The organism is Tabrizicola fusiformis (genome assembly GCF_013328815.1).
Taxonomy (GTDB): domain Bacteria; phylum Pseudomonadota; class Alphaproteobacteria; order Rhodobacterales; family Rhodobacteraceae; genus Fuscibacter.
Genome location: NZ_JABUHN010000016.1, coordinates 1 through 56370, shown reverse-complemented (window position 1 = coordinate 56370; position 56370 = coordinate 1). Strand labels below are relative to the sequence as shown.

General features: G+C 62.1%; 52 protein-coding genes and 1 pseudogene (1 of these 53 only partly in view). 15 read left to right on the top strand and 38 right to left on the bottom strand.

All coding sequences use genetic code 11. From position 1 onward, the window contains the following. From HS053_RS19095 to HS053_RS19045, 12 genes are all read right to left on the bottom strand, one after another. Window positions 1-444: the 5' portion of a TIGR02594 family protein gene (locus tag HS053_RS19095; protein WP_174212845.1), read on the bottom strand. 210 nt of this gene lie to the left of the window's left edge; the window shows 444 of its 654 coding nt (coding positions 1-444); its start codon is at window positions 442-444; its stop codon lies off the left edge, out of view. Between the two features lie 87 nt (window positions 445-531). Then, window positions 532-840 carry a hypothetical protein gene (locus HS053_RS19090; protein ID WP_174212844.1) on the bottom strand — a complete coding sequence of 103 codons (309 nt, stop codon included), beginning with the start codon at window positions 838-840 and terminating at the stop codon, window positions 532-534. 11 nt (window positions 841-851) lie between these two features. After that, window positions 852-2774 (bottom strand): DUF2793 domain-containing protein, encoded by a 1923-nt coding sequence (locus tag HS053_RS19085; protein WP_174212843.1) that lies wholly within the window; start codon window positions 2772-2774, stop codon window positions 852-854. Between the two features lie 10 nt (window positions 2775-2784). Continuing rightward, window positions 2785-6756: a baseplate multidomain protein megatron gene (locus HS053_RS19080; RefSeq protein ID WP_174212857.1), complete on the bottom strand. Its 3972-nt coding sequence runs from the start codon at window positions 6754-6756 to the stop codon at window positions 2785-2787. Between the two features lie 8 nt (window positions 6757-6764). Beyond that, the gene (locus HS053_RS19075) at window positions 6765-7196 is read right to left on the bottom strand and encodes an NlpC/P60 family protein (RefSeq protein WP_458358911.1); all 432 of its coding nucleotides are present in this window, start codon (window positions 7194-7196) and stop codon (window positions 6765-6767) included. Then, the gene (locus HS053_RS19070) at window positions 7196-8080 is read right to left on the bottom strand and encodes a DUF2163 domain-containing protein (protein WP_174212841.1); all 885 of its coding nucleotides are present in this window, start codon (window positions 8078-8080) and stop codon (window positions 7196-7198) included. Before HS053_RS19070 ends, HS053_RS19075 begins: the two co-directional genes overlap by 1 nt. Then, window positions 8077-8703: a DUF2460 domain-containing protein gene (locus HS053_RS19065; protein WP_174212840.1), complete on the bottom strand. Its 627-nt coding sequence runs from the start codon at window positions 8701-8703 to the stop codon at window positions 8077-8079. The genes HS053_RS19070 and HS053_RS19065 overlap by 4 nt, the downstream gene beginning before the upstream one ends. After that, a complete protein-coding gene (locus HS053_RS19060; RefSeq protein ID WP_174212839.1) occupies window positions 8703-11129 on the bottom strand; it encodes a phage tail tape measure C-terminal domain-containing protein in 2427 nt (808 codons plus the stop codon). The genes HS053_RS19065 and HS053_RS19060 overlap by 1 nt, the downstream gene beginning before the upstream one ends. After that, entirely contained in the window at window positions 11122-11280 is a 159-nt protein-coding gene (locus tag HS053_RS22545; RefSeq protein ID WP_458358910.1) for a DUF7697 family protein, read from the bottom strand. The genes HS053_RS19060 and HS053_RS22545 overlap by 8 nt, the downstream gene beginning before the upstream one ends. A 71-nt stretch (window positions 11281-11351) precedes the next feature. Continuing rightward, window positions 11352-11789: a hypothetical protein gene (locus tag HS053_RS19055; protein WP_174212838.1), complete on the bottom strand. Its 438-nt coding sequence runs from the start codon at window positions 11787-11789 to the stop codon at window positions 11352-11354. 2 nt (window positions 11790-11791) lie between these two features. After that, window positions 11792-12730: a phage tail tube protein gene (locus HS053_RS19050; protein ID WP_174212837.1), complete on the bottom strand. Its 939-nt coding sequence runs from the start codon at window positions 12728-12730 to the stop codon at window positions 11792-11794. A gap of 25 nt (window positions 12731-12755) precedes the next feature. Then, a complete protein-coding gene (locus tag HS053_RS19045) occupies window positions 12756-13178 on the bottom strand; it encodes an acyl-CoA transferase (protein ID WP_174212836.1) in 423 nt (140 codons plus the stop codon). An 88-nt stretch (window positions 13179-13266) separates the two neighbouring features. Between HS053_RS19045 and HS053_RS19040 the strand changes: the two genes are divergently transcribed. After that, a complete protein-coding gene (locus HS053_RS19040) occupies window positions 13267-13551 on the top strand; it encodes a CopG family ribbon-helix-helix protein (protein WP_174212835.1) in 285 nt (94 codons plus the stop codon). After that, window positions 13539-13829 (top strand): type II toxin-antitoxin system RelE/ParE family toxin, encoded by a 291-nt coding sequence (locus tag HS053_RS19035; protein ID WP_174212834.1) that lies wholly within the window; start codon window positions 13539-13541, stop codon window positions 13827-13829. Before HS053_RS19040 ends, HS053_RS19035 begins: the two co-directional genes overlap by 13 nt. Window positions 13830-13843: 14 nt before the next feature. On the opposite strand, the gene HS053_RS19030 is transcribed toward HS053_RS19035, so the two are convergent. The 9 genes from HS053_RS19030 to HS053_RS18990 are packed head-to-tail and all read right to left on the bottom strand — an operon-like array spanning window position 13844 to window position 21843. After that, a complete protein-coding gene (locus tag HS053_RS19030) occupies window positions 13844-14473 on the bottom strand; it encodes a DUF6441 family protein (protein WP_174212833.1) in 630 nt (209 codons plus the stop codon). Further along, window positions 14470-14784, bottom strand: a complete 315-nt coding sequence (locus HS053_RS19025) for a head-tail joining protein (protein ID WP_174212832.1) — start codon at window positions 14782-14784, stop codon at window positions 14470-14472. The genes HS053_RS19030 and HS053_RS19025 overlap by 4 nt, the downstream gene beginning before the upstream one ends. 10 nt (window positions 14785-14794) lie before the next feature. Further along, window positions 14795-15817: a major capsid protein gene (locus HS053_RS19020; protein WP_174212831.1), complete on the bottom strand. Its 1023-nt coding sequence runs from the start codon at window positions 15815-15817 to the stop codon at window positions 14795-14797. 32 nt (window positions 15818-15849) lie between these two features. Beyond that, window positions 15850-16230 (bottom strand): head decoration protein, encoded by a 381-nt coding sequence (locus HS053_RS19015; protein ID WP_174212830.1) that lies wholly within the window; start codon window positions 16228-16230, stop codon window positions 15850-15852. Between the two features lie 44 nt (window positions 16231-16274). Further along, window positions 16275-17582 (bottom strand): S49 family peptidase, encoded by a 1308-nt coding sequence (locus HS053_RS19010; RefSeq protein ID WP_174212856.1) that lies wholly within the window; start codon window positions 17580-17582, stop codon window positions 16275-16277. After that, on the bottom strand, window positions 17582-19090 hold the full coding sequence (locus HS053_RS19005; RefSeq protein WP_174212829.1) for a phage portal protein: 1509 nt from the start codon (window positions 19088-19090) through the stop codon (window positions 17582-17584). Before HS053_RS19005 ends, HS053_RS19010 begins: the two co-directional genes overlap by 1 nt. A 3-nt stretch (window positions 19091-19093) precedes the next feature. After that, window positions 19094-19309, bottom strand: coding sequence for a phage head-tail joining protein (locus tag HS053_RS19000; RefSeq protein ID WP_174212828.1), 216 nt, complete (start codon window positions 19307-19309; stop codon window positions 19094-19096). A 1-nt stretch (window position 19310) separates the two neighbouring features. Beyond that, window positions 19311-21359: a phage terminase large subunit family protein gene (locus HS053_RS18995; RefSeq protein ID WP_174212827.1), complete on the bottom strand. Its 2049-nt coding sequence runs from the start codon at window positions 21357-21359 to the stop codon at window positions 19311-19313. Then, complete coding sequence (locus HS053_RS18990) at window positions 21307-21843, bottom strand: hypothetical protein (RefSeq protein WP_174212826.1); 537 nt, start codon at window positions 21841-21843, stop codon at window positions 21307-21309. Before HS053_RS18990 ends, HS053_RS18995 begins: the two co-directional genes overlap by 53 nt. 117 nt (window positions 21844-21960) lie before the next feature. Here HS053_RS18990 and HS053_RS18985 point away from each other — a divergent pair, with 117 nt between their 5' ends. From HS053_RS18985 to HS053_RS18970, 4 genes are all read left to right on the top strand, one after another. Further along, on the top strand, window positions 21961-22188 hold the full coding sequence (locus tag HS053_RS18985; RefSeq protein ID WP_174212825.1) for a hypothetical protein: 228 nt from the start codon (window positions 21961-21963) through the stop codon (window positions 22186-22188). Between the two features lie 91 nt (window positions 22189-22279). Continuing rightward, complete coding sequence (locus HS053_RS18980) at window positions 22280-22516, top strand: hypothetical protein (RefSeq protein WP_174212824.1); 237 nt, start codon at window positions 22280-22282, stop codon at window positions 22514-22516. Further along, window positions 22506-22730, top strand: coding sequence for a hypothetical protein (locus tag HS053_RS18975; protein ID WP_174212823.1), 225 nt, complete (start codon window positions 22506-22508; stop codon window positions 22728-22730). Before HS053_RS18980 ends, HS053_RS18975 begins: the two co-directional genes overlap by 11 nt. A gap of 9 nt (window positions 22731-22739) precedes the next feature. After that, a complete protein-coding gene (locus HS053_RS18970; RefSeq protein WP_174212822.1) occupies window positions 22740-23279 on the top strand; it encodes a DUF3489 domain-containing protein in 540 nt (179 codons plus the stop codon). Window positions 23280-23353: 74 nt separating this feature from the next. Here the strand turns inward: HS053_RS18970 and HS053_RS18965 are convergent, their stop codons facing one another. Then, a complete protein-coding gene (locus tag HS053_RS18965) occupies window positions 23354-24700 on the bottom strand; it encodes a site-specific DNA-methyltransferase (protein WP_174212821.1) in 1347 nt (448 codons plus the stop codon). Continuing rightward, window positions 24697-25956, bottom strand: coding sequence for a site-specific DNA-methyltransferase (locus HS053_RS18960; RefSeq protein WP_174212820.1), 1260 nt, complete (start codon window positions 25954-25956; stop codon window positions 24697-24699). The genes HS053_RS18965 and HS053_RS18960 overlap by 4 nt, the downstream gene beginning before the upstream one ends. Window positions 25957-26589: 633 nt before the next feature. Here HS053_RS18960 and HS053_RS18955 point away from each other — a divergent pair. The 5 genes from HS053_RS18955 to HS053_RS18935 are packed head-to-tail and all read left to right on the top strand — an operon-like array spanning window position 26590 to window position 33793. After that, the gene (locus HS053_RS18955; protein ID WP_174212819.1) at window positions 26590-26778 is read left to right on the top strand and encodes a helix-turn-helix domain-containing protein; all 189 of its coding nucleotides are present in this window, start codon (window positions 26590-26592) and stop codon (window positions 26776-26778) included. Next, entirely contained in the window at window positions 26775-28319 is a 1545-nt protein-coding gene (locus tag HS053_RS18950) for a type I restriction-modification system subunit M (protein ID WP_174212818.1), read from the top strand. The genes HS053_RS18955 and HS053_RS18950 overlap by 4 nt, the downstream gene beginning before the upstream one ends. After that, window positions 28316-29524 carry a restriction endonuclease subunit S gene (locus HS053_RS18945; protein ID WP_174212817.1) on the top strand — a complete coding sequence of 403 codons (1209 nt, stop codon included), beginning with the start codon at window positions 28316-28318 and terminating at the stop codon, window positions 29522-29524. Before HS053_RS18950 ends, HS053_RS18945 begins: the two co-directional genes overlap by 4 nt. After that, a complete protein-coding gene (locus HS053_RS18940) occupies window positions 29521-30699 on the top strand; it encodes an AAA family ATPase (RefSeq protein ID WP_174212816.1) in 1179 nt (392 codons plus the stop codon). Before HS053_RS18945 ends, HS053_RS18940 begins: the two co-directional genes overlap by 4 nt. Next, entirely contained in the window at window positions 30692-33793 is a 3102-nt protein-coding gene (locus tag HS053_RS18935) for a type I restriction endonuclease subunit R (protein WP_174212815.1), read from the top strand. The genes HS053_RS18940 and HS053_RS18935 overlap by 8 nt, the downstream gene beginning before the upstream one ends. 74 nt (window positions 33794-33867) lie before the next feature. Here the strand turns inward: HS053_RS18935 and HS053_RS18930 are convergent, their stop codons facing one another. The 8 genes and pseudogenes from HS053_RS18930 to HS053_RS18900 all read right to left on the bottom strand — a co-directional run bounded on the left by HS053_RS18930 (window position 33868) and on the right by HS053_RS18900 (window position 38873). Further along, a complete protein-coding gene (locus tag HS053_RS18930; protein WP_174212814.1) occupies window positions 33868-34536 on the bottom strand; it encodes a hypothetical protein in 669 nt (222 codons plus the stop codon). Further along, window positions 34533-35186, bottom strand: a complete 654-nt coding sequence (locus tag HS053_RS22400) for a DNA methyltransferase (protein WP_241699940.1) — start codon at window positions 35184-35186, stop codon at window positions 34533-34535. Before HS053_RS22400 ends, HS053_RS18930 begins: the two co-directional genes overlap by 4 nt. A gap of 49 nt (window positions 35187-35235) precedes the next feature. Further along, window positions 35236-35631, bottom strand: a pseudogene (locus HS053_RS22395) (DNA cytosine methyltransferase); the annotation flags it as partial. Window positions 35632-35702: 71 nt separating this feature from the next. Then, complete coding sequence (locus tag HS053_RS18920; RefSeq protein WP_174212812.1) at window positions 35703-36671, bottom strand: helix-turn-helix domain-containing protein; 969 nt, start codon at window positions 36669-36671, stop codon at window positions 35703-35705. Beyond that, window positions 36668-37063 (bottom strand): VRR-NUC domain-containing protein, encoded by a 396-nt coding sequence (locus tag HS053_RS18915; RefSeq protein ID WP_174212811.1) that lies wholly within the window; start codon window positions 37061-37063, stop codon window positions 36668-36670. Before HS053_RS18915 ends, HS053_RS18920 begins: the two co-directional genes overlap by 4 nt. Then, the gene (locus HS053_RS18910; protein WP_241699939.1) at window positions 37060-37326 is read right to left on the bottom strand and encodes a hypothetical protein; all 267 of its coding nucleotides are present in this window, start codon (window positions 37324-37326) and stop codon (window positions 37060-37062) included. Before HS053_RS18910 ends, HS053_RS18915 begins: the two co-directional genes overlap by 4 nt. Further along, the gene (locus HS053_RS18905; RefSeq protein ID WP_174212810.1) at window positions 37323-37571 is read right to left on the bottom strand and encodes a helix-turn-helix transcriptional regulator; all 249 of its coding nucleotides are present in this window, start codon (window positions 37569-37571) and stop codon (window positions 37323-37325) included. Before HS053_RS18905 ends, HS053_RS18910 begins: the two co-directional genes overlap by 4 nt. 303 nt (window positions 37572-37874) lie before the next feature. Beyond that, window positions 37875-38873 carry a helix-turn-helix transcriptional regulator gene (locus HS053_RS18900; protein ID WP_174212809.1) on the bottom strand — a complete coding sequence of 333 codons (999 nt, stop codon included), beginning with the start codon at window positions 38871-38873 and terminating at the stop codon, window positions 37875-37877. Between the two features lie 274 nt (window positions 38874-39147). Here HS053_RS18900 and HS053_RS18895 point away from each other — a divergent pair, with 274 nt between their 5' ends. Continuing rightward, window positions 39148-39744, top strand: a complete 597-nt coding sequence (locus HS053_RS18895; protein WP_174212808.1) for a hypothetical protein — start codon at window positions 39148-39150, stop codon at window positions 39742-39744. A 6-nt stretch (window positions 39745-39750) separates the two neighbouring features. Here HS053_RS18895 and HS053_RS18890 read toward each other — a convergent pair whose 3' ends face one another. Continuing rightward, on the bottom strand, window positions 39751-41007 hold the full coding sequence (locus tag HS053_RS18890) for a tyrosine-type recombinase/integrase (RefSeq protein ID WP_174212807.1): 1257 nt from the start codon (window positions 41005-41007) through the stop codon (window positions 39751-39753). A 339-nt stretch (window positions 41008-41346) separates the two neighbouring features. Here HS053_RS18890 and HS053_RS18885 point away from each other — a divergent pair, with 339 nt between their 5' ends. The 3 genes from HS053_RS18885 to HS053_RS18875 are packed head-to-tail and all read left to right on the top strand — an operon-like array spanning window position 41347 to window position 44706. Next, a complete protein-coding gene (locus HS053_RS18885) occupies window positions 41347-42360 on the top strand; it encodes an ABC-three component system protein (protein WP_174212806.1) in 1014 nt (337 codons plus the stop codon). Continuing rightward, window positions 42351-42845: an ABC-three component system middle component 2 gene (locus HS053_RS18880; RefSeq protein ID WP_174212805.1), complete on the top strand. Its 495-nt coding sequence runs from the start codon at window positions 42351-42353 to the stop codon at window positions 42843-42845. The genes HS053_RS18885 and HS053_RS18880 overlap by 10 nt, the downstream gene beginning before the upstream one ends. After that, window positions 42811-44706: a coiled-coil domain-containing protein gene (locus HS053_RS18875; protein WP_206677636.1), complete on the top strand. Its 1896-nt coding sequence runs from the start codon at window positions 42811-42813 to the stop codon at window positions 44704-44706. Before HS053_RS18880 ends, HS053_RS18875 begins: the two co-directional genes overlap by 35 nt. A gap of 420 nt (window positions 44707-45126) precedes the next feature. Here HS053_RS18875 and HS053_RS18870 read toward each other — a convergent pair whose 3' ends face one another. The 6 genes from HS053_RS18870 to HS053_RS22200 form a co-directional block, all read right to left on the bottom strand. Beyond that, window positions 45127-47484, bottom strand: coding sequence for a DUF262 domain-containing protein (locus HS053_RS18870; protein WP_174212804.1), 2358 nt, complete (start codon window positions 47482-47484; stop codon window positions 45127-45129). After that, a complete protein-coding gene (locus HS053_RS18865) occupies window positions 47481-49235 on the bottom strand; it encodes a DUF262 domain-containing protein (RefSeq protein ID WP_206677635.1) in 1755 nt (584 codons plus the stop codon). The genes HS053_RS18870 and HS053_RS18865 overlap by 4 nt, the downstream gene beginning before the upstream one ends. A gap of 79 nt (window positions 49236-49314) precedes the next feature. Continuing rightward, window positions 49315-52026 (bottom strand): ATP-binding domain-containing protein, encoded by a 2712-nt coding sequence (locus tag HS053_RS18860; RefSeq protein ID WP_174212802.1) that lies wholly within the window; start codon window positions 52024-52026, stop codon window positions 49315-49317. A gap of 102 nt (window positions 52027-52128) precedes the next feature. Then, the gene (locus tag HS053_RS18855; RefSeq protein ID WP_174212801.1) at window positions 52129-55554 is read right to left on the bottom strand and encodes an ATP-binding protein; all 3426 of its coding nucleotides are present in this window, start codon (window positions 55552-55554) and stop codon (window positions 52129-52131) included. After that, a complete protein-coding gene (locus HS053_RS18850; protein ID WP_174212800.1) occupies window positions 55554-56102 on the bottom strand; it encodes a hypothetical protein in 549 nt (182 codons plus the stop codon). Before HS053_RS18850 ends, HS053_RS18855 begins: the two co-directional genes overlap by 1 nt. Beyond that, the coding region (locus tag HS053_RS22200) for a hypothetical protein (RefSeq protein ID WP_206677634.1) at window positions 56099-56370 on the bottom strand (272 nt) is incomplete at its 5' end. The genes HS053_RS18850 and HS053_RS22200, both read right to left, overlap by 4 nt.

The window sequence follows — 56370 nt, the reverse complement described above, 5'->3', positions numbered from 1 at the left end:
GCGTTCAAAGATCAGCACCGCGCCACAGATTGGGGTCACGTTCTGGCCGAACATCAGCCAGTTGCGCGCCCAGTAGGGATTGCTGCCCAACGCACCGAGAAGTGGCTCATCGGGCAGGGCCATGCGGATGCAGGTCTCGACGAAGTCGCCGCACCACGGGTTTTTCGACGGATCCCCGAGGCTGCGTCCATCGCGCTTCAGCCAATCCATCAACCATGACCGATCTCGCGCCTCATGGCGGCCCAGCGCGGCCTTGGCTTCGATGACCCATGGCAGCGGGCCGGGAGGCACCAAGGATGCCGCGCGACCGTTGGCCGCCAGCATTGATTTCATCGCGCGGGCAGTGCGTACACCCCACAGGCCATCTATGGCGCCGGGCGAGTGGCCGAGCTTTTCCAGCGCGTTCTGGATATCGAGGATCGGCTCTCGCGTACTGTTTGTCATTTCAAGGCTCCTTTTGCCCGGCGTCGGGCATGAAAAAACCCGCCTCGCGGGCGGGTGGGGTGGGTCGACTTGGTGGTGTGGTGATCGTCAGTCGATGCGGCCGCGCTGGAAGGCCTCGAACATCAGATCCCGCATGGCGCGGATATCGGTTTCAATGCGCTCCAGCCGGTCGGCATCAGCCTTGCGGTCGTCGGCACGCATTCGGTCAATCCGCTCGCGCTCAAGGCTGAGTTCGCGGTCGAGCCGCTCCAGCATGGCCTCATTGGTGAATGCCTTCCTCGTGACCGAGGCGGCGATGGCAAGACTGCCGCCAATCAGTGCGGTGATGGCGGCGGTCAGGCCGTGATCGCGGAAGGCCTGCGTGGCGGCCTCAAAAAGGGTGGGTTCGTCGGTCATCTGGGGGGCCTTCAATAGTCGGTTTCGATGTAGAGACCGGAGCAGTCATAGGCGACGGCTGCGGCGGTGGTGCCGGTGTTGAGATAAAGACGGGGCGACAGGAACTGTGTATTGGCAGGCAGATCGGCGGTGATCTCCTGTTCAAAGACCGCACCGGTGACCTCGTTCACGGCACGCACCCAGACCGAGCTGCCATTCGGCGGGGCCCCGATGAATAGGGTCACAACCCCGCCGGTGGTGATGGCGAACGCCGCGCCCATGTCTGTGAGGGTGGGCGCGCCGGTGCCATCGTTGGCGACCAGCTGCCAGTTGGCATGAGTGCCGCGCTGGAACCCGATCCCGATGCAGTTCACCACGGTGGCCAGCGTCAGTGTCGTGGCCAGCGCAGCGGTGGAACCATAGAGGCCGAAGAAGCCCATTCCGGTCGCTTGCAGCGTGGTAAGTGAAAGCCGCGTGACGAAGGTCCATCCACCAAGCCCCGCCGCATTGCCACGCCAGCAAGCCCAGCCAGCCGAGCGTTGTTCGGCAACTGAATCCACCACAGCAGCCGAAGTCAGACGCCAGCGCCGCATGCTGGCGGCGAGGTTTGTCGCGGCCAGCGTCGGATGCGAGACGGTGCCGACGTTTGTGATCGGCAGACCCTCAGTGGTGATCGTGGTCGTGATCGACGGTGACCAGTTGGCAATCCGGTTCACCCCGAAATGCGGCTGCAGCGGGAAATCCCGGCCCGAGGGGCGCATGACATCAATCCACGGCGCACCCGCGCGGGTGCGGGCATAGACGGCGGCCTTTCCAGCGGGCGGCGGCGATGGTGCGGTGCTGAGCCCCGGCAAGATGGTGGGCTGCGGCAGTTCCACCTGACCGCTTGTCCGGTCGATCCTGATTGCCTCATAGAACGTCGACCCATCCGGGCTGACCTTGAAGCTGAAGTCGTCATTGCCGAGAAGCCCGATCAGCGCCCGGGCCGAAAACCCGGTCTTGAAGGCGAGGGCGGCATCGTTTGCGGCCGCCGCCTTGTTCACCGTCGCTTCGATCCCGGCACCGGCGTTGTTCAAGAGCACGGCAGGGGTGTTCATGGAGAGGCGATTGTAGCTGTCCGCCGTCGCACCACCGAGGCCGAGCAACTGCGCGGTCAGGGTGGCCTGCGGCATACCGACCTGCGTCACGGCATTGGCGAAGGTGACCGTCGGCGTATTCACGACCGTGGTGCCACCCGCCCCAGCTGTGGCCGACCCGATGTTGACGACCGTGGTCGACCCGGATGCGCCGCCAGTGCCAAGGTTCAGGGTCTTGGCCGCGCCCGTGGTCGTGGCCCCTGTGCCCATTCCGTAAGTGGCGGTCGTCGTCGCCGTGCCGATGGTTGCCGCAGCCGCCGAAACTGTGACGGTGCCCGAGGCGGTGACGGTACCGGAGAAGGTCTTGTTACCGCTGAAGGTCTGCGTGCCTGCAAGGATCGCCAACTCGCTGGAGGTGTTCGGCAGCGTGAAAGTGCGGGTTGTGCCGGTCGCGATCCCCGACAGCGAAAACAACGCCTTCTTGGTCGGGTCGGCGTCGTTCACCAGGCTGAATACGGAGTCAGACACATCAACGAGTTCGCCAACCAAATCCCATGCCGACCCATTCCAGACAACAAAGGCCGCTTCAGCCGCGATCCACGCCAGCCAGCCCGGGCGTGGCACCAGCCGCATCCAGACGCCATCGACCCAAAAGGCGACGTTCAAATCCCATCCCGACCAAAGGCCAGTGGCACCGGATGCCGCGATATGCCGGTCGCCATCGGTCGGGCTGACGGGTGGCGTCGTGCGCGTGCGGTCCAGCACCGACAGCTGAACCATCGCATCCAGCAGGCGCAGCGCCTCATTGTGGGTGACATGCTTCTGGGCCTGCGATGCCAGTATGTAGGGCAGCAGGAGGTGGGTGGTGATGTCGGACATGGGTGCGCTTTCAGAATGTGAGCGTGACGGATCGCGCAGCGCCCCGGCCAATCAGGGCGGAGAGCTGGTAGACGCGAATGGCGAGGAATTGGCCGGGCCCGAGGGGCGCGCCCCAATCGGTGGTCTGCTGGCCCGCGGTGTAGAGCGCAGAGGTCGTGGCAACTTGTAAGGTTCTCTTACGAGTTGCCCCGTCCAGAATATCGACCTCATAGGCTTCGCTGTCTTCCGCCAAGGGCACATCGCCCGTGCCCCAGGTGTCTGCGGCTAAGGATCTTGACCGGCGCGCCCAGCGGATCGTCAGATCGCCCGCGCTGCGGGCGGTGCGCCACGGCTGTTCGACATGCGCGACCGAAAACGGCCGCAGCCCAGCGCCTTCCGGGGTAAAGCTGGTGGCGACAAAGGTCTCGTCGCTGGCCGGGCGCGATGCCGGGCCGATGCGCCAGTTCCATGGCAAACCCAGATCGGCTTCGGAAATCGGCAAGGGCGCCACGGCCGTGTCCAGCACGACCACCCGCGCGCCGGTCGGCACCATGCTGACCATGGCACCTTCTGTCCCGCGCTGGCCCCGCAGCAATCGGGTCAGCTGATAGCGCCCCGGTGCGATCAACTCGGCCGTCCCTGCCTGGACGATTTCCCATTGCCCAGCGCCAGATTCTACAGCCAGCGCGTTGGCCCCACCCAGCAGGGTGATATCCGTGACGCTTTCCAGCGTGCCGGAATAGAGATCGACCACCAGTGCATTGCCAAGATCGAAGCGTGACACCGGCCCAGCAAAGAAGTCGGCCGCCAGCACGCCCATGCAGGCCCGCGAGCTGAATGTGGTCAGCAGGGCAAAGCCATCCGTCGCGGCGCTGCGATAGACCGCGATTTCACCGGGCCACGGCTTGGCATGGGCCGCGACGAAGGGGCGGTGCGCCGGTTGATCCTCGCGCAACTGCGGCAGGTCCATCAGCAGCACATCCGGTGCGCCGAATACGGTCGGGGTCGACAGGGACGCCGGTCGTGGCTCTCCCGGCGGCAAGTCATAGACCGCCCGGTCCTGCCGCACCGCGTCAATGCTGCGAAGATCGGAATCCGCGATGGACACCAGCCGCATCTCCGTCAGGCGGCCATCATGGTCCAAGAGGATCACGTCGCAGGGATCCAGTGCCAGACGCGAAGGCGGCAAGCGGAACACGGCACTTTCGCGACCCACCCACGCCTCCATCAGCGCGCGGCGGCAGCGGCGTTCGGCCTCTTCAGGAGGGATCGCCATCGGGAAACTTTCCGAGGCGATGCGCGTGGTGTCGACGGTGATGCGGCGTGCTTCCACTTGGGCTGCGTCATAGTCCTCATCAGCCCGCGCGACCTGCCACTTCAGCGCCTGCGGCAGTTCGGTTTCCTGCGCCCGGGTCAATTCCATCACATCGCCCTGCGCTGAAGTGGGCGCGATCATGCTGTCAGGGGTAATGGTCAGACCGGCACTGCGGCCGCGCATCAGGAACTTGATACGGCCCTCACTTTCGACCGCATCAAAGCCGAAGTGCCGGGCCAATGTGGAAATCGACGCACGCGGGGCTTCAAGTGCCGAGATCACATAGCCCTCGACCGCACCCCAGAGGCCGGAGACGTCGATCAATTCCTCGGGCATCCCGGCGCGCAAGCAGAGGTGCCGCACCAGCGCCGCCAGCGACACTGCGCCCAGCCGCCCGGTCAGCCAGTGCCCTAGCCGCCAGTTCGGCCCGTCTGTCCAGACGTCCGTCAGTTCTGGAAAGAACGGATAGGGCCGTGCATCCCAGGTCCAGGCGGCGCATTCGGGGACATGGACCATGCGCGCGCCGTACACTGAGGAGGTGGGGTTGTTCGCCGCAGCACCCCAGAACAGATAGGTCGCCTCGAGATAAGCGCGCTGGATCGCATCGTCGCGCCAGCCGCGCGAGAAGTAGGGGGTGAAGCTCTCCGACGATTTCGGGTCGAAGAACACGTTTGGCTGGTTGGTACCGCGGTCAATCGCCGGGCACCCCAGCTCCGTGAACCAGATCGGCTTGGACTGCGGCACCCACGCGGTCGGCGTGCCACTCTCCACTCCGCCTGGGCGGTTGAAATGCGGGTTCTGCCACCAGGCGCGCAGATCCTTGAAGCGGAAGACCCATGGTTCGGCCGCCGCGCCATCTGTGATCGGCGTGCGGTTTTGCGCGGTTCGATCAAGGGCGTCGGCATAGAACCAGTCGAAGCCTTCGCCGCCGGTGATGTTCGATTGCAGATAGTCCCGGTCGTAGATTGCCGGGGCCAAGCTCGCATCGGCATGATCGAACCCGTCACGCCAGTCCGACAGCGGCATGTAGTTATCGATGCCGATGAAGTTGATGTTGGCGTCCGACCAGAGCGGGTCGAGGTGGAAGTACACATCGCCCGAGCCATCGGCAGGGTGGTGACCGAAGTATTCCGACCAGTCGGCGGCATAGCCGATCTTGGGCCCAGCGCCGAGGATCGACCGGACATCGGCCGCGAGGCTGTTGAAGGCGGTGACGGCGGGATAGGTGCTGGCACCGGAACGGATCGTGGTCAGGCCGGGCATTTCCGAGCCGATCAGGAAGGCGTCCACGCCCCCGGCCGCTTTGCACAGATGCGCATAGTGCAGGATCATCCGACGCAAGCCCCATTCGCCGACAGGACCGGTCCAGCTGACAGTGGTGCCAGACACGCTGAAGTTTGCAGGTGTCGCCGTGCCGAACAGCGCCGATACCTGCGTGGCAGCGGTGGCGGTCTTGTCGACCGATCCTGCAAAACCCGCCGCCGGGGAGCAAGTGATCCGGCCGCGCCAAGGGAACATAGGCTGGCCCGATGCAGCAGCATTGGCGCTGTAGGGATTGGGCTTTGTATTGCCGGGCGGGACGTCCAGCAGCAGGAAGGGATAGAAGGTCACCCGCAGCCCGCGCGCCTTCATCTCCTGGATCGCCTGCACCACAGCGAAATCCGCAGGAGTGCCGCCATACACAGGGCGGTCTTCGGCATCACGGCTGACCAGAAACGCATCCGCGCGTGCGACGCCATTCACGACCCAAGCTGAGGGCGTGGTGGTTTTGGCAGCCACCTCGACGCCCGGCCGCAGCTTGCAGCTCCCGGCGCGCAGATCATCACCGAACCAAGCGACAACCAGGCTGACGCTTTCCACCGCTGGGGCCAGGGATTGCAGCCGGTCCAGCGCCACGACGATGTCAGCGGTGCCGGTGATCGCATTCAGGTTCTCGGCCACAGTCGCGCCACCGGAGCCGGTGGTCTTCTTGACCGGGCCGGTCGCATAAGTGAATTCGCCCGAGGCCGGGATCATCGTCACTGCTTTCACCAGCCCCTCGGCAGTGTCTGCATCCGCCAGCGGGCGAAACACCTCGAAGCTGATCTGCGGCAGTCGGTTGCCGAAGGCGCCGAGATTGAGTTCTTCGAAAACGACATAGGCTGTGCCGCGATAGGCCGGGGTGTTGGCTGCGCCCATCTTGGCGGAGATGAACGGATCGGGGCCCTGCGCATCGTTTCCGGGATACCAGCGCCAGGTCACGCCGGTCATGTCCATGGCCTTACCGTCGGCCCAGACGCGACCAATGCCGGTGATCTCACCTTCGCACAACACAACCGCGAAGCTGGCGAAATACAGGTACTCGGTGGTCGTGACCTTTGGCCCGCTGCCTTTACCGCCGCCCTGACTGGTGGTGTTGACCTCCTCGCGGAAATCCGTGGCCCAGATGATATTGCCACCGATCCGCATGCGGCCGAACAGGCGCGGGATCACGGCCCCCTCAGTGGATGAGGTGATGCGCAAGCTGTCCAGCCGCGCACCCTCGATCCGTTGGGCGGGTGCCAATGACGACACGATCCAGTTGTCGACGACCGACCCGATGGTGGAGCCGATGAAGCCACCGATGGCCGCGCCGGAAAAGCCGAGGATGGCCCCGCCAAATGCGCCGCCAATCGCGGAGCCGACGGCGCCGAGAACCAAAGTTGCCATGTGTGGTCTCAATCTCTGGGGAACAGGAAGGCGAAGGCGATACGCCGCCGCCAAATCGGGGTGAGGACTTCCTCGATAACTCCCAGCCGTTCATGGGCGTGGATGAAACGGTCGGGTCCGGTCAGGATCCCGACATGCTTGGCGATGGCGCGAGGGGCCATCCGGAACAGGACAAGCGTGCCGGGCCCGGCGTCGGATAGGCCGATTTCCGGCATCATCTGGCGCGCCCCCTCGGCCAGCACCTCACGCGGCCCGGTTTCACCCCAATCTCGGCTATAGGGCGGGATGGGAAACGGCTCGTCGCCCACCACCTCACGCCAGACGCCGCGCGCCAGCCCAAGACAATCGCAGCCGACGCCGCGCAGACTGGCCTGATCATGGTAAGGCGTGCCGAGCCAAGACCGCGCGACGGCGATGACCAAGGCGGGATCGGCGGTGATCACAGCACGTTTCCTTCATGGTCGCCGTCCTGGCTGGCATAGCGCAGGACCGCATCCTGGCCTGGGATATTGGGAAAACCCCGGAAGTTGGCGACATTCGCGAACCTGGCGCTGCAGGTCGCAATGCGCTTGTCACAACCCGCCTGGGCGACAAAGTTGTCGCCTTCGGCGATGGCACGCACCGGCGCTTCCAGCAGGGTCAGGGTGGCAATGGCATCGGCCAAGCCGTGGGACAGCACCTCGGTGATACGACCTGCATTGGCACCGCTCGTCCAAGTGAGCGTGCCGGAGGTGAACCAGCCCGCATCAAACCCAGACAGCCCCGAGGCCATGAACGCCCGGTCGCGCAAGAGGTCGGTGACGACGCCCGTGCCCTTGTAGACGGCGTTTTCCAGATCGATCCCGCAGCGCGCATCGCCCAAACGCGCATCGCAGCCCGCCTGAAACGTCCGCCCTACCGTCTGACCCAGAACATGCGCCAGCGACCGGACTTCCGCGACAAACGCCATGCGCCCGCGCCGGATTTGCCCGACAGCGCCCCGGCGCAAGAGCACGCGCTGGCCGGTGTCGGCCCAATTCACCCGCCACAGCTCCACCGCAGCATTGTCCCAGCGGCCGTCGAGGATGTCGGTTTCGGTGATCCTGTCCGAAGTCAGCACGCCGGTCGCGTCTTGCGCGTCGACGGCAAGGTCTGACCCAGCACGGATTTCCGAAGCGGCGAACCCGCTTTCCGGCTCAAACGCGGTCCCATCAAACGAAAGCGGGCGATCATGATCGGTGAAGCCCAGCGCAACGCCGTCGGCCCGCGAAATCCGCCAGCACCAGGTCAAAGTCGTGGTGCCATCATCAAGATGAGACTGCAGCGCGGGCGAGAGGTTTTTCATCTGCGGATCTCCAAGAGCGGGATGGCGGTGATCGATCCCAGCCGTTCAAAGTCGAGGGTCACGTCGAGCGTGTCGCTGTCGAAGCGGACCGGCACATCGAATTCGAAGCCAGCGCGGACGATGACGCCATGGGCGGGTGCGGTGGTGAAGCTGACGACACCAGTCGTCGTGTCCACGGTCCAGCCTGACATCTGCTCAACCATGCCAAGCGCCACGCGGACGGTCCCGGCCACCGGCTTGGCGATGGTCCTGACCCATGTCTGCGCGCCGGAGGTGTAGCGTTTCGCGAGCTGAAAGGTTTGCAGGCTGCCGGTCCCGGTTCCGATCTGCTGGTCGGTCGGGGTGATCGCCTGTGACGGCAGGGCGGATTTGTAGTCGGCCCAATCCTTGTAGCGGAACCCATGCAGGCGGCCGTTGCGGGCCTCGAAGAAGGCAACCACCGCCGCCAGATCATCCGCACGCCGGATGCCATAGGCGACATCATAGCGGCGACGGCTGTCGGCCCAGCTGGCATTGCGCTCTTCATCGCCTGAGGCCAGTTCGACCACTTGCGTGCGCCGTTCCGGCCCACCCCGAGCCCCTCGGCTGATGTTGTCGGGGAAGCGCACCTCGTGAAACGCCATCACATGCCCCTCCGGCCAAGGGACACAGCACGGGCAATATCGGCCGCGACCTGTGTGCGCGATTGCCGGAAGCTTTCGGCGTCGCGCGCCATGATGGTGACGGAAACGTTCGGGGCCGCGCCTTGCCCTTGGCCATATCCGGCCGCCTCGCGGCGTGACAGAACCCGCTCGCCTCGCTGCAGGATTGCCGGAACCTCGTCAGGCTTGATCCCGGCCCAGCCGCCTGCGTGCATGCGCGGGGCACCGGCAAAGGCTAGCGCTGGAACCATCCGGCCCGGGCCCGGCGATCCGACGATGCCACCGGCGTGCAGGATGTTGGCGAAGATGCCACCCGCGCCGCCCAGCGCGCCGGAGAGGGCGTTCGCAATGGGGCCGAGGATGAAGCGTCGCGCCGCGAGTTTGGCCAGGTCGGCGATCATCGAAGTGACCAGGTCGCGGAAATCCAGCTTGCCGGTTTTCACGAACTCGCCGACGGCGTTTTCGGCCGAGGTGAACGCAGAGACAAGCGCATTGCCGATGTCGCCCCCAATGTCGCGGGCTTTCGCGGCATAGTCGGCAAGCGTGGCCACGGCCGCCTCCCATCCGGTCTTGGCTACTTCGGCACCTGCTGCAGCAGCGGCACCAGCCCCACCAGCGGCGCGCCCGGCTTCCGTCATCGACTCGTCCAGCCGGTCGGCGGCATCTGCGGCCCCGTCGAGCGCAGCCTCGCCTTCGGTTCCGGCACCGGTCACCGCGTCCTTCAGCGCCTGCCAGGTTTGCATTGGACGGGTGGCGGCATCGGCCAGCATGCCGGCAGCCTCGCGATAGGCCTCGGCACGGGCGGTCGCCTCTTCGGCCATCCCGGTCAGCCCCAGATCGGGCGTGGTGACGTAGGTCTGCGCCATGGCGGTCGAGAAGGCTTCGGCGGCAGCGGTTCCGGCGGCGGCCGCAGATCCGGCAAAAGGATTGTCGATCCGGCCCAGCGCCACCGGATCCAGCGTCCCGATCCGCACCCCGCCTTCGCCCACCGCCCAATCGGGCAAGAGGTCGAGTGCGGCGTTCAGACCGCTGATGAAGTTGTTGATCCGGGTGACGACGCCGTTCAGCATGGCCTCAACACCGCCGATCAACCCGTTGGCGGCCTGGAACGCGAAATCACCAATCGCGCTGGGCAGGTGGCCCCAGATGGCTTTCACTGCATCATAGGCGCCCTTGAAGATGCCCGCCGCCGAATTGCCAAAGCTGGTCACCGCCTCAACGGACGACTGCATTGCGCCGTAGATGGTGGCTTGCAGTCCGGCCCAGCTGGCCTCGATCTTCGACCAGGCAGACGCGGCACCAAGGCCGATGCGGTCCCAGACCTCCAGAGCCAGATCCTTCAGAAGACCAATCGCCGCCCCGAACCCGCCCGCTCCTGCGACGAGCCGGGTGAACTGGAATACCAACTCGCCTGCGCCGACGATCAACGCACCGATGCCAGTGCGGATCAGCGCGCCGCGCAGGATCACCAATCCGGTTGCAAGGCCGCGAACGGACAAGGCCGCCGCTGCCAGTCCTGCCACCCAGCGCCCGGCCATCAGCGTGGCAAAGGTGGCAGCGTAGGTGGTGAGGCGACCGATGTTGTCGAAAAGGGCGTTGATCGCGATGCCGATGGGTCCGGTACTCCGTGCCATGTCTGCCAGCGTGTTGGCCACCGTCTCCAGCGTAGGCGCGACGGCGGCCGTCAGACGGTTGGTCAGGCCCAACCAGATCAGGCTGAGTTTGGCGATGGCATCACCAGTACGTTCGATCTGGGCGGCATCGGCCGCGCTGACGGCCACCCCGAAATCGCGCACATCTTGAGCGGCCTCGCGTAAGGTCGCGGGATCGATGCGCAGAAACGCCAGCGCCGCCTTGTCGCCAAAAAGGTCGGACGCCACGGCAGCACGCTCGGCTTCGGGGACAAACCGGTTCAGAGCCTCCTGAATGGCGACGATGCGCTGGTCCAAGGGAAGAGCCTGAAGCTCGGCGGCGGAAAGGTTGAGCCGCTGCAAGGCACCGACCGCCAAACCCGATCCAGCCGCCGCTTCCGACAACCGCGTGGTCAGCTTCTTCGTGGCCTGCTCGATTTCGCCCATGGAAACTCCGGCCAGCTCCCCGGCCCAAGTCAGCACCTGCAGGCTCTCGACGGTGGTTTTCAGGGACGCCGCCATGTCGGCTTGCGCGCCGATGGTTTCGAGACCCGACCGAACCATCGCCACACCTGCAGCGGCCGCTGCAACCGTCACGGCCGCCAGCGCGATCCCGGCCTTGCGGGCGAAGCTGGCAAGCCGGGTGTTGGCCAGTTCCATCTCGGTCGAGAGGCGGCCAAAACCCCGCGCGCCAGCATCGCCGATGCCTTCCAACTCGGCGCGCACCTGGCGGCCGCCCTCCGCCACGAGGCGCACACTGACCCTCTTTTCAGCCATTGCGGCTTCCTTCCGTCTGTTCGTTCAGCTTGTGCACCATGACCGCCTCGATCTCGGGCAGCAGCTCCGCAGCGATCAGGGTGTCGATGCCCAGCGCCCGTGCGAGGGCCAAAGCCGCGCTCATGTCCCAGCCAATGACTGCGCCAGGGATTACGCGGAGTTGGCCGCCGAGACGCCCGACCAGATCCCAGACCTGCCAGCCTTCCGGCGTTTGCGGCCTGTTCAGTTTTGCGGGGCAGTCGGGACATGTGCCCGTGCAGGCCGCGCAATACCGGTCGCCCCCGCCGAAGGACCAGTCGGCGAGGGCGCGGAGACGTTTTTTTCCGCATCCAGGATCAGCCCCTTGGCGACGTATTGCGTCTGGAATGCCTCGAAGACCGGCCAGATTTCCAGGAGGGCGTCGATCCCCTCGGGCGAAACGGGGATGATATTGCCCACCTCATCGCCGACACCTTCCCAATCCAGCACCGCGCGGCGGGCGACGGCTTTGGCCATCGCGAGGGCCAGCGCTTCTTGGCTGGCGCCTTCGGGCAGGTCTTCGATGGCCGGATCGGCTCGTGCGGACACCATCAAGGCAGTGGTCAGGGGGCCGACCTTGAGGCGCAGGCCGGGAGCGAGGTCCAGCCATTCGGGCGCGGCGGTCAGGTTCAATCGGATCATGATCAGTATCCTGCAAGGGTGTTGACGAGAACGGCGGTGCACATGCGGGCGGGGCTGGCGGCCTTTGCGGCCTGCCAGTCGAAGCTCGCCTGCACGCCTTGCGGCCCGGCGATCTCGATCCGGGGGATCGGGAGGTAGACCGCGTGGGCGGTGAAGTTAAAGCTGGCATTGGCCCCGAGGCTGTAGACGAACTCCAACTCGCAGGGGCTGCCGTCGATGGCTTGGGTCACCAGCGTGCTGTCCGAGAACCGCACCTCGATCCGGCCGGTGAGCGCCGCCATGGTCGGATCGGCGCCATCAATGCGGCCATCGCCACGGATGGTCTCGATCCGGTCGAGGTTGTTGGAATAGGTGATCTCGGCCGAGACCACGTTCCCCAGTGCGGTTCCATTGCGTTTCACCGTTCCGTTGAAATGGCCGAAACGCTGCAGGCCCAGCGCCGTGGGCGTGCCAGCCGCAGTCGCGGCGGCGATGGTTTCGCCTTGCGCGATCAGCCGGGCCGTGGCCGTCAGCAATCCGGAACGCTGCATCTGCCAGGTCAGCTGATCCAGGACGCAGCCGGAATACATCGCAAAGCGTGGCACTTCGGGCATGGCGGTTTCAATCGCCATGCTGGGCAGGGTCCAGTTGCCCGACTGGAAGGTGTGGGTCTTGGGCGTGGTGCCTGTGGTGGTGGGCTGGCCGAACGCCGCCTTCAGCCAGAACCCGAAGGCCTCCACATCGATGGGGACCACCACCTCGCCATCGGCAGTGACCGCATCCTTGATCGGAGCCAGCGGATCGCGTCCATAGCCCAGCAGTTCGGACTCCAGCAGCGGCTGTTCCGATCCCAGCGTCGTCCTGGCAAAGGGCATCAGCCGGAACCCACTGACCGGCGGGGTGCCGTAAACCGTCTCATACGCAAGCGCCATCTGCGCCCGCGCGCCTTGCGCACGTGCCATGGGGGTCTCCTCGATGTTGGGGGTGTCAGGCCAGAGGGCCGGTGGTGGTGTAGTGCAACACGACGGTGATCACCGCCGCCTTCAGCGCCGCCGCGCCTTCGATGGGCAGATCGACCGAGGCCGGGGCCTCGGGTTCGACCCAGTCGCAGAGGCCGCCGAGGGTGCGGTCGGCTTCCAGCACGGTGCCGATGGTAGCGATCAGGTCATCGAAGGCATCGGCCCGGCCGCTGCCAGCTTGGACGACGACCTCAAACTCGGCCCGGTGCTGATAGTGGTATCGCAACGGCGACAGCGTGACCTCCGGTTCACCCGGCTGGCCATCGCGCAGGATGATGAGCCCCGCCTGAGGAATACGTTCGGGCAGGACTTCATCGCGCAAGGTAGGGGCAGCAAGCGGCTGCAGCCGCGCTTGCAGCGCGGCGAGGACGGATTCGCGGGTGGTGGGCATGACAGCGCATTTCCTGAATTGTGACTTCTGTGATGGTCGCGGATATGCTAAAGGTAATACCCATGAATACTCGCCCGGAGTCGCCCGTATGAACGCCGTCCGCCCTGTTGCCGTAAAACTCGATCAGGACACACGCGACCGCCTCAAGCGGTTGGCGGATGCCAAGGACCGCTCGACCCACTGGATGCTGCGCGAGGCCGTTGCGCAATTCGTCGAGCGCGAAGAGAAGCGTGAGGCGTTTCGCCAGGCCGGGCTTCAAGCTTGGGAAGAGTTTCAGGCGACCGGCAAACACGTCACGCATGACGAAGCCGATGCCTGGCTTGCCAAGCTGGAAGCAGGCGAAGAGGCGGCTGCTCCTGAATGCCACAACTGATCTGGTCGCCCGCCGCGCTGCGGGATGTCGAACGGCTTTACCGCTTCCTGGCCGACAAGAACCCTGACGCTGCCCGACGCGCCGCCAAATCCATCCGCGAGGGCATGAACATCCTGCGCGATCAGCCGGGTGCGGGGCGGCCAGTCGAGGACATGGAGCCGGAATTCCGCGAGTGGTTCATCACCTTTGGCGACAGTGGCTATGTGTCGCTTTATCGATTCGAAGGCGAGACGGCGGTCGTATTGGCCGTGCGCCATCAGCGCGAGGCTGGCTACTGACGGGCGGGTGGTGATCACACCTTGCCCTCCACCCAATTCGCCACGATCAGCCCCGGCACGCCGTCCACCGCCCGTTCCGCATCCCGCGCCAGATCCAGCCGCTTGCGCAACTTGACCTGCGGCACGAGCAGGAAGATCGGCACTGTGGCCAGGCCGCGCCCGGTCTTCGACTTCGATGCCACCGCGCGGCCTTTCGAATTCAGGCGCCCCTCCGCCACCAGCAGGCTTGGCCCGCGGCGGCGGTAGATGAACCGAAGGCGCAGACCGGTGCGGCGTTCCCATTCGCCGGGAGTGATCCGGCCACCGTTGGTGCTTTTGCCTGCGGCCGGGGTGGGGATCGCCAGCCAGAACCCGTCCCTGGACCGGATCAACGGCCCTGTGTCATGCGCGCCGATGATCACCGGGGCGTTGGACCAGACCAGCGCCGCCGCATTCAGGCTGTCGCCGGATTTGGGGAAACTTGCGAGGCGGATGCTATTGCCAAGGCGGGTGCCAAGGCCCGCGCCCGTGATCTGGCCCCGCCAGGCGGATTTGAGGGAGGTGCCCGCCTCGCGCATGGAGGCGGACACTGCCTTTTCCCCGGCGGCGATTTCGGCCTGCATCAGGGCGGCGAGGTCCGGATCGAAGGCGATCTTCAGCTTCATGATGGACGCAGGTTTAGCGACCAGATCAGCCTCTCGCGATCACGCACCGGCTCGCCCTGAATGGTGAAGCTGTCGGCCCCGATCACGATCAGATCGCCGGGGCGGGGATCGGGCAGGTCGGACACGCGGACGTCCACCATCATGGTGTCGCTGACAAATCGCCCGGCCCCGAATTCGGTGATGCGATCCGGGGCGCGGCGGATGACGCGGATGGGGCGTTCCTCCGATGTGGTGGCAGAAATCCAGACAGCGGCCGCCGCCATGGACGGGTTGGCGTAGATCCGGTCCATAGCGGCGGCGAAGACGGTCATGTCGGGCCCGTCAGTTCGAAGTGTGGATGCGGATCGCGATGCGCGGCCGCTTGTTCACCGGCAGGATCGAGGCTTCGGTCATCAGGTCGATCCACCGGCCCTTTTCGTCGAGGTGCTGACGGGCATAGAGCGGCAGACCCATGGTGTTCGCCGCCTCGAGCAGGTTGGCCGGGCCGCCATAGGTGGTGAAGGTGTCCATCGTGCCCAAGGGGAACGCGATGCCTTCGTTCGCGGGGACCAGCCGTTCGGTCGCCTTGGTGGAAAGCGTGACGGTGCCCGCATATTCCTCGAACACGATGCCAGCGAAGGGGAAGTTGCGCCGCACATCCTGCCGCAAGGGCTGCGCGCCGATGGCGGCGTAGAACTTGTAGGCCTCTTCCGTCTTCGGATGCGCGATCAGCTTGTCGAAGAACTCCCGGCTGACGAGGGCGTGCACGTCCGACATGCTTTCGCCGAGAAGGTTGTCTTCGATTGCCCGCAAGACCTCGCGGACCTTGCTTTGAACGAGGGTGCCAGCGGTGCCCAGCAGAAAATCCACCGAGATTTGCGCCAGCCCGAATTCGGTGAAGTAGTTGTAGAGGGTGGTGCCAGCGCCATCCTTCACGATGCCGCGCAGGGCGTTCATCTCCATGTATTCGCGGGTCTGGGCATGCTTGCGGCGCATGAGCTGCAGCTTGCGGTTCATCACCTCAACCAGCGGGTCGGCGGCATCAAACGCGCCCAGCGCGGGTTGGCCCTGGATGTCGCCGGGCAGGATGACATCGTCATGCGGGATCCACGGCAGGGCGAAGGACCGCATCGAGCGGCCTTCCCGCGTGCCGACAGTGGAGGGGCCACCCAGCGGCACGGAGGGCAGCAGGTTTAGCACGCCCTCATATTGCTCGATGATCACCGACCGTTGGGTGACGCCTTCGAAGCGAAAGAGGCCGATCTGGCCAAGGCGGGTATAGAGGTTGGGAAGGATGTTGATGGCCTGCGTCATCTCGGCCAGCGAGTAACCGCCAGCGTCAAAAGGATTGCGAACGATGGTCATGGGGTGCTCCGGTGGAATGAGGGGATTGGATGTCAGACGCCGTCGCGGGCGATGATGCCGACGGCGGCCAGCTGGCCGATCTTGGCGGTGATCTTGCTGCCGTCATCGACGGTGGCACCGTAAGCGAGGCCCGCACGCGAAACGATGGAGGGGCCTCGGGTGACGACAATGCCTGTCGCATCGGCGAGAGTCGCATCGACGGCATAGAGCAGCACGGCGCTGGCGACCTGCGATCCGTCGGCACCGGTCGCGGGCGACAGGGTGTATTTGCCGCTGGCCGTGATCTTCCCCAGCACAGAACCGCCCGGGTAGGGCATTCCGATCAGCAGGGTGATCACCTCGCGAGTGTAGTTCGGGTTGACCTCATATTTGAGGACATCGCCCATGCTAGGCGGTTCCGTCAGGACGGGCATTCGTCAGTCTCCATGTTGGTGGGGGTGGGGAAGCAGGCGATGGTTCAGCGCTTGGCGTCGGTCGCGGCCTTCTTCGCGGCGGCGATGATCGGGCTGTCTTTGGCGGCAGCGGCCGCCGGGGCGGTGGCGATGATGCCAGCCGCATCGCTGCGGGCGGCGAGATCAGCCAGGACCCGGGCGCGCAATGCCTCGGGTTTCACCCCGCGCGTAACGGCGTCGGCGGCGTCGATGGTCACGCCCAACCGGGCGGCCTGCGCACAAACCTGCGCCACCTGGGCAGCCTCGGCGCGAATGGCGTCGGCGGTCATTGTGGCCGGATTCGTCGCGGTGGTGGCAGCATCTACAGGCGGGACTGCAGGGGCTGATGCGACATGTGCAGGCGTTTCGATGGGAGTTTCAGGCGTGGTGGTCATCTGTGGACCCTTTCTGCTGGGGGAGGTTGTGCCGCGAGGTGCGGCGACGAAGGCGTGGAAAGCGGTGACAGGATCGGAAAGTTCGTCAGCCAGACCGGCGGCAATTGCTTCGGTCCCGCGGAACACAGCAGCTTCGGTCGCCAGCGCCGATGCGCGGGTCAGCCGATCCCCTCGCCCAGCTGCGACGGTTTCCGCGAAGAGGAAACGCACCACCTCCAACTCGCGCTGCATCTGGTCGTGCACCGCTTCGGGCAGGGGCTGGTATGGGTTGGCATCAACCTTGTGCGCCCCGGCGTGGATCAGCGTGACGGCGATCCCTTTCTGGTCGAGGGCCCCGCTCATATCGGTGTGCAGGGCCACCACGCCAATGCTGCCGACCGCACCTGTGCGGGGCAGGACGATGCGGTCGGCTTGTGACGCCAATACATAGCCAGCCGACAGCGCATGTTCCGCGACGAACGCATGGACGGGTTTTTGCGCCCTGGCGGCGCGGATGCGATCCGCCAGATCAAAGGCCCCGGCAACCTCGCCACCGAAGCTGTCGATGTCGAGCGCAATGCCGCGAACGCCGGGATCCGCGAGGGCCGCCTGCAGCTGTGCGGCGATGCCCTCATAGGAGGTGAGGCCTGAGGATTGCCCGATCCACGCGCCACGATGGACCAGCGTCCCGGCGATTTCGATCACCGCGATGCCATCCACCAGCGCAAAGGGCTGCGTGCCGTTCCGCTGGTGGCGCTGGGCGAGATCATTGCCAAAGAGTGAAGCCCGAGCGGGCATGCTGGCAGCAGTTTGGTCAGCGACTTCCACCTCCAGCCCCTGGAAGGTGATCTCCTTACCGGTAATGCGTGGCCCCAGCCCCGAGAGAAACGCCAGCGCCTTGGCCGGATCGACCATCAAGGGCGTGTTGAATGCGCGCTGGGCGATTTGCGCGTGGTGCATCATGCGCCCTCCTTGGGGTCGGGTTTTTCATCGGCAGTGTCCTGCGCGCCGTCGTCGGCCTCATCGTCTTTGGCGCTGTCCTGATCTGCATCTTTCGCCGCGCCTTCGCCGGGACCCTGCGCGGGGGAGCCAGGACGGCGGAAGTCGAGGCCCAGATCGCGTTCGCGCTTTCGTTCGGCGGCGATTTCCCGGTCCACCTGTTCGGCGTCGTATCCCCGCTCCGCAAGCGCCTGCGTGCGCGATTTCAGGCCCGCTTCGATCTGCAGGATCTCGGCCGAGGCGTCCTTCATTGGGTCGATCCAGTCCCATTTGGTCGGGAGCCAGGCGCAGGCCTGATATTGCCGCCGCTGGCTGGCATAGCCCGGCAGGTCGAGCGCCCCCGACAACACGGCCGTGTCCATCCAGCGCACCCAAACCGCGCGACAAAGCTGATAGACCAGCACGCCATGCTGCCAGGCCGAGATGCGGCGGCGGAATTCGATCAAGCTGATCCGCGTGTTGGAGAAGTTGCCTTTCGCCGTGTCGCCAGTCAGATAACCATAGGGCACGCCCAGTGCGGCCGCGATCTGCAGCAGGGTGCGGTACTGGAACGGCTCATAGGTGCCACCCGAGTCTGGCGTGGCCGGGGTGGACACATCCTCACCCGGATCCAACCGCACCACCTGACCGGGTTCGACCTCCAGATCCTCCTCGGTCGGTTCCAGCGGAGTTTCCGGCGCGGGCGAGGTGATGAACATCGCGAACATCGCCGCGATCTTCTTCCGCTCCAGCTCTGCGTCGTCATAAAGGTCCAGCGTGAACAGTTTCACGATGGCGGCAGCAAAGCGCGACACGCCGCGCAACTGGCCCGCCTCGACAGGGTCCAGAACATGGATCACGTCGCCAGCCGGAACGCGGACGGTTTCGCCTGCGAGGCCGGGATCGGTCATATCGCCGGGGTGGCGGCGCAGGAAGTGATAGGCAACGCGGCGGCCGATGCCGTCGAACTCGATCCCCTGCCGGATCAGCCCGGCGTCGGGCAAGGTGCGGTTCATATCCAAGGGCAGCATTTCTGCGGGCAGCATCTGCAGTTGCAGGGGAACAGTCAGGCCGTCCTCCTCCCGGCGCGGCCGGATACGGAGGAACACTTCGCCCGACAGGAACACTTCGCGCGCCGCCCGGCGTTGCAACCCGTAGAAATCCGTCAACCCTTCGGCATCGGCATCATCGGTCCACGCCAGCCATAGCGCCTGCAGCTCTTCCTTCTTTGCGGCATCCTGAATGGTCGACGAAGGCTTGATGCCATCGCCGACGACATTGCTGGCGAAGGACTCGACTGCATTGGCTGCATAGCCATTGTTCCGGACCAGCCAGCGCGCCCGGGCGGTGATCGTGTCGCCCGAGGCCGCGATCAGCGTGTTCACATGCGCGCGGCTGGCCCTGAACCCGCGCAGGCGACGATGAGCCTGTGCCGCGTCAAACCCGCCGATGATGCTGCCGATGCGCTGGCGGAACGCTTCAAACGCCATGGATCACAGACCCTTCGAGGCGACAGTGCCCCAGCGCCGACGACGCGGGGTGCCGGATGTGGCTGTGGCGATCCGGGTTTCCAGATCGCTGATGGCATTCGCCAGCTCCGCGTTAGAGCCATAGTTGATCGATTTTCCGTCGTAGCTGACCGAGCGGACGCCTGCGTAGCGCGCCTCCTGCAGCGCGGCCAACAGCGCGCGCATCCGTTCCAGATCCATTTCAGTCCCTCATGAAGTTCGGTGTGTAGGCCCGGCGTTTCCGCCGTGGCGTGGTTGGTGATCCGGCTTTGGGCGGGGTGGGCGACACCGGTTCACTCGCGATGGCAAGCGAGGGCGCCGGTCGAGTTTCCACCCCGGCCTGCGCTTCCAGCCGTCGCCATGTCGCCTCATCCCAGCGATCCGCGCCCATGATCCAGGCGGCCGCCCGGGCGTAGACCCGGGCGTCCAGCGCCTCGTTGCGTTCGCGCATCTTCTGCCATTCGGGGTGGGCATAGCCGCGCTTGTTGCGCACGGTGACCAGCTGTTCGGCCACCAGCTGCTTCAGCCATTCGGTGTCGATCCAGTCTGGCAAGTGCACGGTGCCGGGGGCGTCGAGCACGCCCAGCGCCCGGTCCTCGTCGCTCGGCCGCTCCAGCCGCAGGAAGCGGTAGGTTTCGGTCTTGAAGGTGGCCGTGGCCACCGACCAGAGCCGCGCGCCCCGGCGCAGACGCTTGCCGCCGATGGTGGCATCGACAAAGGTCGGGCCTGACACCGGCGTGGCGCGGTTGAAGCCTTCCAGGCCCTTGATCGGCGCGACCTGATCGAAGCCTTGCTTGCGCGCCCAAGCGTAAACCGCCGGGGCCTCATAGCCGGTGTCGATGGCCAGCTTGCCGATCACCATCACCGCGCCATTGGCGCAAACCCATGCGCGGCCAAGCAAAGCCGTCAGTTTGTCCCAGCAGGCTGGGTCGTCTGGGCCGCCAGCGATCACTATGTGATCGACCAGCCAGGACTCCAAGCCCCGGCCCCAGGCCCAGACATCGACCTCGATCCGGTCTTTCTGCACGTCGACGCCCGCGGTCAGGAACAGGCCACCCACCGGGATCTGCACGCCGCCATAGGCTTCGCGGCGTTCGGCCAGCCGTTGCCATTCCGGTGCGTCGCCGCTCTCCACCCAAGTTTCGCCAAGAAGCGTGTTGCGCGCGGCGCGCAACATTTCTTCCGAACCCTGCGCTGCCAGCCATTCGCGGGCGATCTGCTGCCAGCTTTTCCAGCCCAAGGGCGAGTAAAGCGCCGAGAGGTGAAAGCCGATCGAGTGCGGATCGGCGGACACAGCCGTTGCCCGCCATTCCCCGCGCTCCAGCATCTGCGTCTTGTGATGCTCGGCGATGGGCTTTTCGCAGCCCTCGCAGTGGTAGGCTGCGGTGTCAGGCCGCCCTTTGTCCCAACGCAGGCGTTCAAACTGCAGCCACTGCATCGCCCCGCAGTGCGGGCAGGGCACGAAATACCGGCGCTGGTCCGATGCCTCGAACTCGCGCTCGATCCGGCTCAGCCCCCGGATCGTCGGGGTCGACACCATGAACACCTTGCGCCGATGCGAGAAGGTGGTGGTCCGCGCCTCCGCCAGAGTGACTGGGTCGCCCTCTTCGTCGGCCGACGCCGGATAGGCGTCTACCTCGTCCAGAAAGATGTAGCGCGCAGGCATCGACCGCAGACCGGTCGCGGAGTTCGCGCCGGTCAGCACCAGGATGCCGCCGGGGAATTCCTTCGACAGCATCGAATTGCCTGCGTCGCGCGACCGGGCGGGGTTGACACGTTCGCGCAGGGCCGGACTCTCCGCGATCAGCGGATCAAGCCGCCCGCGTGACGTGCGCTTCGCCAGTTCCAGGGATGGCAATACCGCCAGCATCGGCCCCGGCGCGTGATGGATGACAAAGCCGATCCAGTTGTTGCCAGCCTCGGTCGCGCCGACCTGCGCCGCTTTCATGAAGGTCACGCGCTGCGCCGGGTGCCGCGGTGACAGCGCATCCATGATCTCGCGCAGGTAAGGCGCGCGGGCCGTGCGATAGCGTCCCGGTTCAGCCGCGCCCCGCGAGGACAGCCAGCGGTGTTCATCCGCCCATTCCGACACCGTCAGATCCGGGTCGGGCCGCATCCCCTTGCGCCACGAGCGCAGGATGTCCTCGGCCCCGTCAAATTCGAGGTCGAGATCGGTGCTCAGGTCGAGTTCTTCTCCTTCATCCAAGCGAGACCCTGAGATCGGCGAGGGCGTCGAGGTGCTGTCTGACATGGGCTTCCAACACCCTCTGCAGGATCGCGGCCTCGATGATCACCGGCGTTCCGGTCTGTTTTTCCACTCCCAAGGCCACTTCGGCCGCCATCAGCGCCGCCACTCTGTTGGGCCAGGTGACCCAAGTATCGCGTTCCTGTCGGGCCAACCGGAACACCAGCGCTTCCGCCCGGGCCCGGTCGACCAGCGTGCCCTTCTTCTTCTGGATGCCCAGCTGCTTGTCCTGCGCCTGGTAGACCGTCAGCGCGGTGCGGGCCTTCAGATATGACGAGCTGTCTGCGGGACCGCTGAACCCGCTGTCGCCGCCGGTGCTGCGGCGCTGCTGGTCCGGATCGGTCATGTCGGCCCTGCGCACGTCAGAGGCGGCGGCGTTGATCGACCCGTCGCTGTAGACCACCAGCCGACTGGCGCGGCGTGCCTTCTGGATCGCCCCGCGCGAGAGGCCGGAATGGGCGGAATACTCCCGCTCGGACATACCTTCCATGCTGTTGCCTGACGCGCCTAACGCAATGAAAATGCTTGTTATTCAGTTGATTACGCTCTGCGATAGAGCGATTCTGATTGCAGCAGAACGATGCAACTCAGCCCCGGAGACCACGCCATGACCACCCGCCGCGCCACCGACAACGTCAAAGCCCTCGAGGCCTTCATGACTACCAAGTTCCAGATCGACGCGATGCTGGAGCGGCTGAAGGCGCTGAGCGACGACCATTTCGAGACCCACCCCGACGAGATCAACTGGGGCGATGTCGGCACGCTGAACCATTACGCCAGCCTGCTGCGCCAGATCACCGACAGCGCCTTCAGGGAAGGCGAACACGCCGCCTGACCCGAACGCGATCCCAGCAAGCCCCGCGATGGCGGGGCTTGGCTTCGTAGAAGGGGGCGCATCCCGCGCGCCCGGCTGAACGGAAAACCCGATGTCCTATCAAACCCTGCTTCACGAACTGGCACCCGAGCTGAACCCCGCCGGGGTCGAAGCCTCGATGCGCTTGCACTTCGGCACCCTGAATCATCTGCCGCGCGAAATCTTCGCGGAGGAGGCGCGGCTCGCTGCCGATCTGGAACGCCAGTCGCCCGGCATCCTGCGCAAGATCGCCGAAAGCATGGGGCTCGCGGACGATTTTGCCAAATGGGAGGGCGAACATGCCGCTTGATCCCGCCGAGCGCCACCAGATCGAACAGGACGCCATCACTGCCGCTTGGGAGGCCGAACGCCTCGCAGCCTGCGACGACGCCATCGCCCTGCTGCGCGAGATCGCCGATCTGGACCGCGACGACGATGGCGACGTGATCATCGGCACGGATGCCGACGGCCACAACGACCTGATGTCGCGCATCACCGCCTTCCTTGCCACCCATGACCAATAAGGGAACGCCATGACCAAACTGACCGAAACCCAGACCATCATCCTCAACGCCGGGGCCCAGCGCCCCGACAACATCGCCCTGCCGCTGCCCAAGGGGCTGGCCGGGGCAGCGGCGAAGGTGGCCGTCAGCAAGATGATCGAACATGGCTGGCTGCAGGAGGTCGACGCCAACCTGCGCCGGAATGAACCGCTTTGGCGCGAGACCGGCGACGGGCACGGCACCACGTTGGTGGTCACCGACGCGGGCCTGCTGGCCATCGGGATCGACCCGGTGGTGGTCAAGACCGTAGTGGCGATCCGCAAGCATGCTGCCGAGGCGCCCGCTCTCAAGGCGCCAGTGATCCGGGATGGGACCAAACAGGCGATCCTGATCGCCATGCTGCGCACGCCGGAAGGGGCCACCATCGAGGAGATCATGGCGGAGACGGGGTGGTTGGCACATACCGCGAGGGGTGCCCTGTCCGGGGCTTTGAAGAAGAAGCTGGGCCTCGCGGTCACCTCGGACAGGGATGACGCGAGGGGCAGGGTGTACCGCCTCCCGGCGGCGTGACGCCGCTCTCATCCCGACAAGCCAGAACCGCCACCCCATCGGGTGGTGGTCGTCATTTCGGGCACCGGTTTGTTTCACGCCGCTGCCTCGTCCGTGGTCAACCGGCGCGCTGCCTTCTCCGTCGCCATTTCCCAGCGCCGCACGGCGACGTCGCAATAAATCGGGTCCAGTTCCATCGCGAAGCATCGCCGCCCAGCGCGTTCGGCGGCGACGATCTGGGTACCGGAGCCGCAGAACGGCTCATAGATTAGGTCGCCGGGATTGCTGAACGCCGTCAGCACCGCCTCGACCAGCGCCACCGGAAACACCGCCGGATGCGATCCGGCCGCACCCAGCCCGCCCTTGTGGCGCATGATGCGGAAGACAGAGTCCGGGATGCGGTGGCTCTGGATCGCGTTGCCGGTGCCGGTCTTGGCGTGCACGGTGCCGTCGGCCCCGCGCAGTCCACCGCCGCCGAGGGTTTCGCCCGCATGTTTGGACGGGACGGTTTTGTGCGGTTTGCGAGGGCTGCGGTTGAAGTGGAAAATGAACTCGTGCGACGGGGCGAGGCGGCCGTTCCAGTCGCCCGGCAAGCCCGGACCCTGATCCCACACATACCAGCCAAACCGCCGCCAACCAGATGCGCGCATCCACTCCACCCATCCTTCCCAATAGGGCTGCCACTCGCTGTCGCGGTGCACGAGGCCGAGATTGACCAGCAGCTGCGCCTCGGCGGTGACCGGCGCTGCAGCGAACACGCCCTGCATCAGCGCATCCCAATCGCCGACCTTTTCCTTCGCCGCCCCGTAGGCACGCTGCTGGGCATAGGGCGGCGAGGTGAACATCAGAGTGGCCTGTTCTCCCTGCATCAGCTTGGCCACGGCAGATCGATCGGTGGCGTCGCCGCAGCACAAGCGATGTTTGCCCAGCGCCCAGATATCGCCCGGCTTGGTGATCGGTTCGGCAGGTGGTTCGGGGATGGCATCGGCTTCATCGTCGTCGATCACCGTCCTGTCGTCGTTGCCCGCGTTCAGCAAGGCGTCCAGTTCATCCTCGGGTATCCCGATAAGCCCGAGGTCGAAATCCTCGGCCAGCAGAGCCTGCAGTTCCTGCAGCAGCATGGCCTCGTCCCACCCGCCCAGCTCGGTCAGTTTGTTGTCGGCGATGCGATAGGCCCGACGCTGGGCTTCAGTCAGATGGCCCAACACGATGACAGGGGCCTCGGACAGGCCGAGGTGGGCGGCCGCCAGGATGCGACCGTGGCCAGCGATCAACTCGCCGTCTGCGGCCACCAGTACCGGCACGGTCCAGCCAAACTCGGCCATGCTGGCGGCGATCTTGGCCACCTGATCGGCGTCGTGGATCTTGGCGTTGCGGGCGTAAGGTTTCAAGCGGGCTAGGGGCCAATGTTCGATCCGGCCCGGCAGGAGGGGCGCATTCATGCCGCAAGCCTTTTGGCCTTCAGGTCGGCGAAAGTCTCACCGGTGTCAGCCAAGACGGCATTGGCGCCGGTGAACTGCTGCCAGCGCTCGATAGCCACATCGACATAAGCCGGGTTCAACTCGATCCCGAAGCAGACGCGGCCCGTGGTCTCGGCGGCGATCAGGGTGGTGCCGGATCCCATGAAGGGTTCGAACACCGCCTGTCCCGGGCTGGAGTTGTTCAGGATCGGGCGGCGCATGCATTCGACCGGCTTTTGCGTGCCGTGCACGGTGGCGGCATCCTGGTCCTTGCCGGAGATGTGCCACAGCGTGGTTTGCTTGCGATCCCCCGCCCAATGGCCCTTGCCGGTCTTCTTGACCGCATACCAGCAGGGCTCATGCTGCCAGTGGTAGTCGCCGCGGCTAAGAACGAGGCGGTCCTTGGCCCAGATGATTTGCGACCGCACGGCGAAACCCGCTGCCACCAAGCTCTCGCCCACGGTCGAGGAGTGCAACGCACCATGCCAGACATAGGCCACGTCGCCGGGAAACAGCGCCCACACCTCGCGCCAGTCGGCCCGGTCGTCATTCAGCACCTTGCCGGTGCGTTTGGTCTTGGCCGCGCCCGCCTGATTGCGCCAGGACGGATCGTAATCAACGCCATAGGGCGGGTCTGTCACCATCAGCAACGGCTTCACGTCGCCGAGCAGCCGCCCGACCACATCTGCCGATGTGCTGTCACCGCAGATCAGCCGGTGCGATCCAAGCTGCCACAGGTCACCCGCCACCGACACCGGCGTGACCGGCGGTTCGGGAATGTCATCCTCCCCCTCGACCGCGCCGCCTTCGACCTGATCGGGATCGCGCAGCAGGGCGTCCAGATCCTCGTCGGTGATCCCCAGCAGCGACAGGTCGAAATCCTCGGCCAGCAGCCCCGCGATTTCGTCGCGCAGCATTGCCTCGTCCCACTCGCCCAACTCGGTCAGTTTATTGTCGGCGATCCGGTAGGCCCGGCGCTCGGCTTCGTCGAGGTGGCCGAGCCGGATCACCGGTACGTCGGTCAGCCCCAGCATACTGGCGGCCAACACCCGGCCGTGCCCGGCGATCAGTTCACCATCGTCGGCCACCAGACAGGGCACGGTCCAGCCGAACTTCGCCATGCTGGCCGCGATTTTGGCCACCTGATCGGTGCCGTGGATCTTGGCATTGCGGGCATAAGGGCGCAGCCGATCGAGAGGCCAGGTCTCGATCTGGCTCGGCGCAAACACCAGGTCCATCGGTTCGTTTCCATATGGGGCAGGGCGGGCAAGCCGATGCGCGCTGGGCGACGCCAGCGTCAGGATCGGGATCCGCGAGGTCGGGAAATCAAAAGCGCCCGCGAGGGGTGTCCTCCGGGCGCAATTCTTCGATGATCAATGGGTAGGTCAAGGGGGGCAGCTTTGTCAAATGAAAAATGCACGCGGATTCAATGGCTTCCCTGCAAGTGGCTTCCGCTGGCTGGCTTCCGGCAAGGTGGCTTCCGCAAACTGGATTCCCTGGATTCCGCAAAGAATCCAGCACGTTAAGATCGTGATTCCGCAAGCCTTTGATAATGAGTCGCTTTTCCCAAGATCAACCGTCTGGTGGATTCCGCCTGGATTCCCCGGTGAAACTGCCTGTCGCTAGCGAAACGCCGCGCTGCGCCCCCCCGCATACGTTATGGGCCGGGGAGGAACCATGCCAAGGGGGGCGCGCATAGTCCTTGCGTTACGCAGTGCGCAAAGCGTGACCAGTGGCAGCCCATTGCGAACCTTCGTGCCAAGCGTAACAGATATGACCAGCGCCACGCGCAGGCGTTCTGATTGCTAGCTTGCCGCCACCCTCAGTTTCCTCTATTTTCAACCCAGGTCTATCTGAAAGGACATTTCCGAATGCCCAACGATGACATCATGACCACGAAGGAACTCGCCGATTATCTCAGAATCGCGGAGAAGACGGCCTATCGGTTTGCCTCCGAGGGCAAGGTTCCTGGCTTCAAAGTTGGCAGTGCGTGGCGATTTCGTAAGGGCGAGATCGAACGCTGGATCGCCCAGCAGGAACAAGAGGGTAAACAGAAATGACCGGGCAACAACAGCGCGACGAACTTCACCGCCAGATCTGGGCCATCGCAAACGATGTACGCGGAGCAGTCGATGGCTGGGACTTCAAGCAATTCGTCTTGGGCGCGCTTTTCTATCGTTTCATCAGTGAGAACTTCACCACCTACATCGAAGGCGGCGATCCGGGCGTCAACTACGCCTCCATGCGTGATGCTGACATCCCCGCCGAGGTCGTCGATGATGCGGTGAAGACCAAGGGCTACTTCATCTACCCGTCGCAGCTGTTCAGGAACGTGGCCAAATCCGCCAACACCAACGAAAGCCTAAACACGGACCTTGCCGCCGTCTTCAAGGCAATCGAAGGCTCGGCCAATGGCTACCCATCCGAGCAAGACATTAAGGGCTTGTTCTCCGATTTCGACACCACCAGCAACCGCCTTGGCAACACCGTCGCTCAAAAGAACGACCGCCTCGCAAAGGTTCTCAAAGGCGTCGAAGGGCTCAGGCTCGACTTCGCGGATGCGCAGGGCGACCCCTTCGGCGATGCCTATGAATTCCTAATCTCCAACTATGCCGCCAACGCGGGCAAGTCGGGCGGCGAGTTCTTCACCCCGCAGCACGTGTCCAAGCTGATCGCGCAACTCGCCATGCATGGCCAAACCCGCGTCAACAAGATCTACGACCCCGCCTGCGGCTCTGGCTCACTGCTGTTGCAGGCCAAGAAGCACTTCGACGATCATATCATCGAAGGCGGCTTCTTCGGGCAGGAAATCAACTACACCACCTACAACCTCGCCCGCATGAACATGTTCTTGCACAACGTGAACTACGACAAGTTCAACATCCAGCACGGGAACACCCTGGAAGATCCGCATTTCCTGGATGACGTGCCCTTTGACGCCATCGTCTCGAACCCGCCCTATTCGGTGAAATGGAAGGGGTCGGATGACCCCACCCTGATCAATGACGAACGCTTTGCCCCCGCAGGCGTCTTGGCCCCGAAATCCAAGGCCGATTTCGCCTTCGTCCTGCACGCGCTGCATTACCTCTCGTCGCGCGGCCGCGCGGCGATTGTCTGCTTCCCTGGCATCTTCTATCGCGGCGGGGCGGAGCAGAAGATCCGCCAATATCTTGTCGACAACAACTATGTCGAAACCGTCATCGCGCTGGCGCCGAACCTGTTTTTCGGCACCACCATCGCGGTGACGATCCTCGTGCTGGCCAAGAACAAGACCGGCACCGACGTGCAGTTCATAGATGCCAGCGGAGAGACCTTCTTCCGCAAAAGCACCAACACCAACCTGATGGACGATCCCCATATCGCCGAGGTGCTGCGCCTGTTTGCCACCAAAGAGCCAGTGCCCCATGTGGCGCAGAACATTCCGCAGCAAACGATCATGGACAATGACTACAACCTGTCGGTCAGCGCCTATGTGGAGCCAAAGGACACCCGCGAGGTGACGGATATTGTCACCCTCAACGCCGATATTGCGACAACGGTGGCGCGGATCACCGATCTGCGTGCGCAGATCGACGCGATCGTGGCGGAGATCGAGGCGTGAGCGGTTCGGGGTATCTGGAGCGCCTGCTGGATGGGGCGGCGGTGGAGTGGGTGCCGTTGGGGGAGCTCGCAGAGCTTGTGCGCGGCAATGGCTTGCCAAAGTCAGACTTCACGGAAACAGGTGTCCCAGCCATCCACTACGGGCAAATCTATACCCATTACGGTATGTCTACGACGACAACGAAGTCATTCGTTGCGCCGGAAACCGCAGCTAGCTTAAAAAAAGTGAACTATGGCGACATCGTTATCACCAACACCAGTGAGAACTTTGAGGACGTAGCGACTCCGTTGGTCTATTTTGGCCATGAGCAAGCCGTAACCGGCGGACATGCCACGATCATCAAGCCGAGCAATTCGCTTTTGGCGATGTATTTTGCACACTTCACGCAAACGCCAGAGTTTGAAGGCGAGAAGCGCCGCTATGCCAAGGGAACGAAGGTCATAGATGTTTCTGCTGTGGATATGGCGAAAATTCTTATCCCCATCCCCTCCCCAGAGAACCCGCAGAAGTCTTTGGCGATTCAGGCAGAGATTGTGCGGATATTGGACGCTTTTACCGCGCTTACCGCAGAGCTTACCGCAGAGCTTACCGCAGAGCTTACCGCCCGCAAAACCCAATACAACCACTACCGCAACCGACTCCTCAACTTCGAGGGTGGGGATGTGGAGTGGAAGACACTGGGGGAGGTGGCGGTCATAGGAACCGGAAGCCGTAATACGGCTGACGCAGTGCCGAATGGCGAACACACTTTTTACGCTCGTGGGAAAGAGCAACTACGATTGAACAGCTTCGACTTTGATGAAATAGCAATCATCACGGCTGGCGATGGCGCTGGGGTAGGAAAAGTATTTCATTATGCAACGGGCAAATATGCCCTGCATCAACGAGCCTACCGAATAGTGCCAACGCAGCTAATGCTGCCGAGATATGTCTATCATTTTATTGTCGCCAAATTTTATGAATACATTCAGCGGGTATCCGTCAGCTCTTCAGTTACGTCACTTCGAATGCCTATGTTCCTCAACTTTCCGATACCCGTCCCGCCACTTGCCGAACAAGAGCGCATCGCTGACATCCTAGACAAGTTCGACACGATCTCCACATCTCTCACCGAAGGCCTGCCGCGCGAAATCGTACTGCGGCAAAAGCAATATGAATACTACCGCAATCTGCTGCTGAGCTTTCCCAAAGGGGATGAGGCATGACCAAAACCCTTGAGGAAATCGCCGAGCAACTGCGCGCTGCCAACAAAAAGGTCCAACTAATCTACGCCTTCAACGGCACCGGCAAAACCCGCCTGTCCCGCGCGATGAAGACCCTGATTGCCCCCAAGGTCGAGGGCGACGACACCCCCGCCCGCACCAAGATCCTCTACTACAGCGCCTTCACCGAAGATCTGTTTTACTGGGACAATGACTTGAAGGGGGATGGCCTGCCCAAGCTGGTGATCCAGCCCAACAGCTTTACCGACTGGATTTTGGTCGATCAGGGCCAAGAGGCGAACATCACCCGCGTTTTCCAGCACTATACCAAGGCCGCTCTGACCCCGACCTTCAACCAGCCTTATACCCGCGACAACGCGGACGGCAGCAAGACCGAGGTGAAGGCCTTTTCCGAAGTGACCTTCACCATCGAGGCAGGGGATGACGCGAAGACAGAGGCGTTCAAGATCTCGAAGGGCGAAGAAAGCAATTTCATCTGGAGCATCTTCTACACGCTGCTGGCAACGGTGGTGGAAGAACTGAGTATCGCCGAAGAGGAGCAGCGCGGGACAGATCAGTTTAACGCGCTGGAATATGTGTTCATTGATGACCCCGTCAGCTCACTGGACGAAAACCACCTGATCGAACTGGCCGTGAACCTTGCAGACCTGATCAAGCAGGCCCCCCCACAACTGAGGTTTGTCATCACCACCCATAGCCCGCTGTTCTATAATGTTCTGCATAACGAATTGGATTTGAAAAAGAAGCCCGCGAATGACGGCTGCTATTTGATGGAACGCCATGCCGACGGGAGCTTTACGCTCAACACCAAATACGGCGATGCCAACAAGAGTTTCACCTATCATCTGCATTTGCGGCGCATGTTGGAAGAGGCCATCGCGCAAGATAAGGTTGAGCGGTATCACTTTACCTTGCTTCGCAACCTTTATGAGAAGACCGCAGGGTTTTTGGGGCATGACAGATGGGGCGACTTGTTGAATACCGCTGAGGGCAACAAAGAAGCCTATGTGCGCCTGATCAACACCTTCAGCCACTCGCCTCTGTCAACCGAACAGGTCGCCGACCCTAACCCGCAACAGAAGAATACAGTCAAGCTCTTGCTCGATAACCTGATTAACAACTACGGCTATTGGAAACAGGAAGTGCAGGATGTCTGAGACTCTGACCCCGATCGCCGAGAGCAAGAATTTCATCGTTCTGGATGCATACAAGCGCATCGAAAGTGCCGCCAAGGGTTACCAGAGCGAAGACGATCTGGAGCGTGAACTGGTGCGGGATCTGGTCGATCAGGGCTATGAATTCCGTCCCGACATCACTTCGGCTCAGGCGATGCTTGCCAACATCCGCGTTCAGCTGCAGAATCTGAACAGTGTCGTCTTTTCAGATGTTGAGTGGCCGCGCTTCGTCGAGACATATCTGGACAGGCCCAGCGAAGGCATCATCGACAAAACCCGCAAGATCCAAGACGACCACATCCATGATTTTGTCTTTGACGATGGCCGGATTCAGAACATCCATTTGGTCGACAAACGCAACAAGGCCCGCAACAAGCTGCAGGTGATCAAGCAGTTCGAGCAAACTGGCTCTCATGCCAACCGTTATGATGTGACGATTTTGGTGAACGGTCTGCCAATGGTGCAGATCGAGCTGAAGCGGCGCGGCATTGCTATTCGCGAGGCATTCAATCAGATCCATCGCTATAGCAAGGAGAGCTTTAACAGCGAGAACTCGCTTTTTCGGTTTCTGCAGATGTTCATCATCTCGAACGGCACCGATACTCGTTACTTCGCCAACACTACGAAGCGCAACAAGAACAGCTTCGACTTCACGATGAACTGGGCACAATCCGACAACGGATTGATCAAGGATCTGAAAGACTTTACCGCAACCTTCCTGCAGAAACGCACACTTCTGGATATCCTGCTGCAGTATTCGGTCTTCGATGTCAGCGACACCCTGTTGATCATGCGTCCCTACCAGATCGCGGCGACAGAGCGCATATTGTGGAAGATCCGCAGCTCTTATCTGGCCAAGACCTGGTGCAAGCCCGAAAGCGGTGGCTTCATTTGGCACACGACAGGGTCAGGTAAGACTCTGACGAGCTTCAAAGCTGCCAGGCTGGCAACCGAACTCGACTTCATCGACAAGGTGTTCTTCGTCGTCGACCGGAAGGATCTCGATTACCAGACGATGAAAGAATATCAGCGGTTTTCCCCCGACAGCGTGAACGGTTCTGACAGCACCGCGGGGTTGAAGCGAAACTTGGATAAGGATGACAACAAGATTATCGTCACCACGATCCAGAAGCTGAACAATCTGATGAAGGCCGAGGCCGATCTGCCCATCTACGGCAAGCAGGTGGTCTTCATCTTCGACGAGTGCCATCGCAGTCAATTCGGTGAGGCACAGAAGAACCTGAGGAAGAAATTCAAAAGGTTCTACCAGTTCGGCTTCACTGGCACGCCGATTTTTCCGGAGAATGCCGCGGGCGCGGAAACCACTGCCAGCGTGTTCGGGCGCGAGTTGCATTCCTACGTGATCACTGACGCCATCCGCGACGAGAAGGTACTGAAGTTCAAGGTCGATTACAACGACGTGCGGCCGCAGTTCAAAGCCATCGAGAGCGAGCAAGACGAGAAAAAGCTAAGCGCCGCAGAAAACAAGCAGGCCCTGCAGCATCCTGAACGGATCAAGGAAGTTTCGCAGTATATCCTTAACAATTTTCGCCGGAAGACGCACCGGCTACAGGCGGGAAGCAGCGGCTTCAACGCCATGTTCGCGGTCAGCAGCGTGGATGCTGCCAAGCTGTACTACGAGACGCTGAACGCGCTGCAGGCCAACATCGACAAGCCCCTGAAGATCGCAACGATCTTCTCCTTCGCCGCGAACGAAGAACAGGACGCCGTTGGGGACATCCAAGACGAGAGTTTTGACGTTTCGGCGATGAACAGCAGCGCCAAAGAATTTCTGAATGCGGCGATCCGGGACTACAACGCGTATTTCAAAACGAGTTTCGGCGTCGATGGGCAGGGGTTTCAAAACTACTACCGAGATTTGGCGAAGCGCGTCAAATCCGGAGAAGTCGATCTGCTAATCGTTGTCGGCATGTTCTTGACCGGCTTTGACGCTCCGGCTCTGAACACCTTGTTCGTCGACAAGAACCTTCGATTCCACGGCTTGATACAGGCATTTTCCAGGACGAACCGCATTTACGACGCGACCAAGACCTTCGGCAATATCATCGCCTTCCGTGATCTCGAACAGGCGACCGTCGACGCGATCACGCTTTTCGGGGACAAGAACACCAAGAATGTTGTTTTGGAGAAGAGCTACGACGAATACATGAATGGCTTTCGGGATCAGGAAAACGGGAACACCCGACGCGGTTTCATCGATATCGTGAGCGAGCTTGAAACCCGGTTTCCGAACCCTTCAGCGATCGACAGAGAGTCTGACAAAAAGGCTTTTGTGAAATTGTTCGGCGAGTATCTTAGGGTCGAAAACATCCTGCGGAACTACGATGAATTCGCGGCACTGAAAGCTCTTCAGGATGTGGATACCCGCAATCCAGACGCCATCGACTGCTTCAAGGCAAAACACTATCTGAATGACGACGTGCTGCATGAAATGCAGAAAGTCAATCTGCCGTCTGAGCGCAAAACCCAAGATTACAGGTCCACCTACAACGATATCCGAGACTGGTTGCGGCAAGAAAAGAGCGCGGCCGACAAGGATAAGTCTGGTATCGACTGGGATGATGTGGTGTTTGAGGTTGATCTTCTCAAATCGCAGGAGATCAACCTCGAATATATCCTCGAACTGATCTTTGAGAAGAGCAAGAATTCGAAAGACAAGGTGGGTCTGATCGAAGAGGCCCGCCGCGCCATTCGTGCCAGCCTCGGCAACCGGGCGAAAGAGAGCCTAATCGTCGACTTTATCAACCAGACAGACCTTGATCGCCTCGACGACAAGTCAAGCCTGATCGAAGCGTTCTTTGCCTTTGCACGGGAAGAGCAGCGCCGCGAAGTGGACGAGATCATCACATCCGAAGATCTGAATCCCGAGGCGGCAAAACGTTACATCGAGGTTTCGGTCAAACGAGAGTTCGCGTCTGAAAATGGGGCTGACCTGAATGCCATATTGCCCAAAATGAGCCCGTTGAATCCTAGATTTCGGGGCAAGAAGGCGAGAGTATTCGAGAGGATTTCTGACTTTGTCGACAAGTTCAAGGGTGTCGGTGGTGAAATGTAAGGGCGGCGGTCTGCACACTGATGAGCGTCGCCGCCGTCCATCCCACGAATGCAGCGAGTGGCAACTCCCCGCCCTCAAGATCGATTTCGCCCCTTGCTCCAAGGCCGCACCTTCGGCATCGCCCCAGTCAACTCCACCTCCCGCATAATCCCGCCCGCCAGCAGCCCTTCGCGCACCCAGCCCAGCGCCTGCCACCAGTCGTCGTAGGCTTGGCGCGCTGCTTGGATCTGTTCGCGATAGGGGCGCCAGGTGACGGGGCAGGCCAAAACCTCGACAGTACGCCACTTGCCACGCGTTTTCACTCGCTCGGTGCCGACGACGATGGTGGTCGCGCGTCCTCCATGCTGGTTGCGTTTCATCTCGACCGGCACGCATCGTGGCAAGGCGCCGGGCATCCAGTCCGGGGTCAGCCCGGCCCTTGCCAGTTCCGTCACGCGGATTGCCATGCGGATGCCGCCGAGGCTGTCGGGCATCCCGGCAACCGTAGCAGCGATGACTTCGGCGTCTGGGTGGGTGTGGCTGCCCATCTTGTGCTGCCCGCCGTCGATTTTGCACCCAAGGATGGCGCGTTGCAGCAGGACATATTCAAGGCCAAATCCAAAGCCTTCTTCAGCCCCGTCCTTGGGCGGCGGCAGTTCCAGCTGGGCCTTCTCGACCCCGAAGGCCCATTCCAGCGCCGCCTGCACGCCCATCGCCCGTTTGACGCTTGCGCCGTCGCGCCCGATCCGGCCGAGGAGGCTCATGGTCGCAACTCGTCAAACAGCGTCATCTGTGCCGGGCGCTGGGCCTGATCCGTCGGCCGCCAGATCCACGGGCCCGAGGCCGTGGGCAGCTGCGAGAGAGCGCCACGCATATGCTGCTGCCAGTGGATGAACTCCGTTGCCGAGCAGGCGCAAAGCGCGTGCCCGATTGGCCAGCCCATCAGCCATCCGACGAAGAGAGGGTTCAGCCGCTGCCGTGAGCGGCCCTTCAAGATCCGCCGACAAGCGGCGCGCCCATGCGAGGCAATCATCGAAGCCCACAGCGGGCGCGAGATCGGGGCGTGCAGCGAGGACCCTGCACCATGCCTCGTGATCGCCGGGTCCGGGCGGGTGAAGCCCTGCTCCGCCCGATAGTGCAGGATATCCATGCGGCTTTTGCCATCCGCCCGGGTGATGCTGGCCTCCGAGCTTCCCTTCCAGTTCTGCGCGGCTGGCGTCGGCCATTGCGCCGCCTGCGCGGGAATGGGCGGCCTCCCGCCCGAGCCATAGCTCTGCCCGGGCCCGCCCTTCGCGCCATCCGTCGCCTTGGGTGTCGACCAGCTGGTGATGCCCAGCGCCAGCGCCTCGGCCTTCCGGGTAAAGTCGCTGTTGCCAGCCGGATTGTAGCTGGCGGTGCCGGGATGCAGGCTCATCGGTGTGGGCCAGGATGAAGATCCGGAGCCGCTGGTGCGGCGCGCCGACTTCTGCCGCGCTGAACAAACCCGCCGCAGGCGTGTAGCCCATTGCCCAAAGCTCTCGTAGGACGGTTTCAAGGCCGAGGGTGACGTGCCCGGCGACGTTTTCGAGGAATACCCATGCGGGACGGCATTCCCCGATGACCCGGGCGACATCTGGCCAGAGGTGCCGGGGATCGTCGGCGCCACCGCGTTTTCCGGCCGCGCTAAAGGGCTGGCAGGGATATCCGGCCAGGACGATGTCGAAGGCGCCGCGGAAGGGACGGGCGTCGAACGTCCGCAGGTCGGTCCAGATCGGGGCCGGGGCGAAATACCGCGTGGCTTGGGCTGCGATGAGGACGGCCCTTGGCCAGTCCTCCCACTCGACGAAGCAGCGCGTGTGATATCCGGGCTCAGTGAGCATGAGGCCCAGATCCAGCCCTCCGCCGCCTGCGCAGAGGGACAATCCGTGCCGGGGACGTGACACCATGCCATTCACCGCACTCCCCGCAATCGGAGGCGTTCGGGGGTGACGAGGCCGCGCACCAGCATCAGGTCGCGGATGCTGTTGTTGATCGCGCTGACGGGCAGGAAGCCGTCGGCGTTAACCATCTTGGCGTAGAAGGCCGCCTTTTCGTCGTCGCTGAGCCGAGGAGGATCTTCGCGCTTGCGCCGCCTTTTGGCCTTCTGGCTTTTGGCATTCGCGATTGCCGTTTGCGCATCGCGCTGGGCGGCACGTTCCATGAACCGGTCGAGGGCTTTGGGGCCATCAGGCGGGTTCGGGTGATCGGCCCGGGTCTCGAGCGCGACCTCGAGAATCCGCTGCTGCGACAGCCCGAGATCATCGATCCAGCGGCGCACATGGGTGCGGGCGGGCCAGCCCTGCCACCAGGCGGGCAGGGTGGCGTTGGCCGCGAAGCCCAGCGCTGTGAGCAGTTCCGCGAAGAACCGATCAAATTCGGCCTCGCGCGCTTGCGCGTCCTCCTCCTCCTTTACAGGTTTACTTAAGGGTTCTCTTACAAGGTTAGTCTCCGGATTCCGGAGATGGCTTTGGGCAAAATCCGGAGATGGGTTTGCCAAAAATCCGGAGTTGGCCCCATGTCCGGTTTCCGGAGATGGGGTGTCGTCCCGTTCTTCCTCCGTTCCGGAAACCCCATCTCCGGATTCTGGACATGGGTCTTGTGGGAAGCCCTCCTCGAACGCCAATATGTAGCGTGTCGCCTGGCGCTTGTGGGTGCGTGGGTCATGGGTGCGGACGCGGTGGATCAGGCGCAATTCTTCCAGCTTGGCCAGATGCGCGTTCAGCGCCGAGATCGACATTTCCGCATCCTCGGCCAGCCGTTCCTGCGTCGGGAAGCAGCCGAAATCCGGGTTGTGCCGGTCGCAGAGAAACCAGAGCACGATCTTGGTGGCGGGTTTCAGCCCGCGTTGCTGGATGGCCCAGACCGTTGCCTTATGGCTCATGGCGCGGCCCTCCGAACTGGCAGCTGCGCGCGGCTGGTGAAGCCATTGTCGGCCAGCGCGCCCAGCGCGTCGTCGACGGATCGAACCAGCGCCCAGCCAAAGCCTTGCGAACAGACGGTGTCGCGGAAGACCTCCTGCGATTTGCGCAATCGGCCGGTTTCGCTCTTGATCTCGAGAAACAGCACGCGGCCGCCGCAGATTACGATCAGATCGGCGAACCCGGCATGAACGCCCATGCCGACGAGGATCGACTGACGCTTCGCGCCGCGGGGCCCGACCTCGGTCACCTCATTGGCGCAGTGATGGACGACGGCGTCGCGGGGCAGGGCGAAGCGCAGGGCCTGAACAATGGCGCGCTGGGCGTCGGCCTCGGGGGTGCTGTGCCGGTTCATGCCGCACCGCCTTTCGGGAACGCCGCCGCCGCGATGGCGTGCAAGGGGCGGCGATCCAGGAGGCGCAGAACTTCCAGTGCGTCGCTGCATTCCGCGGCATCATCGGTTTGGCCGACGACTACGCGGGCGGCGAGGATGACCAAGGATTCCGGATGCTGTGTGGTGTCGGCCAGGACACCGCGCGCCTCGGTCAGGCGGTCGTGCATCCAGTCGCCGGTGGTCGAGGTCGGAATGACGGGCGGGTGGGACAGAAGGCTGGTCATTTGCGGCCCCGCCGTGTGCGCGCGGGGCGGGTCTGTTCCTGCGCGTTGATCCAGCTTTCGACCGATGTGCGCCGGTAGAGCACCTTGCGCCCGATCCGCGTGCAGGGCGGGCCGATCTGGCGGGCCTCCCAGCGCGCAAGCGTGTCACAGGCAACGCCGAGTTCACCGGCCAGTTGTTCGCGGCTGATCCAGTCGGCCAGCAGGTTCAGGGGTTGGACCTCGGGGGCCGGGGCAATGGTCTGCATATCACTCTCCCATCCAGATCCCGGCAAAGGCCGGAGACGGGGCGAAGGAAGCAGACGGGCAGGACCGGAACCTAGGCAGAGACCGGAATTGGCGCAGCGCGGGCCATTCCGGTCCTTGTTTCATTGGGGTTTGGGCGCGGGACCGGAATGCGAATCGGAATTGCCGCCCAGCGCCATTCCGCCAAATCCGGATATCTGTGGCAGATCACACCCGATGATCGCGGCTGATGCCCGTGCGAGTGGGATTTCACCGGATGGGCACGACAGCAGCCGTGCGGCGGGGGCGAAACACCCGTTCCGGCGTCAGGGCAGGGCGCAGAAATCGCTGCGGCGATAGGCCTCGACAAGGCTGCGCACGGCTGGGGGCGCGATCACCTCGACTTTGTCACCCCATGTGTAGAGGTGCCAGGCCATTTCCAGCCAGCCCCCGGCGGTGAAGCGCACGGTCAGGCTGCCGTCGTCCTCGTCCACCATCTGCTGGTCGGGGTGAAACAGGAAGCTGCGCGCAACAGCCGCCGCCGCAGGGGCGAACCGCCATTCCACCGGGCCATATTCGGCCTCCGAGTGGAACGAGCCGAAGGCCCGGGCAGCGTGCTTGCCAAGGTCAAAGTCAGGATCACGCACGAAGGAATTGGGCAACAGGCTGGCGCGCGCGATCCGGTCCAGACGGTAATAACGATATTTGCTGTTGCCGATCTCGCGCGCGATCAGGTAGCCGCGCATGCCGAACAGCACACCATAAGGTTCGACCGGCCGCGACCGTGGCGCGCTGTCCTGCGCCGCCGCATAGTCGATCTGGATGGTGAACGGGCCTTTCATCGCGGCGTCGATCACGCCGAGCACTTGGGCACAATATTGCGCGCGGGGGCCCGGGCGGCAGGCATGGCCGCGCGCTTCCAGCACGGCCTCTGCATCCACCTCGGCGCGCCGGGCAAAGGTCGGGGGCATCGTTGCCAGCAGGCGATTGCGCAAAGTGGTCAGTGCCACCACCTCGGTCACGGCCCCGTCGCGTTCGGCACGCCGGATCCCCATGTCCAGCGCCGACAATTCGCTGTCCCGGATGCCCTGCAGGTGCAAAAGGCGGCTGTCGGGCAGTTGCCACCATTTGCGCCGATCCTTGTCGGTGCGCGTCTGCACCATCGGGAAGGCGATCTCCAGCGCGCGCGACAGGCGCTGCGCGGTGCGCAGGGTGACACCGAAGGTCTCGACGATCTGCACCAGGCTGATACCACCGGGCCGGGCGGCGGCCTCTTCCGCCAGACGCATGATGTCGAGGGCCTTGCCCAGCCGCTTGTTATCCATGTGTAATCCCTGACCGAACCTGACAGGGAAGTTAACGACAATTCGTTTCAAATGCGAATAGCTGATCCTTGTCAGCTCAAGCCGATTCTACCTGCGCGTGTTAAAGGTCGCTGGGGTGTATTTTCACCCGGTTCTCCAGACATGGCTGTGCGAAGCATCTTGAGGCGCGCACGTCGTCGGCCTGTCTGCTCGCAAGCCGCTGTTCGGGCGCGCGTTTCCCGCCATGCCCGGTGCTGGCCCGGGTCTGGCTGCGTGAAGTCAGAAAGAACGACCCATGAGCCTGCCACCCAGAGCCTTCTATTCCTTGACCGAAACCTGCGCCCGTTGGGGTTGCGCTGCTGCCGACCTGGCCGCATGGGCCGCCACCGACCATTTGACCCTGATGACCAGCATCGCCGCGGCGATCTGCGGCAAGCAGCCCATGGCCGGGATCGTCGCAGTGTCTGCGGCCGACATGATGGCGATGTTCCGCCGCCACGGGCCGAGCGATGAGGAATGCCGGGTCTATCGCATCCGGCCGCAGGGCAGTGCAGAGTGGCAATACATCACCGAACCGGCAGCTGGCGTGCTGGTGAAGATCACCGACATTCTGCTTCTGGCCGAGGAAGTGCACAGGTTTGAGGAAGAGCGCGACCTGCTGCGGCGACCGATGACGTCGAACGGGTCCGCACCGCGCTACGATTGGGAGGGCGTCAACATCATGCTGTTTCGGCGGATCAACGATCAGGGCGTGCCCGCGACGCAGGCCGAGCTGATCGCTGAGGTGCAGGATTGGTTCGCCCAGAACTCGCCCAATGGCGAAATCCCCGAGGAAAGCACCACGCGCAAGAAGATCGCACCGATCTGGCGGGCGTTGCGCGAGCGGGAATAGCCGCGATCAGGCGCTTTTCTGGTCCTGATCGGCGTCGTGCACCAGCTGCGGGCGGGGGCGGAAGATGCTGGCGACAGCATTGACGCCATCGCGCAGGGGCGAATCCATCAGGTGCGCATAGCGCTGGGTCGTCTGCATCTGGCTGTGGCCCAGCAGCTTGCCGATCATCTCCAGCGAGGCGCCACCACTGACCAGCAGGGATGCGAACGTGTGGCGCAGGTCATGGATGCGGACATCGGGGATTGCGGCCTCTTTCTGGATCCCGACCCAGAAGCGGCGGATTTCCTTGACGGGCTGGCCGGGCGTATCGCCGGGGAACAGCCATGGATTGCCGCGCGGCACCAGCAACTGGCGCTGGCGCACGATCGCTGCCACCTCGCCCGAGATCGGGATGCGGTGGATCTTGCGCTGTTTGGTGGTGGAGGCAGGTTTCGACCAGCTGCCAAGGTCAAGGTTGAACTGCTCAAACCGCGCCTGGCGCACCTCGCCCGACCGCGCACCGGTCAGCATGCAGAGCCGGATGATCCCGGCCGCACGCTGATCCTTGGCCGCATCCAGTGCTTTGGCCAGCCGCCCGATCTCCTCGGGCGTCAGGAAGCGTTCGCGCTCGTTCTCGATCCGGCGGCGAAATCCGCTGGCAGGATTATCCGCGCGCATGCCCCAGCCGATGGCCAGCGTGAACATCTTGCGCAGAACCTCGCCCACCCGGTTGGCGCGCACCGGCGTGGGCTTGGCCCCTTGCAGTTTGCGCGCGCGGTTGTTGGGTTTTTCCTTTGACGGACGTGCCCGGCCTGCTGCGATCTTGGCCAGTAGCTTTTCCACATCGGCATTGGTGATCTCGGTCACCAGCTTCTTGCCCCAGTCGGGCGCCACCAGCTTGTGCATGATCGTGTACTGATCGGCGGCGTTGCGAGGGGCAAGATGCGGCGTGTGTTCTGTCAGATAGCGCGCGATCAGATCGTTGATCCGGGGGGCCTCGCGCGACGATTCCCGCTGGCCAAGAGGGTCGATCCCCTCGTCGATGTCGCGCCGCAATTCCTTGGCCCGCTCGCGCGCGGCCACCGTGTTCCACTCCGGCCAGCGCCCGATCACCATCCGCCGCTGGCGCCCTGATATCCGGTAATCCAGCGTGAACGCCCGGTTGCCGGAAGGGTAGATCGTGATCGAGAACCCGCGCACATCGGTGTCGAAGATCTGGTAATCCCGCCCCAGGTTCTCAGCCTCCCGGACGGTTTTCTCATTCAGTTTCAGCCTGTTGACCATGGATCGCCCCCATCTGCTCGTCCGACATGAGGCGTAGATTCGCGCCCATATCAAGCAAAGCATGGCGACAGGACCGGAATGCAGGCGGTGACCGGAAATGGGGAGGGCGAGGGCGTTCCGGTGATCCATGATTGGAAGCTGTTTGAGTAAACAGCAGGTCTTCGCAGGCGCATCGGTTAACGCCCGGCATCGTGCCCCGAGACGCTTGTTGGCTTCCGGACAAAGGGTCAGAAGTGCTGCCTTTCGTACCGGGTTGCTGAGGTTGGGGTCGAATAGGGTTTGATCAGGAAAGAAATTTCCGTCAGGACTATCGCGAGGGCGAAGGGAAAATAGCGCACGATGGCATTCAACGAGGATCGCCAGATCCTAAATCTAACGGACAGCGAGCTCGAAGACCTAGTCAAGAAGTGGCTCGCGAAGGTTTCGGACATTTACGTCGGATTTGAGCGTCCCACGGCGTCGGCTGACATGGGGCGGGACGCCGTCGGCTTTCTTTCGGCTCGCCGGTACGACGGCGAATGGCACAACTATCAGTGCAAGCATCTAAAAGCGCCATTGGGCAAGGCCGAGTTCGTCACCGAATTAGGAAAGATCTTCTACTATGCGGGTCAGGGCGAATTCACGCTGCCCACCAGCTATATTTTCGTCTGCCCCAATTCGGCAGTCCGGGACGTCAAGAAGGTAATCGACCGACCCTCGCTCATCGCGGACTTCCTGATCGACAATTGGGAAGCCTATTGCCTCAACGGCATATCGACGACACCATGCCCGCTGTCTCCGGCTCTGGAGACAGCTATTCGCGCTTACGCGTTCGAGAAGGTCGAACTCTGGAAGGCAAGCGAGCTGGTGGAGAAGCCTCAGATGCGGGCCGTCCTGCACGAACATCTCGATATCGATCCTGGCGAGGCACCGCGAATGTCAGTGGCTGATGTACCGGCCGATGTCGCTGACGAGGAGTCCGCTTACGTGACCCAGCTTGTGGCGGTGTTCGCCGCGGCCAGCGGGACGCCGTTCACAAGTTACACGGACGTCGTTGCCAACGTCACTTACGGCTTCCAGATCATCAATGCTCGCCGTCGGTATCTCGAACGCCAAGCGTTTCGGCGCCATTTTCGTGACAATCTTCCGGCCAGCCAGATCGACAATGTCGACGAGGACGTCCACGAGACCGTGATCGATCAGTATCACGCGCTGGACAAGTCGCCGCTATACGAAAGACTTACTCAGATTATGGGGGCTGCCTCCACCGCCCAGGTTACCGGCGCGCTTGGACGGCACAATCGCGTGACCCCCAGCGTCAAACAGGGCGCGTGCCACCACTTCGCGAATGTCGGACGCATGCCATGGGCTTGACCCTTCCCTTCGCCCAGCCGCAACTGTTCAACACTCCGCTGGAAGCTGGTGTGCGGGCGCTGCTCATTCTCGACGCTTTTGCGCCCCAAGCTTTCGACGTCGCAACCATGTCGCTACTGGACTACTACATCGTCCACACCGGCGACGCGGGTGGTCCGCCCAGCCTCCACCCCGAGATCAATGCCCGTGCCGGCGAGTATTTCGTGCGGCGCCACTTGGTGGAAGAGGGTCTGCTTCTGATGGCACGCGCATCTCTCGTCGAACAGGTCCTTTCAGACGGCGGCATCACGTTTCGGGCGCATGAAACGGCAACTGCGATGATCGATCTGTTTGGAAGCGCCTACAATCGCCGCCTCGCCAACGCGGCCAATTGGCTGGCTCTTGAGGCCGCTGCTCAAGGGGTCGACACGTTTATCCTAGGTCTGAAGGATGGCCTGGAGCGCTGGTCTCATGAAATCGTTGGCAAGGCCGCTGATGATGTCTGATCGGCGCAGGATCATTATTGACCAGCTGACGTTCACCGGGCCCGAGCGCTCGCCGGTCTCTGTTCAGTTCAAGACGGGCGTGAATATCATCTGGGGTGCGTCGAACACCGGCAAGTCATTCGTCCGCAAATCCATCGACTATCTTCTAGGAGGAGAACTTCCAACTTTGCCTCCCGAAGGCAATGGGGTGGACAATTATCTCCTTTGGCTCACCCTCCCCGGTGATCAGAAACTGACCTTGCGGGCGTCCGCGCTGGGCGGCGATATTTACAAGGCCGACGGGCATCTGCTGGCCGTTGACGAGGGTTCGCCTGAATACGAGGTATTTTCGCGCAAACATGTCAGTTCTCCCAACGTGTCGCGCTTTCTCCTGTCCAGAGTCGGCTACCGCGAAGCGCAGCTGTTGAAGAACGAGAGGGCAGAGAAGACGCCATTTTCGCTCCGTGTGGTCATGCGGTACCTTCTCATCGACGAGACGAGGATGATCGATGAAAAGAGCCTTCTTCTCGCACACAACACTACGGTAACCTCAGAAGACAAGGGGCTGCTCAAGTTTCTGTTGACTGGCGTAGATGGTTCTTCGATCGCTCAGGTGCGGTCCGGTGATCAGCTCAGAGCAGTAAAAGAAGGGCAGATCGAGCTCCTCTCCCAGATGGCCGATCAGTTGCGAAAGTTGATCGATGACACAGTAGAAACCAGCGCGGTTGTTGCTGATCTCATGGCAGCCGAACGGGAGAAGGCCGAACTTCTCGACATAGTGGCAGAGCGCCAGAACAATCTGGATGCGCTAGCGCTCGAGGAGCGCAGCTTTTCCGATGACATTCAGGGCTACCAAGCGCGGATCGCGGAGTTGAATGCCCTGAAGGTACGGTTCGACGAGCTCGCGCGCGTCTATTCTTCCGACATTGATCGTCTCGAAGGCTTGGAGGAAGGCGGTTTTCTGCTGCAACGCTTCGCCACAATCAATTGCCCATTGTGTGGGGCTTTCCCCGACCACCAAAAGCACGACCATGGTCTTGGCGGCATCGAGCAACAGCGCTACGCCGTCGAGTTGGAAATGGAGAAGATCCGTGCCGAGGCCCGTGACCTTGCCGCGGCGCTCTCCGATGTTGACGCCGAAATCGTGGAAGTTGAGCGGCTCATAGTCGTGGCGGGTGACCGTCTGAACGCAGCACGCCTCGCGCGAGTCCAAGCTGCGCAGAGTGAGGTGTCGGCCCGATCCATTTTCTTCAGTGCGAGTGCGCGATGCGAAAAGCTTGAATCCGACTTGGACACCCGCCGCCGAGTTTCCGATCTCGAGGCCCAAATCGCGCGCATCAAGGCGACGACCGTGCCATCAAGACAACGCGCCGAAGGCATCGACGTCAATCTCGACCTCTCGAACAGCGAAGCGTACGAACTCTCGGCAGTCGTGAAGAAGGTCCTGAAGGCATGGAACTATCCTGGCGCCGACGCTGTACATTTCGACAAGGGCGACCAGGACATCGTCGTCGATGGCAAGCGTCGCCGTGACAATGGCGCGGGGGTTAGAGCGCTGCTGCATGCCGCCTTCAAGATCGGCGTGCTCGTCTATTGCATCGAGAAGGGGCGGCCGCATCCGGGGTTTGTCATCCTAGATTCGCCGCTTTTTGCCTATCGCCCCGCGGAAGAGGAACGCTTTGAGGATCTCACTGACGATGAATTGGAATTGCGCAAAGCTGACGTGGCGACGCATTTCTACCGGTATCTTCAGGGCATGTCCGGACAGGCCCAGATCATCGTGATCGAGAACCATAAGTCCGATCAGGAGGTCGTCACGCCCTACACGAATTATCAGTTCACCAAGAACCCGAGCATTGGCCGCGCTGGCCTGTTTGTCTGACCTCGTGCTCCGACATGCGCATCGTTGGATCGCTAAGCTCTTCGGGATTTGCTTTTCACCTCAACGCCACCTCAACCCACAAATGCAGCTTTGCGCCATTCCAAGCCGTGGCAATCCTTCGAAATCCGTGCATTGCCACCGAGCGACGACCAGCCTGTATTGTGATTTCAAAGGCTTGCGGGCTAAGCTACTGAATTGAAGCGATAAGTCAAATTCCGGGTCCATAGGCTCATAACCTGAAGGCCGCAGGTTCAAATCCTGCCCCCGCAACCAAAATTACCTATACAGATCAAGACGTTAGCAGCCGCCCCAAGGGGCGGCGTTTGCGTTTCCAACACCCGTGGAAGCACTGTGGAAGCAAGAGGGAACGAAGTCCTTCATATCCCTGGGGGATTTTCTGACCGTGCTCACGCAAAACAGTTACGTTTCCTGCGCAAAGGCGCGAGCGAGCGAGAGCGCTTGGGCTTGTATGTCGCTGCGTTCCACGTCTTTGGTCCACCAGCCCTCCTTCTCCTGGAAGCCGACCCCTACCAGAATAGCGATTAGTTTCTCCTTCGGCTCCTCGGGCTCTTCGAGATAGAACTCATATCTATCTGGAGCCTCGCTGATGCACAGATGGAACTTGGCAGCGTCACCGTCGTGGTCTCGCACGAAATACAGACCAGGTTCCTCTTCTGTCGACGTTGCTTCGAAATAACTTGTCGAAAATCCGTATGGCCTCATTTCAGACGCGAGGCTGTCGTACAGGCAGTAGGTAAACAGCTCTGCATGTCGTCCGTTCATCTGCGTCTTTCTGAGAAGGTAAATGCCTCCATCCTCTGAGAAGCGCATCATTCTGTAGGTGCCGTAGTCGTAGACCGACGGCGTTGCGAGGATCGCCTCACGCCATGGATCGATTTCCGATGCAGACTCGATAACGCCCCCAAGGTCAGCGGCATATGAGCCCGGGTCCTCAAGTTGATCCCAGAGGTCCTTTAGGACTTGGCTTGGCCGACCACCCGCAGCTGCATTTCGAAGGAGTCTCTTCCAACCCCAAGCCTCGTCGTATGAGGTGGTCAGCAACGATCGATTTCTGCCGACATTCGGCAGGAAATCTCCCGTCGCGAGAAGTGCGCGCTCCCAGAGCCGGCCAGATCCTTTCGGGTGTTTCACGAGGTCGTCGAACATCTGTGAGGCGTATGCGAGATAATGCTCGAACGGTTTCGCTAGCTCGTTTGCGGTAGCTGGATCAAGACGCTCGAGCTCGGCATCTACCTCACCAAGCTTCAAACCGCAGCAGCATAGCAAGAACCCAATCTGCCCTCGAAAATAGGTGTGCCGCTCTGCTCTTTCGAGCCGGTCCGGCCAAACGCCGCCGAAACCGATGAGATGAGCCTTGATCCGCTCCTCTGCGACCTGCTCGCGGGAGAAACCTCTCACGTCGCCGTCCGAACTGGCGAGATGGTTGAGGATATCGTTCATCCGCGGCGTGAGCTCCCGAAGACCAGCAAAGCTCCGACGCAGGTCTTCGGGGCGATTGTAATCGGTGTTGGTCGCGAGGTTGGAGACGACCCGCATCCATGCATCGAAAGCAGTGGAATCAATTTCTCCGGGCGAATGGACTAGGAACTGGGTATAACCGGCAAACTGAGCAAGCTGTTGGAAGGTAAGGCTGGTCGGCTTGGTGAGTATGTCCTGAAAAAGAGCCTGTTCATCGAGGTGCCTCGTGTCGGGAAGATAGCAGTGGAACGTTTCGGGCCCCGCGCTCCACCGCTCCAAGAGCGTGATCAGCGCCAAGACCATTTCCTCATCCAGCCAGCCCCTGTCGTGAAACCACGTATAGCTGCTAGCTCGCGCCATGGAGCGAAGGTCGGCCAGATCAGCCGAGGTCTCAGTAGCTTCGGGATCCCTTGTAACCATGATAACTGTCCGCAGCAGGTTCATCATGGCGTCGTCGAATGTGGCAGTCTTCCTATCACGGAACGGCCAGAAAAAATCCGACCAGCGCGTATCGATCCGATGAGAGAAAAAGTCTGCGAGAGGCGTCCCGTTGCAGAGATCCGGCAGAGTGTCCTTGAACTGGCTTTCCAGATGTCTCTCGAAACGCGCTTTGAATGTCTCGAATGGAGTCAGCGGTTTCCCGCGTGCGTTCATCTTGATGTACAAATCATCCGAGAGGTCGAACTGCTCAAGATCAAGAAGTTGAAATGTGATTGCGGGAGCCGTTTCGTCGATCAATCGAGCATACAGGCCTGAGGTTTTCTGGAATACCTCGTGCATCCGGTCCAACATTGACAGTGCAGCACGAATCGTTGGATCGAACCGCCAGCTGCGAAAGTACCAAGGCTGGTCAGTTATCATCCCTACAATATCCTGACACTCCCCGGCTGAGATATCCGGCACATAGTTAGCAAAAGCGTTGATGAAATCCCGACTACCGGGACGAACTTCATAGCTAAAGCGGGATCGTCCTGATGTGACGATTCGAGTGCGGAGATCTTCGCTGCAGCCGTCGACCCAAGCGAGATACCAGTGCAGCAGGAACAGCGTGGTGAGCCGCTGTTGGCCGTCGAGCGGCTGGAAGGAGCCGTTTACGACGCTCCCGTAGACGAAGTCGAGATCTAGGGGCAGTGTTGGGTCTTCCTTAGGCAGGCGCAGCGCGTCGTGGAGGGATTTAAGGAAATCGTCTCGGACGATGTGCTGGTCCGCCCGCCCTTGCGCGTAGTCCCGCTGGATGACAGGGATCTCGACACGGCCGTGACGTTCGATCAGCTTGCCGAAGGTGGTTCGCGAAGTCATCGGCTTGCCCCTCCTTGCCCAAGGAAGAATCGCGTCAGCGTTCGACTGATCGCGTTTAGGTAGTCCTGAGCGTCATGTTCGGTCCAAAACATAACGTTGCCAACCGTGCGACTGTAGCATTTCAGGAAAACGTTGCGAGTGCACAGAGGTACGAAGATCCCGGACCTGTCGTTTTTCAGCAAAACGCTGCGCTTCACCGCAAAGACCGCATTTCGATAACCGCGGTTGGTCCGAGAGTCGAGCAGCGTCAAGTTTGCGAGGTCGTGATCAGGGCCCGCCGTAGCCTCATTGAAGAACGATAGAACCTTGCCATCGATTTCCTCAAAGCTCGGCCGGCTCCCAGGCTCAGAGTGTGGGTCGAGGTAGGTTGCGATGCTCTCTGCAAGCGCTTGCTCGTCTTCTCCCCTGGCAGTTCGCAGGAACTCTAGGCAGTGGTGCAGCCATTCACTCTGCGCTTGCGGTCGTGAAGGTCGTTCGTCGCTCACTGAGCGTATGTGCTCGATATCCCAAGACTCTCGCTTGAAACTATCGAACTGGAACCGGATGTTTGACCGCGGATCCTCAAGCAGCGTTGCCAGATTGAACAAAAGGAGCAGGCTCCGCACCTTGGGTGCATTTGCGTAGTCGACTGTACGGCAGAGATTGGTGATCTCTTCCTCAAGTTCATCTAGGGGAGCCGCCGATAGATCACTTCCGATCACCATCCGATAGACCCGATCGCGAAGACCTTGGGAAAAATCGTGTTTGCTAAATGTTTGGCTGTCAGCAAGCAGTTCGGTAATCGTGGAAAGGCCACCACCGGTCTGATTGAGAACAAACCCAAGGACGTGGAATAGGTATCGGTCTTCGTACCATTCCTCCAGCGCCATGAAGATATCTTTCACCTTGCGCCATTCGATCTCGGCACTTAGTTCTGCGCTCAACAGGTCTGAAAAATGGGAAAATACCGCGTAGTCTTCCCCGTTCAACGCATGGCCTTCCATCCTTGCAGCGAGCCGAAAGACAAGGCCGATCCGATTTGCGTCATCGAGGTCGGCGTTCTGCAGGAAGTACCAGACGGAGTTATCCTGCAGCCGTTTTTCGATCTGATCCCATTCGTAAGCAATCCGTAACGAAAGATTGCCGGTAGCATCGTCCTGGGCCGCGCGGCGCAGGAACAAGGCACGGACCAGTTCAGCCTCCGTAAGTGGTATCTTACCTATGTTCAGTCGGGTGAAAGCTGCAACCGGATCGTCATTGGGCGCCAGCTCGTACCAGATGACCTTCACGTTCCGACCGGCCTCATCGTCGTTGAGCAGATGCTGCAGAAGCTTTAGCGCATGCATTCGGTTGCGGCCGGCAAGCCATTCCTCAATCGCTCGCCAAGCCTGGCAGATGTGGTAGAAATCTACGTTCTCGTTGGATCGGTCGAGATCGATTTCATCAAGAAAGGCGCGGTCACGGGTCTCGTAGTCGATGGAAAAGCGTTGTTTACCGAGCAGTGTGAGGATTTCATTTCGGTGGGAGAGCAGGATAAAGATGGTTGTCAACCGCTGCTGCCCATCAACGACCTCGTATCCCCCGTCTTCCAGCTTGCGGACAACTAATGGCTGCAGGCAGTAAAAGGAGGTTCGGCGTTTCTCCTCGCTGGCTTGGATGAAGTCCCAGATGTCGTCAAGGAGTTGGGTAACCTGTAGCCGGTCCCAACGATATCCTCTTTGGTACGCGGGAATCCAATACCGCGCGGGGGACCCGTTTTCATCAACGAGCAACCTATTTATTGACCTCAACTCAATTGCGGCGCTTTCTAATGGCATCTCTTTTGTTCCCTGTCCTCAATCCCTTTGTTGCTTATAGCGCCCAATCTTCGCCAAAATGATGCGACAACGGTTCAATCTGCTCTGGAACTTGGTCTTTGAAGGTTACGCCCAGATAGGTTGCAGCGCGGGTTGCCCCCACATAAAGGTATTTCGAGAATAGATCAGGATGCTTGGAGACCGTTTGGTCGAGGTCGACAAAGAAGACAGCTTCAAACTCCAAGCCTTTGATGTGCCGAATGTTGAATACTCGTACATCCCGGTCGTTGCCGACAACCTTTCCGTCCTTACAGGCGACAGCAGAAAGGTTGATATCTTCCAGCCGATCATTGAGTTCCAGAGCCAGCGGTTCCACCTGCTCTTCCTCATTCACCAAAACGGCAATCGTCGTGGCCTTCTGAACCATTCGATCGATCTCGTGAATACGCTTGGTTAGCCATTGTGCGACGGCAGAGATGTCGCCGAGGCTTGCATGCCAAACTGGGGGCAATCCCTCAGAATCGAGGCGGTCGGGCAGGATGATTTCATCTGCCTGAGAGCCGCCGATGGTGGCAATTTGCTTTGCAAGATCAACAAGGCGTCGGCTTTGTCGATATGAAACTGTAATAGATTTGCGTTCGATCTTTTCGCCTATCCAGTTCAGCGCTTCATTCGATTTGAGGCCCCAAGAAGTCAGTCGTTGATTTATGTCCCCACAAAGAAAGAGCGAGCCGGTCAATGGATGCGCGAGCTCGTTCATGCAAGCGAGCTGTACCCGCGAAAAGTCGGTTGCCTCGTCGACGAAAACCTGTGCCCTTTGAATGTATCGTATGGACGCGAGTGGCCCTGCTGCTGGAAGTTCGAGCTCGGTTCGGCTGCGATAGTTGTTCAACAGTTCGTTGGCGATCTGGAGCGTCGCCAGCATCACGAGGTCAAGTTCCTGCCAGTGGATATCCGACGCCTTGGCGGGCGTCACCTCGTACCACCGTTCTGCCTTCGCCATTTCGCTGCGGAAGCGCTTGTATCTTGTCGGGATCCCACGGAGGAAAAGCCGTTCAAGGCGCTCGAACTTCCTCAGCCGTGACTGTTCGACTAACAGCTTCCCAAGTTCGGAAATCTCGGCATCGGCTGGGATGCGGTCCGGACCCAGCCACTCGAGAAGCAAGCCATCTTGCGACTTCTCCGAGACGCGACGTCGCGCCCGCCGGGCCTTAGCCAAAGACTTCAGGGCACGTTCAAAACGTACCAAGGCTTGCTGCCGGCTTACCGGGCGACCGGCTTGCGGCACACTGGCCTGTTCATCTTCGTCGTCCAGCGCGACTTCAAATTCGTCATCCTCGTCCGCGCCTTGCGGATCTGCGGCGAGCTGCCGGGAGATTTCTTGGCGAAGAAAGTCGGGGAAGTTGCGATCGGCATGAGTGAGGGCGTTGCGCGCTCGCGTGAGAATGCGGTTGATTGCTTCGGTCCGTGAGGAAATTGCTTCCCGGACTTCGGGAATAAGTCCGGCGACGCTCCGCATCGTATCCGCATAGAAATCACGCCCAGGCCTATTGAATGGTTCCCCCAACAGCTCCCCAATTGCGCTCAGATCCGGTGCGTCACTCTTCGCTAAAAGATCTGCATCTGCGCGCAGTTCGTCCGCAACTGAGGCGTCGATGTACTCTCGAAATTCATCATACCATTGAGCCTCGTCCAGCACTTCAGGCTTGAGGTAGTCCTGCGTACGTCGTTCGACGAACGGACCAGTTCCCGCGCTCGTTCGCAGCAAGCCAAGCTCCTCGCGCGCCAGCTCACGGCGAAACTCGTCCCAAGTCCGGATGTGCCCGTCACTTGCGGCCAGACCTTCCTTGTTGAACGCCTCTTTTACATATTGCCTAAGCAGCTCGGTCGGAGAGAACAGAAGCCAGCTGCTCTCATGCGGCCTGCCTGTTTCTTCCTCCAATTGTCGGATGAGTCGTGTCTCTTCCCCCGACTCTTCAAGAGCCTGCCGGTCCGTCTTCTGGCCAAGGCGTCGGATGAGCGTTGTGGTTTTACCTGTTCCCGGTGGCCCGGAGAGGAAGCAGCGACTGTTGATGGGCATCCGAAAGATCTCATCCTGGTGCCGATCAAGAATCGGCTGATCACGCAGGCCCATTTGCGTGAGGATCGCGCGGCGCACGCCCTGTACGATGTTCGCGTCAGTTTCGTCGTCCCAAAGCGCCTCGAGGTCGCCCTCTTCGATGTGGGCGCTCGGTTCCAGTAGCTCACGCAGCGACCCAACGGTGAAGCGCCCGAGGCCCCGTATGTCGATTTCCGTGTCCTTGGCGTCCCACTGTCCTTGCTCGCGTTGTGGCTTGAGGCGCGCAGAGCTATCGACCAGAAGGTCCCGCTCGGTGTTGCCGAAGCGAAATGTGCCTTCATCGCCAGCTGCTAGGGATGCGATGCGGCCCAGTGGCGCCCTGTAGCTCGCAATCTTGAAGCCGGGTACTGTACGGGGAGTGCCGCGAGTGATGAAGATGGTGTCTTCTTCATCGTTTTCGTCGATGAAGTGTATGCGCGCGATGACAGGCTGCTCGATCAGTGCAGCAAGAGCGTCCATTTCTGCATCTGCGACCTTCCCGAGATGGCTCACCTGCTGCGGACTGTTGAGTGTATTTATGCTTGCAAATGCACTGGCGTCGCTCTTCCGATGCGATGTCCGCGCCGCCTCTGCGTCACCGGCCACCTTTTCAATGCAGGTGAGCGAGTCTTTCGCGATGTCGGCAAGGACTGCCTCCTTGTTATTCATGCTCGTCTCCCTGTCCGTCAAACTCGAATTTTGACCTGCCACACTATAAGAGCGCTGCCAGGTCGTGGTGTAATTGATGTGAGCAATAAAATGCTTACAAGATTAGAGTAGATGAATGATTGGCTGCGTATCACACACATCCCTCGCGATTTCGACAACATGGCGGTGATGGGTCAGATAGATCGCTTGACCGCTCCGGCCGATCTGCTCCATGAGACGGCAGGCGGCACGCGTTCGATCTTCATCAAAGGTCTCGAAAACATCGTCGCAGAAGAAGGGTAGTTGAACGCCCTGTGCTACCATTTGTTCGTAAGCCGCGGCGCGCAGCGCCAGATAGAGTTGAAACCTCGTACCCTTCGACATGTCGCCGATCTGCTTGGGGGTGCCGCTAGCATCGACCGCCAACAGGATTTCAGACGCACCGTCCGGTTGCGTCAGCAGCTTCTGGTAGGCGCCATTCGTGAGCTCTGCAAAGGCACGCTCAGTGGCTGCCATCATGTCGCTCCGATGCCTGTCGCGATAGCGGCGGATGGCGTCTTCGGCGAGGCGCAAACCGAAGTCCCACTCCAGGTAGTCAAGAACCGCCTCTTCAATCTGCATCTGCAGTGTGGCGCGCCGCTCGACCAATTCGGCGATCTCTGCGCCGCCGGTGACATTGCCGAGGTCCCGTTCAGCATTCGCCCGCGCTCCGGTCGCGGTGGACATCCGCTCTTCTGCGAGGTTGAGATCGGTCTCTAGCGACAACGCCTTCGCTTCGAGTGTTGTAGCGGTTTCATCGGCAAGTAATTGGCGGGCTTCCTCGACCCTCCGCAGCGAGAGGTCGTCAAGGATCTGCCGTTCGATTTCAGCGATTCGTTCTCTTTTTACGATGACGTCCAGGCCCTTGCCCACAGAGGTCCGCAGGGCGTCAATAGTGCTGGTATCCACCGTCTCCGGAAACACCGCACCAAGTTCCACCACTTTCCTGGCGATGTCTTCGAGCTTCGCCTCGAGTTCCGTTCGCCGAGTTGCACCGTCCTCAAGCCTAGTGCCGAGCTTCTCGTGCTGTGACTTGTCAGCCTGCGCTTGTTCTGCGAGCTCCCGCAGGCGCCGGAACGTGTCGAGAGGATCGCTCTCCCCGATGCCGAAACGCGAACCAAGTGAGCCCGTGGCTTCCGTGAACCGACGCTGGTCGTCCTGCATCGTGGAGACCTGACGCGCGGCCTGTAGCCGCTTCGCGTCGTGTTCGCGCAGTTCGCGCAACTGCCCGGGTGCGGCGATGAGCCTGTCGGGTGAGAGCATCTCGCCGAACAGATCATCCACCCTGGTCTTCCAGGCCAAAGCCGACTTTCGGGAGGCGTCTTCGAGGGCTTCTTTCTCGCCCTGCCGGCGTTCAAGATCCTCCTCCAGGGCGGCGGTCTTGTCTGAGGCCGCGCGCACCTTGTCCTGGTAGAGGCGTTCGGTTTCCGCATGACGGCGTGCGGCTTGCAACGCCGCATCAATTGTCGGGGTCTCCAACGCGACGAGGGGCGTGAGCGCCTGACGAAGCCGCTCCGCCCGATCCAGCGTCTCCCGGTGGTGTTCGGCAAGCCTGTTCCGTTGCCGCTCGGCGGTTATGGCCTTGGCATGAAGCGCAACCCAGTCCGAAAAAGCCGAAGGTGAAAGCGCCGGAAGCCCGATCTGCGAGCATAGACCGTGGACTTGGCTCTCGAGCTCTCGTGCCTGCTCGGCGAGCCCATCGCGCTGTTCCCGGGTCGTCGTCGCGCGTGCTTCCGCGTCCGCCAGATCCTGAAGAAGCTTTCGTAGTTCGCCGAGCTCGCTGGCGTGGGCGAGACGCGCAGCGTTGATGTCGTCCACGGTTTTCATCGCCGGCGCAAAGCTGTCGGCGCTCTCGGAAGTCAGCGTCTCGCGATGCGCTTGCCACAGCGAGTCACGCCGGGCCCGGGCCTCCCGTTCCACTTCGTCACTGGCGATCCTTGCGTCTTCCGAGAGTCGGGTGGTTTTCGCCTTCACGGCGGCGATGTCCTCGTCCAAACGCTCCAACCTGTCGTCAAAGCGTCCGAGCTTCTCCGACAGATCGGCATGGCGTTGGGCAGTGTCTGCTGCTGTCGATGGATCGGCCGGGCAGACCGGGAGGGCGCTGAAGGTGCATGCTCCGATGAAAAGCGCGTCGAGCGCCTGCTCCTGGGCCGTGTCGGCAGACGCGATGGCTTGTGTCGCCGTGGCGATTGCTGGTGCCAGGGCATCGGCGTCGAACCGTTTGAGGAGATCCACCAGCCCCAACTGCGGCGGATCTTCCAGCAATGATTGATGTGCCTTCTGTGCTTGGGTGATGCGGGTCTGCAAGCCTGCGATCTCGCGTTGCTCGGTCTCCCAAGCCGCGGCGGCGTCTCGCATCTTGTCACGCAGGTCTTCAAGTATGGCAATTTCTCCCGGCGACGTGACAAGTGCGGTGACATCGCAACCTTCGGGCGCCCCCAGATCCTGGGCGATGCGTGCCATGTCCGAAAGAGCCTCATCATGGGCCCGTTCGCGTCTGGGAAGGTCCAGCACCGCCGTTTGCGTCCGGCTGCGCAGTTCGTCCAGATCGTTCAGCTGCTCGCCGAGGGCGAGGCGGTCCGCGTCCATGACCAGCGCGGCGCGCGCCTTTTCCGCCTCGTCAAGTTCGTCCAGCAGCCGCCGCAACTCGGCATCCGCCTGTCCCCGGTCGGTCCTCATCGCGACGAGGTCTTCGGGATTGATGTCGATCCGCTCGGGATAGTTGGCGCAGTCGGCGATCTCGTCCGCGAGGCGGCCCATCTCACCCAGTTTGGGCAGGGCCCGGCGCAGCGCAGCAATCTGCGCCTGTTCGGCGCGAAGCGCGTCCCGTGCCTGCCGAGACTGCGCCTCTTCAGCCTTGGCGGCCTGAAGCGCATCCTTCAGCTTTCGCCACGCGTGGGCGCTGACATCGAGGGTGCGGATGTTGGTCTCGACCTCACCCAACTCGCGCTTCAGTTCCGCGACGCGCGTGGTGCTGGCGCGCTTCTTGTAGAGGCCGTTCGCCTCGGCCCGCGCCTGTTCCAGAACTGCATTGAGGTCCGCGACACCGGCTGCCGCGGAGAACAGCAAACGGCCGATATCGCCTCGCGCGCTGGCGATGTCCTCACCGCCTTTTTCGATGGTGTCGTCGTCGAGGCAAAGCAGGCTGCGGTAGTCGTCGAGCGACAGCCCGCCGAGGTGCGAGGCGATCGCGGTCTCGGGCAGGGCCGCGTCGGCCTCTCCCCAGAGGTTGCCGCTGCGGGACGGCAGTCGCGTGAACAGGCGGGTTTCGCCTCCGATGTCGAGCAGACCGGAAACGCGAAGATTCTGTCGCTGGTGCTGAAACCCATAGGGCTCCCGATGGGGAAAGCCGTAGAGAAGACGCAGATAGGCTTCCATTGTTGTTGTTTTGCCGGCTTCGTTTGAGCCGTAGATCACATGGAAATCCGAAGCCTGACCGGCTTTCCCGAAATCGAGGACCTTGCCCGTGAAATGACCAAAAAAGTCGAGAGAGAGCCGCTCGATTCGCATCAGGGCGTCGCTCCCTTCATTCGCGCAAGGATCCGTTTTGCGCCGGCTTCTGCGAGACGCCGCGCAAGCTGGTCCATTGCAGCTTCATCAGGCAACAGTTCGGCACGCCGTTGCGGCGCCAACTCCTGCAGAATGCCCTCAATCTCAGCACGGCAGGTTTCGGAAAAACCGGGTTCCTCGCTGATGGCTTTCATGATCTCAGCCAATTCGTCCGTGGCGCTGTGCCCGGGCTCTGCGGTGTCGGACAGGTCGAACACGACCTTGTCCAGCCAAAGCGTGCCTGTCTCCCGAGCATATTGCGCGGCGGTCTCTTTCCAGACGTCCTGATCGCGCAGGACCTGCCAACGCCGCCGCGTGCGACCGGTCAGTTTAAGACGGATCACGGCGCTTTCCGACACCAGGTTTCGCGCCGTATCGCGCAGGGTCCGCCTAAGTATATCGCGCAGGGCGTCGTCGTTGTCGGTATCTGCAACGTCGACCTGGATGTGCAGGAACTCCACAGCCGAGGTCGGCACTTCTTCGATTTCGATCGCCTGGTCGATGGTCAATAGTGTCGCGGATTTCGGACCGGGCTCATCAACTGCATCGGCATCGGATTCCAGCGCGGCACCCACACCCGTTGGCAGCTGGTGGCCAACGACGGCACTGGCGCGCCGACGCTGTCCGACATGGGGACGGGTTTCGCCATCGCCACCGGCGGCGTGTTGACGCTCTTCATCGCCGCCCCGCCGAATGGCAGCGTAAGCGTTTCCTGGGCGGCACCTTCCCAGTTTTTGCCTGACCTGCGACTCCGCGCCTGAATGATATCGGGCAGGA

Bases quoted from the DNA above. Each gene is read 5' to 3' on its own strand.
- HS053_RS18905 (WP_174212810.1), bottom strand. From the start codon at position 37,571: ATGCAGACCATTGCCCCGGCCCCCGAGGTCCAACCCCTGAACCTGCTG.
- HS053_RS19025 (WP_174212832.1), bottom strand. From the start codon at position 14,784: ATGACCGTCTTCGCCGCCGCTATGGACCGGATCTACGCCAACCCGTCC.
- HS053_RS19045 (WP_174212836.1), bottom strand. From the start codon at position 13,178: ATGCCCACCACCCGCGAATCCGTCCTCGCCGCGCTGCAAGCGCGGCTG.
- HS053_RS18990 (WP_174212826.1), bottom strand. From the start codon at position 21,843: ATGGAAGGTATGTCCGAGCGGGAGTATTCCGCCCATTCCGGCCTCTCG.
- HS053_RS18880 (WP_174212805.1), top strand. From the start codon at position 42,351: ATGGGCTTGACCCTTCCCTTCGCCCAGCCGCAACTGTTCAACACTCCG.
- HS053_RS18980 (WP_174212824.1), top strand. From the start codon at position 22,280: ATGTCCTATCAAACCCTGCTTCACGAACTGGCACCCGAGCTGAACCCC.
- HS053_RS19040 (WP_174212835.1), top strand. From the start codon at position 13,267: ATGAACGCCGTCCGCCCTGTTGCCGTAAAACTCGATCAGGACACACGC.
- HS053_RS19000 (WP_174212828.1), bottom strand. From the start codon at position 19,309: ATGGATCTGGAACGGATGCGCGCGCTGTTGGCCGCGCTGCAGGAGGCG.
- HS053_RS18915 (WP_174212811.1), bottom strand. From the start codon at position 37,063: ATGAACCGGCACAGCACCCCCGAGGCCGACGCCCAGCGCGCCATTGTT.
- HS053_RS18975 (WP_174212823.1), top strand. From the start codon at position 22,506: ATGCCGCTTGATCCCGCCGAGCGCCACCAGATCGAACAGGACGCCATC.
- HS053_RS19005 (WP_174212829.1), bottom strand. From the start codon at position 19,090: ATGGCGTTTGAAGCGTTCCGCCAGCGCATCGGCAGCATCATCGGCGGG.
- HS053_RS19020 (WP_174212831.1), bottom strand. From the start codon at position 15,817: ATGACCATCGTTCGCAATCCTTTTGACGCTGGCGGTTACTCGCTGGCC.
- HS053_RS19060 (WP_174212839.1), bottom strand. From the start codon at position 11,129: ATGGCTGAAAAGAGGGTCAGTGTGCGCCTCGTGGCGGAGGGCGGCCGC.
- HS053_RS18910 (WP_241699939.1), bottom strand. From the start codon at position 37,326: ATGACCAGCCTTCTGTCCCACCCGCCCGTCATTCCGACCTCGACCACC.
- HS053_RS18895 (WP_174212808.1), top strand. From the start codon at position 39,148: ATGAGCCTGCCACCCAGAGCCTTCTATTCCTTGACCGAAACCTGCGCC.
- HS053_RS18965 (WP_174212821.1), bottom strand. From the start codon at position 24,700: ATGAATGCGCCCCTCCTGCCGGGCCGGATCGAACATTGGCCCCTAGCC.
- HS053_RS18935 (WP_174212815.1), top strand. From the start codon at position 30,692: ATGTCTGAGACTCTGACCCCGATCGCCGAGAGCAAGAATTTCATCGTT.
- HS053_RS22400 (WP_241699940.1), bottom strand. From the start codon at position 35,186: ATGAGCCTGCATCCCGGCACCGCCAGCTACAATCCGGCTGGCAACAGC.
- HS053_RS19015 (WP_174212830.1), bottom strand. From the start codon at position 16,230: ATGCCCGTCCTGACGGAACCGCCTAGCATGGGCGATGTCCTCAAATAT.
- HS053_RS19080 (WP_174212857.1), bottom strand. From the start codon at position 6,756: ATGGCAACTTTGGTTCTCGGCGCCGTCGGCTCCGCGATTGGCGGCGCA.
- HS053_RS18930 (WP_174212814.1), bottom strand. From the start codon at position 34,536: ATGAGCCTCCTCGGCCGGATCGGGCGCGACGGCGCAAGCGTCAAACGG.
- HS053_RS19035 (WP_174212834.1), top strand. From the start codon at position 13,539: ATGCCACAACTGATCTGGTCGCCCGCCGCGCTGCGGGATGTCGAACGG.
- HS053_RS19085 (WP_174212843.1), bottom strand. From the start codon at position 2,774: ATGTCCGACATCACCACCCACCTCCTGCTGCCCTACATACTGGCATCG.
- HS053_RS18940 (WP_174212816.1), top strand. From the start codon at position 29,521: ATGACCAAAACCCTTGAGGAAATCGCCGAGCAACTGCGCGCTGCCAAC.
- HS053_RS18890 (WP_174212807.1), bottom strand. From the start codon at position 41,007: ATGGTCAACAGGCTGAAACTGAATGAGAAAACCGTCCGGGAGGCTGAG.
- HS053_RS18970 (WP_174212822.1), top strand. From the start codon at position 22,740: ATGACCAAACTGACCGAAACCCAGACCATCATCCTCAACGCCGGGGCC.
- HS053_RS19030 (WP_174212833.1), bottom strand. From the start codon at position 14,473: ATGAAGCTGAAGATCGCCTTCGATCCGGACCTCGCCGCCCTGATGCAG.
- HS053_RS18920 (WP_174212812.1), bottom strand. From the start codon at position 36,671: ATGAGCCATAAGGCAACGGTCTGGGCCATCCAGCAACGCGGGCTGAAA.
- HS053_RS18885 (WP_174212806.1), top strand. From the start codon at position 41,347: ATGGCATTCAACGAGGATCGCCAGATCCTAAATCTAACGGACAGCGAG.
- HS053_RS18860 (WP_174212802.1), bottom strand. From the start codon at position 52,026: ATGAATAACAAGGAGGCAGTCCTTGCCGACATCGCGAAAGACTCGCTC.
- HS053_RS18875 (WP_206677636.1), top strand. From the start codon at position 42,811: ATGAAATCGTTGGCAAGGCCGCTGATGATGTCTGATCGGCGCAGGATC.
- HS053_RS18900 (WP_174212809.1), bottom strand. From the start codon at position 38,873: ATGGATAACAAGCGGCTGGGCAAGGCCCTCGACATCATGCGTCTGGCG.
- HS053_RS18855 (WP_174212801.1), bottom strand. From the start codon at position 55,554: ATGCGAATCGAGCGGCTCTCTCTCGACTTTTTTGGTCATTTCACGGGC.
- HS053_RS19055 (WP_174212838.1), bottom strand. From the start codon at position 11,789: ATGATCCGATTGAACCTGACCGCCGCGCCCGAATGGCTGGACCTCGCT.
- HS053_RS18960 (WP_174212820.1), bottom strand. From the start codon at position 25,956: ATGGACCTGGTGTTTGCGCCGAGCCAGATCGAGACCTGGCCTCTCGAT.
- HS053_RS19010 (WP_174212856.1), bottom strand. From the start codon at position 17,582: ATGCACCACGCGCAAATCGCCCAGCGCGCATTCAACACGCCCTTGATG.
- HS053_RS18985 (WP_174212825.1), top strand. From the start codon at position 21,961: ATGACCACCCGCCGCGCCACCGACAACGTCAAAGCCCTCGAGGCCTTC.
- HS053_RS19090 (WP_174212844.1), bottom strand. From the start codon at position 840: ATGACCGACGAACCCACCCTTTTTGAGGCCGCCACGCAGGCCTTCCGC.
- HS053_RS19050 (WP_174212837.1), bottom strand. From the start codon at position 12,730: ATGGCACGTGCGCAAGGCGCGCGGGCGCAGATGGCGCTTGCGTATGAG.
- HS053_RS18955 (WP_174212819.1), top strand. From the start codon at position 26,590: ATGCCCAACGATGACATCATGACCACGAAGGAACTCGCCGATTATCTC.
- HS053_RS18995 (WP_174212827.1), bottom strand. From the start codon at position 21,359: ATGTCAGACAGCACCTCGACGCCCTCGCCGATCTCAGGGTCTCGCTTG.
- HS053_RS18870 (WP_174212804.1), bottom strand. From the start codon at position 47,484: ATGACTTCGCGAACCACCTTCGGCAAGCTGATCGAACGTCACGGCCGT.
- HS053_RS19070 (WP_174212841.1), bottom strand. From the start codon at position 8,080: ATGAAAAACCTCTCGCCCGCGCTGCAGTCTCATCTTGATGATGGCACC.
- HS053_RS18950 (WP_174212818.1), top strand. From the start codon at position 26,775: ATGACCGGGCAACAACAGCGCGACGAACTTCACCGCCAGATCTGGGCC.
- HS053_RS19065 (WP_174212840.1), bottom strand. From the start codon at position 8,703: ATGGCGTTTCACGAGGTGCGCTTCCCCGACAACATCAGCCGAGGGGCT.